Source organism: Pinisolibacter sp. (assembly GCF_036782435.1).
GTDB lineage: Bacteria > Pseudomonadota > Alphaproteobacteria > Rhizobiales > Ancalomicrobiaceae > CALBKH01.
The window spans coordinates 1-44,123 of record NZ_DAIPZB010000039.1; the positions used below are offsets into that span (position 1 = coordinate 1).

A 44,123-nucleotide genomic window follows, 5' to 3' on the forward strand; every position below is an offset into this window, starting at 1 on the left:
GGAACATGGCGGACGTGTCCTCGTGAGGTGGGATCGAAGCGGGCGACGCCCGGGCCTGCCGAGGGACCGACTTCGCATCGGCTGAAGATCGCGGCCGGATCCGTCGAAGCGGCGGCGGGAACGGAGGTCACATCTAGCGCGACATCCGAACTCGTGGAACCCCTTGGTTCGTCCGGTCGCGACCTCCGCGGCCCTTGCCCCTGCGGGCCGATCATCGGTTCGGCGATCACACCGGAAATGAAGAAACGAACCCGTTCGCGTCGGGACATTTCTGTCCCAGCGACGGACGCCGGGCTCGCCGTCGACGGAGATCGGTTACGGCCCGTCGGCGGCCGAATGGGAGGGGTGGTGCCGCGCCCGTCGTCCGTGCCTCGGAATTTGGAACACCGCATTGATCCTACGGTATTTTCCGCCGCTTCCGGGTCGTCGGCGGCGGGTCTATGATGCCGTTCCCGGCGCCGGCGCGAGACGCGCCGCCACCGAACGATCCAGGAGGAGTTCCATGCCGTTCCATCCCGCGACCCTCGCCGAGCCGTGGTGGAAACGCGGCATCTTCTACAATCTCTATCCCTGCTCCTACCAGGACGGCGACGGCGATGGTTGGGGCGACCTCACGGGCATCCGCTCGCGCCTCGATCATCTCGTCCGCCTCGGCGTCGACGGGGTCTGGCTGACGCCGATCTACGTCTCGCCGATGAAGGACTTCGGCTACGACGTCGCCGACCACACCGCCATCGGCCCGTTGTTCGGCACGCTCGCCGAGTTCGACGGGCTCGTCGCCGAGGCCCATGACCGCGGGCTGCGGATCGTCCTCGACTTCGTGGCGAACCACACCTCGGACCGGCACCCGTGGTTCCTGGAGAGTCGCGCCTCGCGCGACAACCGGCGCGCCGACTGGTACGTCTGGCGCGATCCGGCGCCCGACGGCGGGCCACCCAACAACTGGCGCTCGCTGTTCGGCGGCAGCGCTTGGTCGTGGTGCGAGGAGCGGGGTCAATATTGGTATCACGCCTTCCTCGCCGAACAGCCGGATCTTAACTGGCGCAATCCGGCGGTGGCGGCGGCGCAGCACGAGGTGATGCGGTTCTGGCTGGACCGCGGCGTCGACGGGTTCCGGGTCGACGCCATGTGGCACCTGCTCAAGGACCCGGCGTGGCGCGACAATCCGCCCAATCCCGACTTCCGCCCCGGCGAGCCGGCGATCCGCGAATTCCTGCAGATCCGCACCGCCGACCTGCCCGACACCGTCGAGGTGGTGCGCGGCCTCAGGAAGGTCGTCGACGAGTTCCCGGACAAGGTGCTGATCGGCGAGCTCTATCTCGATTTCGAGCGGATCTGCGCCTACTACGGCGAGGCTCTCGACGGCTGCCATCTGCCCTTCAATCTCCACCTGATGATGGACCCGTGGCGGGCCGACGCCGTCGCCGACATGATCCGCACCTACGAAGCGGCTCTGCCGAAGGGCGCCTGGCCGAACTGGGTGATCGGCAATCTCGACAATCCGCGTGTCGCGTCGCGATTCGGGCCGGGACAGGCGCGTGTCGCCGCCATGTTCCTGCTCACCGCCCGCGGAACGCCGTTCCTGTGGCAGGGCGACGAAATCGGCATGACCAACGGCGTCGTGCCGCCCGAGCGGATCCGCGACCCGCAGGAGAAGCAGGAACCGGGACTCGTCGACCACAATCGCGACATCGCCCGCACACCGATGCAATGGGACGCCTCGCCCGGCGCCGGGTTCTCGAGCGGCGAGCCGTGGCTGCCGCTGGCGCCCGACCACGCGTTCCGCAACGTCGAGACCGAGGAGCGCGATCCGAATTCGATCCTGTGGCTGCACCGGCGGCTCGCCGCGCTGCGCCGCGCCCATCCGGCGCTGGCGATCGGCGAGGTCACGGTCCTCGGCGGGGAAGACGACGTCCTCGCCTATGTGCGCAGTCACGGCGCCGAACGCTTCGTCGTCGCTCTCAATTTCTCGCAGACGCCGCGCGCCGTCTCGATCCCGCAGGCCGCTGGCGGGCGGGTGGCACTTTCGACGGGGTCGGACCGCGACGGCGAGACGGTCGGCGAGATCGTCCGCCTCGGCCCCGACGAGGGGGTGGTGATCTCCCTCATCGGCGAAGACCGCCGCGAAGCGGAGACCCGTGATAGTGTCGTTCGATGACGATGTCCGCCCGGCCCACGTCTCGATGCCGGGCAAGGAGGATGTGATGGACCCTCATCCCGCGACCCTGGCGGACCCCTGGTGGAAGCGCGGTATCGTCTATCAGGTCTATCCGTGGTCGTTGCAGGACACGAACGGCGACGGGATCGGCGATATCGCCGGCATCCGATCGCGTCTCGACCATTTCGTCGATCTCGGCGTCGATGCGTTGTGGTTGTCGCCGATCTTCGTCTCGCCGATGCGGGACTTCGGCTACGACATCGCCGACTATTGCGACATCGACCCGCTGTTCGGGACACTCGCGGATTTCGACGCGCTGCTGGCCGACGCCCACGATCGCGGCATCCGCATCCTTCTCGACTTCGTGCCGAACCACACCTCCGACCAGCATCCCTGGTTCCTGGAGAGCCGGTCGAGCCGGGACAACCCGCGCGCCGACTGGTACATGTGGCGCGACCCGGCGCCCGACGGCGAGCCGCCCAACAACTGGCGCTCGATGTTCGGCGGCGGCGGCTGGAAATGGTGCGAGGAACGCGGCCAGTACTGGTATCACGGCTTTCTCGCCGAGCAGCCGGACCTCGATTGGCGCAATCCGGCCGTGGTCGCGGCGATGCACGACGTCCTGCGCTTCTGGCTGAAACGCGGCGTCGACGGCTTCCGCGTCGACGTCATCTGGCATCTGCTCAAGGACCCGCAGTGGCGGGACAATCCGCCCAACCCGGACTACAAGCCGGGCGAGCCCAAGGTGCGCGAGCTGCTGCAGATCCGCACCTGCGACCAACCCGGCATCCTCGATCTGGTGAAGGGCTTCCGCCGCGTGCTCGACGAGTTCCCCGACAAAGTGCTGATCGGCGAGCTCTATCTCGATTTCGACCGGCTCTGCACCTATTACGGCGAGACCCTCGACGGCTGCCATCTGCCGTTCAACTTCCACCTCATCATGGATCCGTGGCGGGCCGACGTGGTCGCCCGCTCGATCGAGATCTACGAGACGGCGCTGCCCAAGGGGGCGTGGCCCAACTGGGTGCTCGGCAACCACGACAACGGCCGCGTCGCCTCCCGCTTCGGGCCGCCGCAGGCGCGCGTCGCCGCCATGTTCCTGCTCACGGCGCGGGGCACGCCGACGATCTTCCAGGGCGACGAGATCGGCCTCGAGAGCGGCGTCATCCCGCCCGACCGGGTGCGCGATCCGCAGGAGAAGCAGGAGCCCGGCCTACCCGGCCACGATCGCGACATCGCGCGGACGCCGATGCAGTGGGACGCCTCGCCGCTCGCCGGTTTCTCCACGGTGGAGCCGTGGCTGCCGCTGGTCCCCGGCCACGAGCGCTGCAACGTCGCGGTGGAGAGCGGCGATCCGCACTCGGTGCTGACGCTGCATCGCCGCCTGATCGCGTTGCGGCGCGCCCGTCCGGCGCTCGCCGTCGGTGACGTCATGGTGCTGACCGGGGCGAACGACGTCCTCGCCTACATGCGCTGCCGCGGCGACGAGCGGCTGCTCGTCGCCCTCAATTTCTCGCACGAGGCGCGCGAGGTGTCGTTGCCCGAGGCGGTCGGCGGGCGTATCGCGCTGACCACCGGCCTCGTCCGCGAAGGCGAAGCGGTGGGCGAAACGTTGTCGCTCGGTCCCGACGAGGGTGTGGTGATCGACATCCTCGGGTGAGGTCGGGCGCCACGGCCGGGGCCGCGGATCCTCTATAGGAAATCCGAATGACCGGGTCCGACTTCCGATCCGCTTGTTCGCGAACCGCGGTTCGCCCGGAGCGACGCGGGGGTTAAGATGTTTCGTCGACCGGACGACGAGGGCGGGTGTCCGTCGCGGCGTCCGCGGCGACGCGATCGCCCACCCTGCCCGTCCCGTTCGAGATCTTCCATGTCCTCGACGCCCGCATCACCGCCGCGCTCCGACCACCCCGGACGCGGGGCGCCGATCGTGCCCTTCGCCGCGGCGCTGTTCGCGGTGCTGCCGATGTCGACCGACATCTACCTGACGGCGATGGTCGATCTCGGGCGCGATTTCGGCGTCGACATCGCCGGCGTGCAGCGGACGATGCTGTCGTTCACCCTCGGGTTCGGGCTCGCCCATCTCTTCATCGGCCGCTTCGCCGACCGGATCGGCCGGCGGCCGACGGCGCTCGTCGGCCTGACGATCTACACCCTCGCCTCGATCCTGGCGGCGTCCGCCCCGAGCCTCGACCTCCTGGTGGCGGCGCGGTTCGTCCAGGGCATGGCGGCGGCGACCGGCCCGATCGTCTCGCGCACCCTGATCCGCGACACGGTCTCGGCCGAAGGCGCCGGCCGGGCGCTCTCCAAGATGGGCGCCTTCGTCGGCATCGCGCCGCTGACCGCGCCGCTTCTCGGCACCTTCGCCGCCCATCTCGGCGGTTGGCGCGCGACGATCGTCGTCCTCGTCCTCTACGGGGCGATCCTCACCACGGTGCTGTGGCGGCGGCTGCCGGAGACGCGACCGGCGGCGGTCGGCGGCGGCGACGGGATCTCGATCGTCGCGGCGCTCGGCCGGCTGGTGCGCCACCGGGTGTTCCTGATCGGGGTGGCGGCGCTGGCCGCCGGCTACGGCATCCTGCTCACCTGGCTCACCACCTCGGGCTTCCTGCTGATCGGCACCCTCGGCATGAGCAAGCTCGAGGCCTCGGCGGTCTACACCATCGGCTCGGCCGGGTTCGTCTCGGGCAGCCTCGTGTCGATGCGCCTCGCCCAGCGACTGCTGCCGCGCCACATCCTCCGCACCGCGGCGGCGCTGCTCATCCTCGGCACGACGATGCCGGCACTCGTGCTGTGGCTCGGCTTCGGCCACTGGGCGGTGATCCTCGTCACCGTCTTCCCTTTCTATTTCGGCTGGGGCATCGGCCAACCGATGGCGATCGCCATCACCATGCAGCCGTTCCCGGAGATGGCGGGTCAGGCCTCGGCTTGGCTCGGGCTCTTCCAGCAGGTCGGCGGCATCGCCCTGTCGCTGGTCGCCGCCCATTTCGGCGGCGGACTGGCGACGCCGCTCACCATGGCGCTCGGCGCGCTGCTCTTCACCGCCGCGGTCTTCGTACCGCCGCCGAAGGTGCGGTGACCCCGGCGGGCGAGGGTGCCGAGGCACCCGATCTCGCGAAGAGTCACGCCACCAGCGCGTCGCCCAGCAAGGTCACCTCGAGGCTCTTCAGGGTCTCGCGGTCGGCGCTGTCTCCGACCAGCAGATCGAAGACCCCGGGTTCGGCACGGGCGACCATGTCGGGGCCGAAGCAGAAGAAATCCTCCGGAGCGAGGATGAAGCGGACGGTGCGGCGCTCGCCGGCGGCGAGGTCGATGGTCTCGAAGCGCTTCAGCTCCATGATCGGCCGGGTGGTGGAGGCGACCCGATCGTGCAGGAACAGGAACACCGTGGTGGCGCCGGCGCGCGCGCCGGTGTTGGCGACGTCGACCTCGACCTCGAGCGGCTCGCCCGCCCAGAAGGTCGCCGCGGCGCGCGGCGCCGAGATGTCGAAGGTGGTGTAGGCGAGGCCGTGGCCGAAGGGCCAGAGCGGGGTGTTGGGGCTGTCGACCCAGCGAGTGGTGAAGTGCTCGCCCGGCGCCCAGGGGCGACCGCTCGGCCGCTCGTTGTAGAAGATCGGGATCTGGCCGACGTGGCGCGGCCAGGAGACCGGCAGGCGGCCGGAGGGCGAGCGGGCGCCCGAGACGATGTCGCCGACCGCCGGACCGGCTTCCGAGCCGAGATACCAGGTGATCAGCACCGCGCCGACCTCGTCGTAGAGCCAGGTCTCGGTCAGTGGCCGGCCGCAGGCGAGGAGCAGGACGACCGGCTTGCCGGTGGCGATCACCTTCCTCGCCAGTTCCTCCTGGCGGCCGGTCAGGCGGATGCGGGTGCGGCTCGCCGCCTCGCCGGTGAGGAGCGCCGGTTCGCCGATGGCGAGCAGCACCACCTCGGCCTTCTTCGCCGCTTCGACGGCGCGGGCGATGTCGGCGTCGTCGGTTTCCGGCGACGGGCCGTCGAGGGCGATGTCGCAGCCCTTCTCGACGATCACTTCGCGATCGGGGAAGGCGGCGGCGATGCCGGCGGCGAGCCCGGTGATCGGCTTCATGTCGGCGAGGGCGAACCACGAGCCGAGCGCCTCGTCGTCCTTGACCGCGGCGTGGCCGATGAGGGCGATCGGCCCGCCGGCCTGTGACAGCGGCAGGAGACCGGCATCGTTCTTGACGAGCACCATGGAGACGACCGCCGCCTCGCGGGCACAGGCGCGGCGATCGACGAGCGGACGGGAGACGCCGCCCTCGACCGAGCCGCGGCCGTAGGGGTCGTCGAAGAGGCCGAGGCGCTCCTTGGCGGCGAGCACGCGGCGCACCGCGGCGTCGATGTCGTCCATCGAGATCAGGCCGCGCTCGAGCGCCGGCTTCAGTCCCTCGGGATAGGCGCTGCTCTGCATGTCGATGTCCATACCGGCCTTCAGCGCCAGCGCCGCGGCTTCGGCGTCGTCGGCGGCGACACCGTGGGCGATCAGTTCACGGATGGCGTCGAAGTCGGAGATGTAGATGCCGTCCCAGCCCCATTTCGTGCGGACGAGATCTGTGAGGAAGCCCTTGTCGCCGGACATCGGCCGACCGGCGATGTCGATGAAGGCCGGCATGATGGCGAGGGTTCCGGCCTTCACCGCCGCTTCGAAAGCCGGCAGATAGGCCTCGTGCAGCATGCGCTCGGAGATGTCGACGGCGGCGTAGTCCCGCCCCGCCGTGCAGGCGCCGTAGGCGACGAAATGCTTGGCGGTGGCGGCGATGGCGTCACGACCGGCGAGGTTCGCGGTCTGGAAGCCTTCGACCTTGGCGCGGGCGAGCATGCAGCCGACGTGCGGATCTTCGCCCGGTCCCTCGATGATGCGGCCCCAGCGGGGATCGCGGGCGAGGTCGAGCATCGGCGCGAAGGTGAGGTGGAGGCCGTCGTCGGCAGCCTCTTCGGCGGCGATGCGGGCGCTCTCCCGCCACACGTCGGGGCGGAAGGCGGCGGTTTCGCCGAGCGGCACGGGGAAAGCGGTGTGATAGCCGTGGATGACGTCGAGACCGAAGATCAACGGGATCTTCAGGCGGGTCTCCTCGACCGCGATCTTCTGCAGCGCATGGATGCGGTCGCGGCCGACGAGGTTCAGAACCGAGCCGCAGCGCGCGGCGCGGACGTCGGCGATGCTGGGATCGGCGGCGGCCTTCGGCCCGGTGACGATGGTGTCGGCGCCGAGTGAGATCATGATCAGCTGGCCGATCTTCTCCTCGAGCGTCATTGCGGAAACGAGTGTCTCGATCCTCGACATGGGGTGCCTCCCGCCCTTCGGTCTTCGCACTCGTCAATCTTGACAGAGAAGGGTCGATATTCGGTGAATCCGTCGCCGCGACGTCACGCCCGCCGGCGCGCGGCGCGCAGGGCCGACATGGCGGTTGAAACGGCGACGCGGGGCAGGCAAAGTCGATGCGAACCCTCCCCGCAGCGTCGGGCGAACCGCCCGACCCCCGGGGAACCGGATCCACCATGACGGCCACGACCTCGTCCTCCGACACCCCCTCCGCTCCCACCGGGAGACCCGGAGTCGCGCCGCTGCCGATGCCCTTCGGGATCTTCGGCCACGTCCGCCAGGTGGTCGGCCGAATGGCCGGTTCGCCGGATCGGCGCGCCCTGTTCTGGCTGGTGGTCGCCCTCGTCGTCGTCATCGTCTCCAACATGGGCGGCCAGCTCTGGCTCAACGACTGGCAAGGCCAGTTCTACGACGCGCTGGAACGGCGCGACTGGCCGGGCTTCGTCACCCAGTCGCTGAACTTCCTGAAGATCGCCGGCACGCTGCTCGTTCTCGTCGTGGCGCAGACCTGGCTCACCGAGATGATCAAGATCCGGCTGAGGTCTTGGCTGACGGAGAACCTGCTCGACGACTGGCTGGTGTCGAAGCGAACCTATCTGCTGACCTTCGCCGGCGAATCGGGCGCCAATCCCGATCAACGCATCCACGAGGACGCCCGGCACTTCGCCGAACTGACGGCCGATCTCGGCGCGAGCCTGTTGCAGGCGACGCTGCTGCTGGTCTCCTTCGTCGGGGTGCTGTGGGTGCTCTCCGAACAGGTGAAGTTCGAGATCGGTGGCAAACTCGTCGCCATCCCCGGCTACATGGTGTGGTGCGCCGTCGGCTTCGCCCTCGCCGGGTCGACGCTGACCTGGTGGGTCGGCCGACCGATGGTCGAGGACAACGCCGCGCGTTACGCCCGCGAGGCGGAGATGCGGTTCGCGCTGGTGAGGATCGGCGAATCGGCGGAGGGCATCACGCTCTACGGCGGCGAGGCCGACGAGCGGCGCACGGTGGCGATGCTGTTCGACAACGTCGTCAAGGCGATGCGGCGGCTCGCCGACGATCTCGCCCGCCTCACCTGGGTCACCTCCGGCTACGGTTGGCTCGCTCTGGTGGTGCCGGTGATCGTCGCCTCGCCCGGCTATTTCGTCGGCGCCATGTCGCTCGGCGGCCTGATGATGGTGGTCAATTCGTTCAATCAGGTGCAGTCGTCGCTGCGCTGGTTCGTCGACAACTTCTCTCGGCTCGCCGACTGGCGGGCGACCTTCGTCCGCATCGAGGCGTTGCACGAGGCGCTCGCCTCGCTCGATCGCCCCAACGGCGTCCACGGACACATCGATTTCGTCGTCGACCCCGACGACGGGCTGGTCTTCGACGACTTCGAACTGGCGCTGCCGAGCGGCCGCGCCGCCTTCGAGAAGCCCTCGCTCGGCATCACCGCCGGCGAGCGGGTGCAGATCTTCGGCGAACCGTCGGCCGGCAAGTCGACGCTGTTCCTGGCGCTCGCCGGCCTGTGGTCGCGCGGCAACGGCACCATCCGCCTGCCGCCGCGCGATCGCATCGCCTTCGTACCGGAGCGCCCCTACTTCCCGCTCGGGTCGCTGCGCGAGGCGCTGGCCTATCCCGAACAGGGCGACAGTTTCGAATCGCGGGCGATGGAGACGGCGCTCGACGCGGTCGGCCTGCGGCGTCTGGCGAGCTGCCTCGACGACGTCGAACGCTGGGACAAGCGGTTGTCGACCGACGAACAGCAGATGCTCGCCTTCGCCCGGGTGCTGATCCACAAACCGGCGTGGATCATCATGGACGACGCCACCAGCGACCTCGACATCACTCAGACGCGGCGGATCTTCGAGGCGATCGACATGCTCGCAGGGGTGACCGTCGTCTCGCTGACCCGGTCGGAGGATCTCGGCGACTTCTTCCACCGCTCGGTGCGCCTCGGCCGTCGACCGCGGATCTCCGGCTGGCGGGCGCGGCCGGTGGGCGCGCAGGGGTGAAGGCGGCGCGGTCGTCGGGAACGCGTCGCCGTCCGCAGAGCGATTTCATTCAAGACGGGAGGTGCGGGACGTGGCAGCATCGGCCACGATGACCACGGCCCCGTCGACCCATGACCACGAGGTGCCGCCGCTCGCGCCCGGCGAGACGGCGCGCTATTTCGTATCGCCGCGCTTTCCCGATCTCGACTGCCTGACCGCGACCTTCACCACCCACACCTATTCGCCACACACCCACGACACCTACGTCATGGGATCGGTCGGCGCCGGGGTCGAAGTGTGGAACGCGCGCGGCCGCAAGCACTATGCCGGCGCGGGCGATCTGCTCTTCAATCTGCCGCTCGACGTCCACGACGGCATGCCGTGGGAGGGCGGCTATTCCTACCGCATGACCTATCCGAGCGAGGCCTTCCTCACGGCGTTGGCCACCGAGGTCTCCGGCAGGCGAGCGACGACGCCGTTCTTCCGCGACAGCGTCGTGCACGATCCGCGCGGCTCGGCGCTGTTCGAGACGGCCCACCGGCTGCTCGAGAGCGGGCACGACGGGCTGGCGGCGGAGGAGATGTTGATCGAGGCCTACGCCCATGTCCTCGACCACCATGCCGGTGTCGGCCTCGTGCGGACGGGCCGCGAGGGCGGACCGGTGGCGCGGGTGATGCGGGAGATCGAAGAGCGCTACCGCCAGGATCTCAGGCTCGCCGATCTCGCGCGCCTCGCCGGGCTCTCCACCCATCATCTGATCCGCGCCTTCCGCCGCGAGGTGGGGCTGACGCCGCACGCCCATCTGATCGGCGTCCGGGTGCGCCGCGCCCGCGATCTGCTGCGCGCCGGCGAGATGCCGGCCGCGGTGGCGAGCGCCGTCGGTTTCGCCGATCAGGCGCATCTGACCCGGGTGTTCAAGGCGCGCATCGGCGTCCCGCCGGGCGCCTACCGTCGCGCCGTGATCGAGACGGGACGATTTCGTTCAAGACCGGCGGGGTCGCCGGCGGCATCGTCGCCGGCATGAACACCCGTGACACCCCTTCCGCCGCCGCCGAGATCCGCCAAGCGATCGTCGACATCACCCCGGCGATGGTCGCCGCCGCGCCGATCGGCCTGCTCTACGGGGCTCTGGCCACCGCCGAGGGCATGAGCGTCGTCGACGTGCTCCTGACCTCGGCGCTGGTCTTCGCCGGCGGGGCGCAGTTGGCGGCGGTGCAGATCTGGTCCTATCCGGTGCCGATCGCCGCCCTGCTGGTCTCGACCCTGCTGATCAACGCTCGCTACATTCTGATGAGCGCGTCGCTGGCGCCCAAGGTGGCGCATCTGCCGCTTCTCGGCCGCATCCTCGGCTTCCACGTGCTCGCCGACGAGAACTGGGCGATGTCGGAGCGCCGCGCCGGGGGTGGGCGAATCTCGGCCCCGTACTTCTTCGGCATGGGCGCGGTGTTCTGGGTCAACTGGATGAGCTTCTCCTTCCTCGGAGCGCTCACCGGACCGCTGATCGGCGATCCGACCCGCTTCGGCGCGGACTTCGCCTTCACCGCGATGTTCATCGCGCTCACCGCCGGCTTCGCCAAATCGCGGACGTCGGTGATGGTGATCGTCGCGGCGGCTCTGGCGGCGGCGGGGACGCATCTGACGGTCGGTGCGCCGTGGCACGTGCTCGCCGGGGCGCTCACCGGCATCACCGTGGCGGCGATCCTCGATGGCGGAGAGGCGGCGCGATGAGCGACCAGACCGCCACCCTCCTCGCCATCCTCGGCATGGCGGCGGTGACCTTCGGCTGCCGCATCTCCGGGCTGCTGCTCGGGCCGCGGTTCCGGCCGACCGGGCGGCTCCGCGCCGCCTTCGACGCCATACCGCCGGCGGTGCTGACGGCGGTGATCGCGCCGACCGTGCTGGTCACCGGCTGGCCGGAGACCCTCGCCGCGGCGGCGACGATCGTCGCCGCCTTCCGCGCGCCGATGCTCGCCACCATCGTCACCGGGGTGGTCGCGGTGGTGGCGCTGCGCCACGGGCTCGGCTGAGAAGGTCAGCGCGCCGCGCGCGCCCGGAACGCCGCGACCATGGCGTCGAACGCCGGCTTCGGTTGCAACGCGCGATCGAAGGGCAAGGGCCGGGCGTCGGCGCCGTGGACGTCGCGGTAATGGCTGAAGCCGTCGGCGAGTTCCCAGGTGATGACGGTCGTCACCTTCGGCTCGCCGAGGGCGGTGTCGAGCACGACGCGATAGACCTCGGCGACGCGGGCGTCGCGTTCTTCGGCCGAGCCGGGGAAGATGTGATCGTCGACGTCGAGCTCGGTGATCCAGATCTCGACGTCGCGGGCGGCGAGGTCGGCGAGGAAGCGCCGCCAGCCGACCGGATCGAAGGGGCGGCCGCGGGTGATGTGGCCCTGCAGGCCGACAGCGTCGATGCGCAGGCCGGCGGCGCGGATGTCGTCGACGAGGCGCAGCAGGCCGGCGCGCACCGTGAGGCCGAGGTGGTCGCCGGATTCGGTGAAGGCCTCGTTGAGCACCAGTTTCGCCCCCGGATCGGCCTTGGCCGCAGCGCGGAAGGCGGCGAGGACGTAACCGGGGCCGAGGGCGTCGTACCAGGGGCCGCCGCGGAACCCACCCTTGTTGCCGTGGTCGGGCCAGAAGGGCTCGTTGACCACGTCCCAGGAGTGGATGCGGCCGGCAAAGCGTTCCATCACTTCGCCGACGTGGCGATCGAGCCAGGAGGCACGACGCTCGCGCGACAGCGCCTTCAGCCAAGCCGGCAGGTTCTCGTTCCAGATCAGCGTGTGGCCGCGGACGGGGATGCGGGCTTCCTCGGCGAAGCGGACGAGCCGCTCGGCGCCGGAGAAATCGGCCTCGGGGCCGCGAGGGCGCAAGGCGTCGAACTTCATCGACCAGTCGGTCGTCAGGATGCGCGCCTCGCGGCGCAGCAGGTCGCCGTAGGCGCGATCGTCGACGGCGTCGCGGTCGAAGGCGGAGCCGAAGGTGACGCGGGCGCGGGCGGCGGCGTCGCCGAGCGTCGTCGCGGCGAGGGCGCTGCGGCCGGGAAGGCCGGCGGCGAGGGCGGCGAGGGACCCGGTCAGGAGATCACGACGACGCATCGGCGGTGTCCTCCACGGCGACATCGGCCGGTCAACCGAACTGGACCTCGTGCAGGCGGGCGTAACGACCGCGGGCGGCGAGCAGATCGTCGTGGCGGCCCTGTTCGACCACCCGGCCGGACTCGATCACGCAGATCTTGTCGGCGCGCTGGATGGTCTGGAGACGGTGGGCGATGACCAGCGTCGTCCGGTTCTTCGACAGTTCGGCCAGCGCTTCCTGAATCGCCCGTTCGCTCTCCGTGTCGAGGGCCGCCGTCGCCTCGTCGAGGAGCAGGATCGGGGCATCTTCCAGAATGGCGCGGGCGATGGCGATACGCTGGCGCTGGCCGCCGGAGAGCTGCAGTCCGTTCTCGCCGACCGGGGCGTCGTATCCATCGCGGAAGCCGACGATGAAGTCGTGGGCGTACGCGGCACGGGCCGCCGCCTCGATCTCGGCCCGGCTGGCGCCGGGTCGGCCGAGGGCGATGTTTTCGGCCACGGTGCCGGCGAAGAGGAAGACGTCCTGGCTGACGATGCCGATCCGGTGGCGCAGAGACCGGCGCGACACGGCGTCGATCGCGGTGCCGTCGACGGTGATCGAGCCGGACCGCGGATCCCAGAAGCGCAGCAGCAGGGCGAAGATCGTCGACTTGCCGCCGCCCGAGGGGCCGACCAGCGCGGTGGTCCGGCCCGCCTCGGCGACGAGGGAGAGGCCGTTCAGCACGTCCTCGCCATCGCGGTAGGCGAAGCGCACGTCGGCGAATTCGACCCGGCCGCCGGCGACGGCGAGCTCGGGCATGTCGGCCGCCTCGGCCTCGCGCGCCGGCTGGCCGAGGAACTCGTAGAGGAGGCCGACGCCGACGAGATTGGCGGAGAGTTCGACATGGACGCGGGCGAGCCGCTTGGCCGGCTCGTAGGCGAGCAGCAGAGCGGTGATGAAGGAGAAGAAGGTGCCGGGGGTCGCGCCCGAGGCCACCACCCGCCAGCCGCCGTAGAGGATGACGCCGGCGACGGCGAAGCCGCCGAGGGTCTCCATCAACGGCACCGAGCGGGCGCCGACGCGGGCGCGCTTGTCGGCGGCCGCCTGAACGGTGGCGATCTGGCCTTCCATGCGGGTGCGGAACAGGTCCTCGAGGCCGAAGGCCTTGACGACGCGGATGCCGCGCACCGTCTCCTGCATGGTCTCGAGCACCGCCATGCCACCGGCGAACTCGGAGCGCATGATCTTCTTGGCGCGTTTCACCAACCCCTGCACGCCCCACACGGCGAGCGGCATGACGATGCCGCCGACGATCGACAGCATCGGATCCTGGACGATCATCACGGTGACGAGGCCGAGCAGCGACAGGAAATCGCGGCCGGCGACGGTGATGAGGGCGTTCAGCACCTGCGCCGAGGAGGTGGCGACGAAGGACAGACGGCCGACGAATTCGGAGGTGTGGCGCTCGGCGAAGAAGGGCACGTCCATCGCCAGCATGTGGCCGTAGAGGCGGCGCTGGACCGAGGCGACGATGGCGTTGGCGATGCGGGTCAGGGTGATCTGCTGGCCGTAGGTGGCGAAGCCCTTGACGGTGTAGAGCACCACCACCGCCCCCGACAGCATCCAGATGGCGCTCTGGTTGCGGGCGATGAACACCTCGTTGATGACGTCGCGCATCAGATAGGCGGAGAGCGAGGTGGTCGCCGCGATCATCGCCATGAAGACGAAGGCGAGGAGATAGCCCTTCCAGTGGGCGCGGCCCTGGTCGGCGACGAGGCGGCGGAGCAGGGCTGGGGTTTCGGCGGGCGGCGCCGGGCGAGCCACGGACTCGGGCATGGAGTTCCTGAACGGGAGTTCCGGTACGACGGTCGGCCGCGCACGGCGCGGCGTTTTCCTCGCCTCAATGGCGCAGATCGCCGCCGAGGGCAATCGTGCCCCGGCGTCGCATCGGCCTTTTCTCGCCGATTCGGTCACCCGCGCGGCGGCGCGGCGCGTCGGGCCGCACCCGAAGGCCCGTCAGGCGGAGGCTCGGGCGTCCTCGAGCACCATGCCGGCCCCCTTCTCGGCGATCATGATGGTCGGCGAGTTGGTGTTGCCGGAGGTGATCGCCGGCATGATCGAGGCGTCGATCACCCTGAGCCCCTCGACCGCCCGAACCCGGAGGCGCGCGTCGGTGACGGCGAGCGGGTCGGAGGCGAGGCCCATCTTCGCGGTGCCGACGGGATGGAAGATGGTGGTGCCGATGTCGCCGGCGGCCTTCACCAGTTCCTGGTCGGAGGTCAGCTCCGCCTTCGGCAGGAAGGCCTCGGGGCGGAAGCGAGCGAGCGACGGGGCCTCGGTGATGCGGCGGGCGAGACGGATCGAATCGACCGCCACCCGGCGGTCCTCGTCGGTCGAGAGATAGTTCGGGGCGATCGCCGGAGCGTCGGCCGGGTTGGTCGAGCGGGCGTGGATCGAGCCGCGCGAGGTCGGGCGCAGGTTGCACACCGAGACGGTGAAGGCCCCGAAGGGGTGCATCGGCTCGCCGAACTTGTCGAGCGACAGCGGTTGGATGTGGAACTCGATGTTCGGGGTGGCGAAGTCGGACGACGAGCGTGTGAAGGCGCCGAACTGCGACGGCGCCATCGCCAACGGGCCGCGGCGGAAGAGGGCGTATTCGACGCCCATCCAGGCACGTTTGAGATAGTTGCGGTAGTCGGTGTTGAGGGTGCGGGTGCCGGAGATCTTGAAGATGGTGCGGAGCTGCAGGTGGTCCTGCAGGCTCTCGCCGACGCCGGGGACGTCGGCCACCACCTCGACACCGAGGCGCTTCAACCGCTCGGCCCCACCGACGCCGGAGCGCTCGAGGATCGCCGGGGAGGCGACGGCGCCGGCGGCGAGGATCACCTCACCGAGCGCGGCCACCCGCTTCTCGACCCCGTCCTTGCGATAGGCGACGCCGACGGCGCGCTTGCCCTCGAAGAGGACGCGGTCGGCGAGGGCGCCGGTGATCACCGTGAGGTTCGGTCGATCGAGGGCGGGTTTCAGGAAGCCGCGGGCGGCCGACCAGCGCCGGCCGTTCTTCTGGTTGACCTGGAAATAGGAGGATCCCTCGTTGTCGCCGCCGTTGAAGTCGGCGACCTTGGGGATGCCGCATTCGGCCGCCGCGTCGGCGAAGGCGTCGAGGATCTCCCAGCTCATGCGCGCCTTGTCGACGCGCCACTCGCCGTCGGCGCCGTGGTTCGCCGAAGCGCCGAGATAGTGGTCCTCGTGCGACTTGAAGACCGGGAAGACGTCGTCCCAGCCCCAACCTTCGAGCCCCATCTGGCGCCAGCCGTCGTAGTCGGCGGCCTGACCGCGCAGGTAGAGCATGGCGTTGATGGCGGAGGAGCCGCCGAGCACGCGCCCACGCGGATACTTGAGCCTGCGGCCGTTGAGGCCGGGATCGGGCTCGGTCTCGAAGCACCAGTCGGCGCGCGGATTGCCGATGGCGAAGAGATAGCCGACGGGGATGTGGAACCAGATCCAGTCGTCCTTGCCGCCGGCCTCGAGCAGCGCGACCCGGGTCTTCGGGTCGGCGGAGAGCCTGTTGGCGAGGACGCAACCGGCGGAGCCGCCGCCGACGATGACGTAGTCGAAGGTCTCCATGCGGTCCTCTCCCTGCGGTGCTTCTCGGTGGGCGCTCTTCGCGTGCGGGAGAGGCGAGAGCCGGCGCGTTTCCGCCGGCCCGGCGGCTCGGAGCCCCCCCTCCCTGTCCCTCCCCCTCCAGGGGGGAGGGAACGATGTGGCACCTGCCGTCGTAACGCTCGTTCCGTGGACTCTCGACGCGCGGCACGTGCGGTCGGGGAGCGAATTCGAGCCGACTACAGTGGTCGTTTCGAGCGTCCCCGCCCCCCTCGACGGGGAGGGGCAGTGAGGGGAGCCGGGCGCTCGATCGATCTCGCTCCCTGCGCGACCCTCACACGATCACTTCATCGTCGGAATGACGAAGTCGGCGCCGGCGCGGATGCCCGAGGGCCAGCGCGAGGTGACCGTCTTGGTCTTGGTCCAGAAGCGGAAACCGTCCATGCCGTGCTGGTTGAGGTCGCCGAAGGACGAGCGCTTCCAGCCGCCGAAGGTGAAGTAGGAGAGCGGCACCGGGATCGGCACGTTGACGCCGACCATGCCGACCTCGACCCGGGCGGCGAAGTCGCGCGCCGCGTCACCGTCCTGGGTGAAGATGGCGGTGCCGTTGCCGTATTCGTGGGCGTTGATCATGCCCAGCGCCTCTTCGTAGTCGTGGGCACGGACGATCGACAGCACCGGTCCGAAGATCTCCTCCTTGTAGATCTTCATGTCGGTGGTGACGTGGTCGAAGAGACAGCCGCCCATGTACCAGCCGTTCTCGTAGCCCTGCATCTTGAAGCCGCGGCCGTCGACGAGGAGCTTGGCGCCCTCCTTCACGCCGAGATCGACGTAGCCCTTGACCTTGTCGAGGTGGGCGGCGGTCACCAGCGGGCCGAAATCGGCGCCGGCGTCGGTCGAGGGGCCGATCTTGAGGCTCTCGACGCGGGGGATCAGCTTCTCGATCAGGCGCTCGGCGGTGCCGGCACCGACCGGAACCGCGACCGAGATCGCCATGCAGCGCTCGCCGGCCGAGCCGTAGCCGGCGCCGATGAGGGCGTCGACGGTCTTGTCCATGTCGGCGTCGGGCATCACCACCATGTGGTTCTTGGCGCCGCCGAAGCACTGGGCGCGCTTGCCGTTCGCGGTGGCGCGCGAATAGACGTAGTGGGCGATCGGGGTCGAGCCGACGAAGCTCACCGCCTTGATGTCGGGGTCGTCGAGCACCGCATCGACCGCTTCCTTGTCGCCGTTGACGACGTTGAAGATGCCGGCCGGCAGACCCGCTTCCATCCAGATCTCGGCGATCATCATCGGCACGCCGGGATCCCGCTCGGACGGCTTCATGATGAAGGCGTTGCCGGCGGCGATGGCCGGGCCGCACATCCACAGCGGGATCATCGCCGGGAAGTTGAACGGCGAGATGCCGGCGACGACGCCGAGCGGCTGGCGCATCGAATAGAGGTCGATGCCGGGGCCGGCGTCGGTGGTGTATTCGCCCTTGAGCATGTGCGGGGCGCCGATCGCCACCTCGATCACTTCGAGGCCGCGCTGCAGGTCACCCTTGGCGTCGAGGATGGTCTTGCCGTGCTCGCGGGCGAGCCGGTCGGCGATCTCGTCGGCGCGGGCGTTGCAGATGTCGAGGAACTTCATCAGCACGCGGGCGCGACGCTGCGGATTGACCGCCGCCCATTCGCGCTGCGCGGCCTTGGCGTTCTCGACCGCGGCGCGCAGTTCGGCGGTGGTGGCGAGAGCCACGGTGGCGATCTGCTCACCGGTCATCGGCTGCCAGATCGGCGCGGTGCGTCCCGAAGTGCCGGCGACCGCCTTGCCGCCGATGAAATGTCCGTACTCGCGCATGAAATCCTCCCGTCAGGGGCTTTTCGTTCCAGGTGGCGGCGACAATAGTATGGACAAATCGCCACATCCACGGATCATGTCGCCCATATCCCGTGGCGAAATGCTCATACGCGTCACAGATGTCGGAGGCCACCGTCCTTGACCACCCGCTTCGACTGGAACGATCTCCGCTATTTCCTCGCCGTGGCGCAGCAAGGGACGCTGACCGGCGCGGCGCGGCGGCTCGGCACCGACCACGCGACGGTCAGCCGCCGGGTGGCGGCGCTCGAGCGGGCGATCGCGGCGAAATTGTTCGAGCGAGCGCCGCAAGGCTACTTCCTCACGCTCTCGGGCGAACGTCTGCTCGCCCACGCCGAGGCGATGGAGGCCCAGGCGACGGCGGCGACCGCGGAACTGGGGCGGCCGGAGGTCGGGGTCACCGGCACGGTGCGGATCAACAGCCTCGAGGGCTTCGGCAACGTCTTCCTCGCGCCGCGTATCGGCCGCTTCGCCGAGAAGCACCCGCAGCTGCGGCTGGAACTCGTCACCATCCAACAGATCGTGGCGCTGTCGAAGCGCGAAGGCGACGTGGCGATCGGTCTGGCGCCACCGAAGGAGAGCCGCTTCGTCACCACCCGGCTGACCGACTACGATCTCGGCCTCTATGCCGCGCCGAGCTACCTCGAGCGGCACGCGCCGATCCGCCGCCGCGGCGACCTCGTGCACCACGCCTTCGTCGGCTACGTCGACGATCTCGTCTTCACCCGCGGTCTCGACTATCTCGACGAGGTGCTGCCGGGCCTCAAGGCACGCATCCAGTCGTCGTCGCTGACGGCGCAGATGACCATCACCGAACGCGGCCACGGCATCTGCGTGCTGCCGTCGTTCATGGCGGCGGAACGGCCGGGTCTGGTGCCGGTGTTGGCGCAGGAGGTGCGGCTGACCCGCAGCTACTGGCTCTTCACCCACGCCGATCTCGCCGACACGGCCCGGGTCAGGACCGTGACGCGCTTCATCCAGGAAGAGATCGCGGAAGATCGCACCTGTTTCTCGGTGGACGGGCGCACCGGTGGGGCTCAGTCCTCGCCGCAGCCGCCGCAGTAGAGCCCGTGCAGGGTCTCGAGAATCGACTTCACCTCGTCGCCGGCGAGCGAATAGAAGATCGACTGGCCGGCCCGGCGGGTGGTGACGTAGCCCTTGTGGCGCAGCACGGCGAGGTGCTGCGACAGCGCCGACTGGCTCAGCCCGACGGCTTTCTCCAATTCGCCGACCGGCCGCTCGCCGTCGACGAGCTGGCACAGGATGAGGAGGCGGCGGGGGCTACCCATCGACTTGAGGAGCGCCGCCGCGCGTTCGGCATTGGCTTCGAGTTCGACGATGTTCATCAGGCTACGGCCGCCCCTTCCGGACGTCTTCTCGTTCGCGGGATGCGGTCGGCCGCGCCTCCCCAGTGATGACGCCATCCGCGGATGCGCATGCGCCCCTCATACGGATGATCAACTACGGACACTGCCTTACCCGGACTCGTCTGACAAGAGTTCGCAAATGCAAAAAACAGAATCCGCGCATATACTGACACAACCGTTTCGAACTTATCGGCGACTCCGAGAAATCCCTTTTCAGCAATGGCATAGTAGGCGAAGAAATTTTCCCTCGATCGTAGCAATTTGATATTTCAATTTGCGTCTCGTGACCACGCCGGCGCCGAGCGCCGCTCGAGCGCCGCTCGAGCGTGCGCGACGCCTGCCGAAATGGCACATTCGCTGGGATTTCGAGCGGTCGTACGCGGCGCCCGATCCGGGACGATCCGCCCGAATTCGCCCTCTCGCATCGCACGGCCGGCCCGGCGATCCGACTCATACCAAAGGCCGAAGGTGCTGACGCACCCGGCCTTCGAACACACGCGAATTTCTCTTTTTCGTCAGAGATATGAGAAATTCGCGTCAGGAATACCATCGGTCATTTCCAATGACCGATGGTATCAACCGCCGCGCCGCGACAGCGCGTCGTCGGTGAAGGCCTCGCACAGGGCGAGGGCGTCGGCGGCGCGGTAGCTGCCGGGATCGAGGCATCCCTGCAGCCACAATCCGTCCATCAGGGCGGCGAGGCCGAGGGCGGTGTGACTCGGATCGAAAGCAGGGTCGGCGGCGGCGCAAGCGGCCAGTTCGCGCTCGATCGACCCGCGGTAGTCGGCCCACATGCGTTTCTGGATCGACTTGAGCGGTTCGGCGTGCGGCAGGAGGCTCCAGAACACCACCCAGATGCGCAACAGCCGCGGGTCGAGCACGGCGTCGGAGAAGATCGCGGCGAAATAGGCCGAGAGCCGGCGGCGGGGTTCGCTCTCGCGTTCGACCCGCGACATCACCTCGGCCAGGAGATCCTTCGACAGTTTCTCGTAGGCTGCGCCCACCAGCGCTTCGATGCCGTCGAAGTGGTGGTTGACGAGACCGGCCGAGACGCCGGCTTCGGCGGCGATGCGGCGGACCGAAACGCCGGCGTGCCCCTGCTCGGCGAGGCAACGCAACGTGGCCTCGACGAGATCGGCGCGGCGGTCTTCCGGCAGGGCCCGGCGATATTTCGGTGACTGCACGGGCGGCGATCTCCTCGCGGACGCCGGCGGGAGGCGGATCCGGCGGCGTGCCGGCCCCTGCTCTCGACGGTCAGGGACGTTCCCAGGTACCGGCGATCTGTTGGCCGAAGCGGACGATGGTGCGGGTTCCGTCCTCGCTCTTGCGGACGTTGAAGCACTTCTCGCGGTTGGACCCCGACCAGCGCGAGCAATAGCCTTCGGCGATGACCCGCCAGAAGCCGACGACCGGCTTGGGCTTCTTGCCGGCCATGGCCAGACGAGAAGCCTTGCCGTCGGGAGTGAAGACCATACGGAACGCGGTGCCGTCGGGTCCGGTGGCGACGAAGGGACGGCCGTCGAACCAGATCTCCTTGATCTGCTCGCCGCTCATCTTCTCCGGCATGCCGTGGCGGTCGAGTGCCGGTTTCTGCGGCGCCGGAGCGGCCGCCGGAACCGCCACCGGCGCGGGCGCGGGCGCGGGCGCGGCGGGCGCGACAGGACTCGGCGCCGACTGCTGGGCGAGCGCCGGCGCGAGCGAGACGCCGAAGGCGGCGAGGGCGACGAGGCCGAAACGGCGGTGCGAGGACGGAGCACGAGGGGTCATCGGATCTTCTCCTCGATCGGCCGTCGACGGTCGGAGAGCGGCGGCGGCGAACGACGCCGTCGCCGGCTCACAGCATCGACGGCAGGACGCGGTCGGGGGGACGGTGGCCATCCTGGTACGTCTTGATGTTGATGATCACCCGTTCGCCCATGTCGACGCGGCCCTCGATCGTCGCCGAACCCATGTGGGGCAGGAGGACGACACGCTTGCAGCGCACCAGCTTGGGGTTGACGGCGGGTTCGTGTTCGAAGACGTCGAGCCCGGCGCCGGCGAGCTCACCGGCTTCCAGCATGCGGGCGAGGGCGTTCTCGTCGATCACCTCGCCACGGGCGGTGTTGACGACGAAGGCCTCGGGGCGAATCAGTTTGAGGCGGCGAGCCGACAAGAGATGGTAGGTCGCCGGGGTGTGCGGGCAGTGGATCGAGATGACGTCCATGCGGGCGAGCATCTGATCGAGGCTCTCCCAATAGGTCGCCTCCAGCCCCTCCTCGACCGACGCCGGCAGCCGGCGACGGTTGTGATAGTGGATCGACATGCCGAAGGCCTGGGCCCGGCGGGCGACCGCCTGACCGATCCGACCCATGCCGATGATGCCGAGGCGCTTGCCGTTGATGCGGTGGCCGAGCATCCAGGTCGGCGACCAGCCGTTCCAATCGCCGTCGCGAATCACCGCCATGCCCTCGGCGACACGGCGCGGCACGGCGAGAATCAGCGCCATGGTCATGTCGGCGGTGTCCTCGGTGAGGACGCCGGGAGTGTTGGTGACGGTGATGCCGCGATTGAGCGCGGTCTGGACGTCGATGTTGTCGACGCCGTTGCCGTAGTTGGCGATGAGGCGCAATTGCGGGCCGGCCTGGGAGATCACCGCGGCATCGATGGTGTCGGTGACGGTCGGCACCAACACTTCGCAGCTCTTCACCGCCTCGACCAACTCGGCCTGGCTCATCGGGTGATCATCGACGTTGAGACGGGCGTCGAAGAGCTCGCGCATCCGGGTCTCGACGACGTCGGGAAGACGCCGGGTGACGATCACCGAGGGTTTGCTCTTCGGCATGGACTGCAGCTCCCACCACGTTTCACCGTGCATCCGACGCGTGCCGCGGGCACCGTTCCCTCCGAAGGTTCCGACCCTCGGAAGGCGAAAGGCGCCGGTGCGATCACCCGTTGAAGTGTCCTTAACCACGGCGACGCAGAGTCGTCGCGAGGCGCACTCCCCGCACTTCCGTTCTGTCTAGCAGATGCCTCGCAAATGACAATTCGTCGAGGAACCTACCTTTCGTCGCGATCGGTGGCGACGATCGCAGGACGTGGTAGACAACCCGGAACGCCGAACCTCCCCATTCCGTCGGAAGATCCATGAATTTTCGTGCCCGAGCCTTCGCCGCCGCCCTCCTGATCGCCCTGCCGACGGCGGCGGCGCCCGCCGTCGCGCAACAGGCCGTCGGTCCGAGCGGGCTGCCGCTGCCGCGCTTCGTCTCCACCAAGTCGTCGCCGGTCAACGTCCGCCAGGGTCCGAGCAAAGACCACGAGATCGCCTGGACCTTCGTCAAGGCCGGGGTGCCGGTCGAGATCACCCAGGAATTCGACGTGTGGTTCCACATCCGCGATTCGGAAGGCGCGGAGGGCTGGGTGCAGAAGACGCTGTTGTCGGGCAAGCGCACCGCGCTCGTCACCCCCTGGGAGAAGACCGGCAGGACGCCGATGCGGGAGAAGGGCGAGGCCGGGGCGCGGATCGTCGCCGAGGTCGAGCCGAACGTGCTGCTCGAGGTGGCGGAATGCACCGGGCGCTGGTGCCGGGTCTCCGGCGGCGGCGTCAAGGGATGGATCGAGCAGGGACGCGTCTGGGGCGCCTATCCGAACGAGGTGTTCCGGTGAGCGCCGAACGGGAGCCGATGCCCGCGACGATCGTCCGCGACGCCGAGGACGGCGATCTCGAAGCGATTCGGCGCATCTACAACGTCGCCGTCGCCGAAACCACGGCGATCTGGAACGAGACCCTGGTCGATCTCGACGACCGCCGGCGCTGGGCCGCGGCGCGACGGGCGCTCGGCTATCCGGTTCTGGTCGCGGAGATCGACGGCGAGATCGCCGGCTACGGATCGTTCGGCGACTTCCGCGCCTTCGACGGCTACCGCCACACCTGCGAGCATTCGGTCTATGTCGACGAGCGCTTCCGCCGCCGCGGCGTGGCGCGGGCTCTCGTCGTCGAACTCGAGGGCCGCGCGGCGGCGCTCGGCAAGCATGCGATGATCGCCGGCATCGAAGCCGGCAACGCCGCCTCGATCGCACTGCACACCGATCTCGGCTTCGTCGAGGTCGGGCGTCTTCCCGAGGTCGGGCGCAAATTCGACCGCTGGCTCGATCTGGTCTTCATGGAGAAGATCCCGGGCGGGTGAGGTCCACCCGGTCCATTGGTCGAAGAACGCGAGAATGTGACCGAAAACCGCCGGATCATCGACCTTCGCACGATTGTCCGTATGCTCCGCGCATGCGATGCATCGCGCATGTCGCACCGCACCACCGCCAATCGGCTCGCCGCCTTCGCCACCCTTCTCCACGACTCGGTCCATGCCGAGAGCGAAGACCTGTCGGCGAGCGCCGCCGCGGCGCTGACGACGCTGCGGCAGAACGGGCCGACCGCCATCCTCGACATCGCCCGCACCGTCGGCCTCACCCATTCGGCGACCGTCCGTCTGGTCGATCGGCTGGAGAAGGACTGGCTGGTGCGCCGTCTCTCCCGCAAGGGGCGCGAGGTGAAGGTCGAGGTGACGGCGCGCGGTCGACGCCGCGCCGGCCAGTTCCAGGACAAGCGTATCGCCGCCGCCGAAACGCTGGTGGGGGTGCTCGACGCCGAAGAGATCGAGATCCTCGGCCGCGCCCTCGACAAGATGCTGGAGGTTCCCGTCGACGGGCAGGAGAGCGCCGACCACATCTGCCGCACCTGCGACAAGGACGGCTGCCGGGCGGAGAACTGCCCGGTGGAGGCGGCAGCCGAGCGGCTGGAGGCGGCGAAGGCGCAGCCGGCGGAATGATCGGACGACCGGCGCGACCGGATGCGGCGAGGAAATGCGAAACGGGCGCCCGAGGGCGCCCGTCGTGTTTTCGTCGAGTGCGGCGAACCCCATACCGTAGGACCTCGATGAGGAGCGAAGGTAATCCGCATGCGAATTTCCCGGCGTGGCCGCATGGGAAGATTCGCATCGCTTCGATGGCCGGGCGTGTCGGCACCCCCGGCCGTGGCCATCACGCGTCGCGGCCGAGTTCGCGCATCTGGTAGGCGGCGAGGTCCATCACCTTGGCGTAGGCGGCGGACTGCTGGCGGAAGGCCTCGAAGCTCTCGTAGACCTCCTTGGCCATGGCGCCGGAGGCGGCGATCTCGGCCATCACCGCCTTGGTCTCCTTGGCCAACACCTTGACGATGTCGTCGGAGAGCGACTTCACCTGGACACCTTCCTTGTCCATCACCGGCTTCAGCGAGGCGATGTTGTGATAGGTGAAGTCGGCGTAGGACTCGGCGGCCGAGGCATAGGCGGCGCGCTTGACGATGTCCTTCAGGTCGTCGGGCAGGCCGTCGTAGAGCTTCTTGTTGACCATCAGCTCGAGCGCCGGGCCGAACTCGAAGAAGGACGGCATGTAGTAGTACTTGGCCACGCGGAACAGGCCGAAGGCGAGGTCGTTCCACGGACCGACCCATTCGGCCGCGTCGATGGTGCCGGACTGCATGGCCTGGAAGATCTCGCCCGGCGGCAGCAGCACGACGTTGACGCCGAGGCGACGCAGCACCTCGCCGCCGAGGCCGGCGATGCGCATCTTGAGGCCCTTGAAGTCGTCGACCGTGTTGATCTCCTTGCGGAACCAACCGCCGGCCTGCGGGCCCGACGAGCCACAGTAGAAGGGCTGGACGCCGAAGGGCGCATAGGCCTTCTCCCACAGCGCCTGACCACCGCCGAACCACAGCCAGCCCATGTGCTCGTTGGCGAAGAGGCCGAAGGGTACGCCGGTGAAGAAGTGGAACGACTTGTCCTTGCCCTGCCAGTAGTAGGGCGAGGCGTGGCCCATCTCGGCGGCGCCGGAGGAGACCGCGTCGAAGACCTCGAAGGGCGGCACCAGTTCGCCGGCGGCATAGAGCTGCACGGTCAGGCGGCCGCCGGACATGGCGGTGATACTGTCGGCGAGGCGCTGGGCGTTGACGCCGACGCCGGGCGTGTTCTTCGGCCAGGAGGTCGCCATCTTCCAGGTGAGCTTGGTGTCGGCGCGCACAACGGCCGGCGCGGCCAACGTGCCGACGGCCGCGGCGGCGCCGAGGCCGAGCAGGCGGCGGCGTCCGACGCCGCGATCTTGGTTGGAACGGGTCTCGTTGTCTTCGCTCATGACGATCTCCCTGAGGCTCGGAAGCCGGCCGAACCTCGCATGTCCGAGGCCCGTCAAGGTAGTCGTGGGAAACCCGATCCGGCAAGGCCGTCGAGCGTCTGTAATTCCGCGTCCCGGCACGGCGAAACGGTTTCGGCGACGGTCCCGGATGGTCTAGGGTCGGTTCGAGATCTCGTCGCCACCGGACCCTCATGATCGATCGCCGCACCGTTCTTCTCGGAGCCCTCGCCGCCACCCTCCCCGTCGCGGCTCCGGCGCGGGCCGCGATCCCGACGAACGCCGACGTGGTGATCGTCGGCGCCGGAGCCGCAGGCATCGCCGCCGCCCGCCGCCTCGTCGCCGCCGGGCGCAGCGTGATCGTCGTCGAAGCGGGCGCGCGGATCGGTGGGCGCTGCGTCGCCGACACCGCCACCTTCGGCCGGCCCTGCGATCTCGGCGCCCATGCGCTCCATGCCGCTGCGGCGACGCCCTTCCCGGCCCTGGCGCGCGATCTCGGGATCGCGTTGCGGGCGAGCGAGGAGGAGACGTTGCGCATCGGTCGACGCCGCGCCGGCGACGACGAGATCGACGCCTTCTCGCAGGGCATCGAGGGCTTCGGCCAAGCGATCCAGGAGGCCGGACGGCTCGGCATCGACGTGGCGGCGTCGGAGATGCTGCCGCGCGGCCTCGGAGCGGTCGCCGATCTCGTCGCCTTCGCGGTCGGGCCGGCCGACTGCGGCAAGGATCTCGACCGGGTCTCGACCCTTGATCTCGCACGTGCCCGCCGCGGCCCGTTCCATCTCCTCGCCGGCGGCTACGGCGCGTTCCTCGCCCGCCTCGCCGAGGGACTGCCGATCGTCACCGGCGTCGCCGTCACCCGCATCGATCGCCGCGGCGAGCGGGTCGCTGCGGAGACCACGGCCGGGCGCATCGAGGCGGCGGCGGTGATCGTCACCGTCGCGACCGACGTGTTGATGCGCGGCGGCATCCGCTTCGATCCGCCGCTGCCGGCCGATCAAGAGGACGCTCTGGCGGCACTGAGCCTCGGGGTGCAGGAGCGGATCGTCCTGGAGATCCCCGGCAATCCGTTCCGTTTCCGCGACGACGAGGACGTCTTCTTCGTCCGCCCGGGCAGACGGACGGTGCGGTTGACGGCCAACGTGGAGGGAAGCGATCTCGTCTTCGCCGACGTCGGCGGCGCCTTCGCCGAGGATCTGGTGAAGGCCGGCGAAGCGGCGATGGTCGATTTCGCCGCCTCGCTGCTGGTGGAGAGCTTCGGAACCGAGGCGCGCAAGAAGATCGCCCGCAGCCGCGCCACCGCCTGGCGCAAGGACCCGCGGATCGGCGGCGCCTCGTCCTGTGCCGCCCCCGGCCACGGCGACGACCGGACGATCCTGCGACGGCCGGTCGACGAGAGGGTCCGGCTCGCCGGCGAGGCGACCCACCCGACGCTGTGGGGCACGGTCGGCGGCGCCTTCCTCGAGGGCGAGCGAGCCGCCGACGAGGTGATCTCGACGATCCGCTTCTGACCGCTTCGGATGCAGTTCTCCGTGTCCGACGCGATGCCCTCCCGCCCCGACCCCGTCGCTCCGCGCGTCGTGGGCGGCTGCCGCGACGACGGCGGACTCGGTGAACCGGTTCGGCTCTGCTAGCCTGTTTCGAAAGATTCCAGACGGGGACCGCTCAGGGGATCCCTCGACACCGGCGACGGGCGCGCGGCGTCGCGTCACGCAAGGGGACGACATGGCCATCTTCGGTTTCGGCAAACGCCGCTTCTCCGACCTCGACGAGCAGGAGATCCTCGCTCTCGCCATCTCGGCGGAAGAAGACGACGGCCGCATCTACCAGACCTATGCCGACATGCTGCGCGAGCGCTATCCGGCGTCGGCGGCCGTCTTCGACGAGATGGCGGAGGAGGAGAACACCCATCGCCGCTGGTTGATCGAGCTGCACCGGGAGAAATTCGGCGAGCGCATTCCGCTGATCCGCCGCGAGAACGTCTCCGGCTTCTTCGAGCGCCGGCCGGTGTGGCTGACCAAACACCTGCCGCTCGAGACCATCCGCAAGGAAGCGCTGGTGATGGAGGCACAGTCGCGGCGCTTCTACATCCAGGCGTCGAAGCTCTCCACCGACGCCAAGGTGCGCAAGCTGCTCGGCGATCTCGCCGAGGCCGAGGGCGGCCACCTGTCGCTCGCCCACCGGCTCGGCCTCACCCATCTGCCGTCCGACGTGAAGGCCGAGGAGAACGAGGCGGCGCACCGGCTGTTCATCCTCCAATACGTCCAGCCCGGCCTCGTCGGGCTGATGGACGGCTCGGTGTCGACGCTGGCGCCGCTGTTCGCCGCCGCCTTCGCCACCCACTCGACCTGGGAGACCTTCCTGGTCGGCATCGCCGCGTCGATCGGCGCCGGCATCTCGATGGGCTTCGCCGAGGCGCTGTCGGACGACGGCGCGCTCTCCGGCCGCGGGTCCCCGTGGATCCGCGGCATCGTCTCGGGCGCGATGACGATGATCGGCGGCCTCGGCCACGCCCTGCCCTATCTCATCCCGGATTTCTGGTGGGCCACGGGCGTCGCCGCCGTCCTGGTGGCCATCGAGTTGTGGGCGATCTCGTGGATCCGCTGGAAATACATGGACACGCCGTTCCTGCGTGCGGCATTCCAGATCGTCGTCGGCGGCGCGCTGGTGTTCGCCACCGGCATCCTGATCGGCAGCGCATGAGAGGGCGGAGATGACCGCGGGACCCATCGAGATCGGCGTGCAGCGGCTCCCCCACGCCGAGGGTCTGCCGCTGCCCGCCTATCAGAGCGACGAGGCGGCCGGCTTCGATCTCGTCGCCGCGGTGGCCGAGGACGCGCCGCTGGTGCTCGCCCCTCTCGGCCGCGCTCTGGTGCCGACCGGGCTGGTCTTCGAGATCCCCTCCGGTCACGAGGGCCAGGTCCGACCGCGCTCCGGGTTGGCGCTGAAACACGGCGTCACCGTGCTCAATTCGCCCGGCACCATCGACGCCGACTACCGCGGCGAGGTGAAGGTGATCCTTGTCAACCTCGGCAGCGAGCCCTTCACCATCCGGCGCGGCGAACGGATCGCCCAGTTCGTCGCAGCGAAGGTGACGCGCGCCCGGCTGGTGGTGGTCGACGCCGTCGGTGAGACGGCACGCGGCGCCGGCGGATTCGGCTCCACCGGCATCACCGCCGGCTGAGCCTGAGAGAACCACGTTTCTCGGGAGGCGGGGGCCACTCCGGTCGGAGGGGTCGTTCGTGCTCTTTCGAGCGCTTGTCGCGCCAAAATTTTCCGTAGACCGCCGAATCCTGATGTTCGCGAGGCTGGCGCGCCGTCGCCCGCCTTCCTAGGATCGCGGTCACGTATCCGCGCGCCGCGCGCCGGTTCCGAACGGAGAGACATCATGAGCACGCCCAAGAAGCCCGGTCGCGGCCGCATCTACGCCTCGATCACCGAGACCGTCGGCGACACGCCGATCGTCCGCCTCGACAAGCTGGCGAAGGCCGAAGGGGTGCGGGCCAACCTCCTCGCCAAGCTCGAGTTCTTCAATCCGCTCGCCTCGGTCAAGGACCGTATCGGCGTCGCCCTGATCGACGCGCTGGAGGCCGAGGGCAAGATCACGCTCGGCACCACACTGATCGAGCCGACCTCCGGCAACACCGGCATCGCGCTCGCCTTCGTCGCCGCGGCGCGCGGCTATCGGCTGATCCTGGTGATGCCGGAGACGATGTCGGTCGAGCGGCGCAAGCTGCTGAAGTTCCTCGGCGCCGAGCTGGTGCTGACCGAGGGGCCGAAGGGCATGAAGGGCGCCGTCGCCAAGGCCGAGGAACTCGCCGCCGAGATCCCCGGCGCGGTGATCCCGCAGCAGTTCGAGAACCCGGCCAATCCGACGATCCACCGCGCCACCACGGCGGAGGAGATCTGGAACGACACCGACGGCGGCATCGACATCCTGGTCTCCGGCATCGGCACCGGCGGCACCATCACCGGCGTCGGTCAGGTGCTCAAGGCCAAGAAGCCGGGCGTGAAGATCGTCGCGGTCGAGCCGGCGGCCTCGCCGGTGCTCTCCGGCGGACAGCCCGGCCCGCACAAGATCCAGGGCATCGGCGCCGGCTTCGTGCCGGGCGTCCTCGACACGCAGGTCTACGACGAGATCGTCACGGTCTCGAACGAGGACGCGGTGGCGACCTCGCGCGCCGTGGCGCGGCTCGAGGGCGTGCCGGTCGGCATCTCCTCGGGCGCGGCGCTGACCGCGGCGATCGCCCTCGGCAAGCGCCCGGAGAACGCCGGCAAGACCATCGTGGTGATCATCCCGTCCTTCGCCGAGCGCTATCTCTCGACGGTGCTGTTCGAAGGGCTGGAGTGAGGCGCGACCGGGGGTCGGCCTCTCTGGTTCTCGCGACCACGGATGATATGGTTACGCGACCGTCGCGCGTCCCCGAGCGGCGGTCGCCGTCGTCTCGGAACCACCGCGGAACGCCCATGACCTTCGACGCCCTCGAACTCGAACGCTACGCCCGCCACATCGTCCTGCGCGACGTCGGGGGGCCGGGGCAGCAGAAGCTGAAGGCGGCGCGGGTGCTCGTCATCGGCACCGGCGGGCTCGGGGCGCCGATCGTCATGTATCTGGCGGCCGCCGGGATCGGGACGATCGGGCTGGTCGACGACGACGTGGTGTCGTTGTCGAACCTGCAGCGACAGGTGATCCACGGCACGCCGGACGTCGGCCGCCTCAAGGTGGAGAGCGGGCGCGACGCCGTCGCCCGGATCAATCCGCACGTCACGGTCGAGACCCATCCGGTGCGCTTCACCGCGGAGAACGCCCGGGCGCTGGTCGAAGCCTACGACATCGTCGTCGACGGTTCGGACAATTTCGCCACCCGCTTCCTCGCCGCCGACACCTCGTTCGCCGTCGGCCGCATCCTGGTGACCGCGGCGGTCTCGGAGTTCGACGGCTCGATCACCACGCTGGCGCCGCATCTGCCGGGTCACGACGGGGCGCCGAACCCGAGCTACCGCTGCCTCTTCCCCGAGCCGCCGCCGCGCGGGCTCGTCCCGGCCTGCGCCGAGGCCGGCATCCTCGGCGCGGTGGTGGGCGTGCTCGGCACTCTCGCGGCGACCGAGGTGCTGAAGCTCGTCACCGGGGTCGGCGAACCGCTCTTTCGCCGGCTGCTGATGGTCGACCTCAGGTCGATGCGCTTCGAGACCATCGACTACCGGCGCAGCCCGGCGACGGTGCGGCCGAGCCTCGACTGAGGGAGGCCCGGCGACACGGGAACGGCCTCGCGCCGGATTCGAGGAGGTCGGATCTCACCGGCTCGCGCTCGAGATCTTCCTTCGGATGGACGGGGTCTCGCGGCCGCTGCCATGCGAGACCGTCATCCCCGGCGAGCCGAAGGCGAGGGACAGGGATCCGTCGGCCTTCCGGCTCGACGGAGAGATCGGTGGATCCCCTTCCCCTCCGCTTCGCGTCCCACCGGGGATGACGGTCCATGGACCGGGCCGTGTCGGTGGCGACTTCGAACAGGCAGATCCATCGGATCGAATTGCGCAACGATCTCTTCGCTCAGGCGAAGAAGTCCTGCAGGCTCTCGATCGCCGCCTGGACGCCGCCGATGCCGTGCCGGATGCCGAGCGACTTCAGGCCGATCTCGACCGCTCCCAGGGTGCCGAGCACCATCGGCGCGTTGGCGTAGCCCATGTGGGCGATACGGAAGGCCTTGCCGCCGAGATCGCCGATGCCGGAGCCGAGGATCACGCCGCAGCGTTCACGGCAGAAGTCGCGCAGCGTCTGCGGGTCGAAGCCGGGGGTGAGGATGGTGGTCACCGAGTCGGAGCGGCGCGCCGGGTCGGTGATGTTGAAGTCGAGCGCCCCGCCCTTCGCCCAGACAGCGACGGCGGCGCGGGTGGCGCGGGCGAGCGCGGTGTGACGCCTCCAGACGTGTTCGATCCCCTCCTCGAACAACATGTCGAAGGCGACGCGTTGGCCGAAGAGCGCGTGGGCCGGGGCGGTGCCGCAGAATTTGCGGTAGCTCTCGGGCAGGTCGCGGGCGGTCCAGTCCCAGTAGGATTCCTTGAGGTCGGCGCCCAGGTGCACCGCCTTGGCCTTGGGGCTGGCGGCGACGAAGGCGAGGCCGGGGATCATCATCAGCCCCTTCTGCGAGGCGGTGACCGCCACGTCGACGCCCCAGGCGTCCATCTCGAAGGGGATGCAGCCGATCGAGGCGATGCCGTCGACCATCAGCAGGGCCGGATGGCCGGCGGCGTCGAGGGCGGCGCGGATCGCCGGAACGTCGTTGACGACGCCCGAGGCGGTGTCGACCTGGACCATCAGCACCGCCTTGATGGTGTGGCCGGTATCGGCGGCGAGACGGGCTCGCACAGCCTCCGGATCGACCGCGTCGCGCCAGGAGCGCGGCATCACCTCGACCTCGACGCCGTGGATGCCGCAGGCCTCGCCCCAGCCGATGGCGAAGCGGCCGGAGGCGAGCACCAGCACCTTGTCACCGCGCGACAGCACGTTGGTGAGCGCGCCCTCCCAACCGCCGTGGCCGTTGGAGATGTAGATGTAGGTGGACGCGGTCTCGGTGCGGAAGATCTTGCGCAAGTCGGCGAGCAGGCTGCCGGTGACCTCCAGCAGGTCCTGGGCATAGATGTCGACCGCCGGCCGGTGCATGGCGGCGAGCACCGCCTCGGGCACGTTGGTGGGGCCGGGAATGGACAGGAATTCGCGGCCTCGGGCGAGCGACATGGGAAGAACCTCGGTGGGAAGGAAACGACGCGAGCGGCGAGGATACGCAGCGTCTCCCACCTCCCGCAACGGCTGCGGTGACGGGCCGTCATGCGGCGGGCGCGGATGCGGATGCGGATGCCGTAGAAAAGAGAGTGCGCCGACGGCGCCGATCGAACCGCGGCGCGGACGGGCACGCCACCGGTTGGAAATCGCATGCTGCGCGCCTCAGGGTGCGACTTCTCGCTCACATGCCGCGCGCCTTCGGGCGCGACGCCTCATCTCATACCGAGCCCATGAAGTTCTGACCTGTTCAGAACTTCATGGGCGATGGCAAGCCCGAACGGGCGTCGGCCGGTCAGGCCGTAACGCTGATGAATTTCGGACGAGTCCGAAATTCATCAGCCCGGCATCACATGCCGCGCGCCTTCGGGCGCGGCAGGCGCGGCTCGGGGTCCTTCATGGTCTCGCGGTAGGGCGAGGCGCGGTAGACGCCGAGGATGCGGTAGTCGGCGAAGAAGCCGAGCTCCTCGAGGGCGAGAGCGAGGCCGCGCTCGCTCGGGTGACCCTCGACGTCGGCGAGGAACTGGGTCGCGGTGAAGTGGCCGTCGACCATGTAGCTCTCGAGCTTGGTCATGTTGATGCCGTTCGTCGCGAAGCCGCCGAGCGCCTTGTAGAGCGCCGCCGGCACGTTGCGCACCTTGAAGACGAAGGTGGTCATGATCTGGCCGATGCCGGGGGCGGCGCGCAGATCCTCCTTCGACAGGATGACGAAGCGGGTGGTGTTGTGCTTCTCGTCCTCGACGTCCTCGCGCAGGATGTCGAGGCCGTAGATCTCGGCGGCGAGGCGCGAGGCGATGGCGCCCTTGGCCGGGTCGCCCAACTGGGCGATCTCGCGAGCCGAACCGGCGGTGTCGGCCCCGACCACCGCCTTGAGGCCGAGTTCGCGGAGCGTGCCGCGACACTGGCCGAGCGCCTGCGGATGGCTCTGGACGGTCTTCAGGTCGGCGAGGCTCGCGCCCTTCACCGCCATCAGCTGGTGGCGGATGGGGAGGAAATACTCACCGATGATGTGCATGTCCGACCGCGGCAGCAGGTGATGGATGTCGGCGACGCGGCCGGCGATCGAGTTCTCGATCGGGATCATGCCGAGGTCGGCGTTGCCCGCTTCGATCTCGGCGAAGCAGTCCTCGAAGGTGGCGCAGGGGATCGCTTCGAAGTCGGGATAGACCTCGCGGCAGGCGATGTGGGAGTTGGCTCCCGGTTCACCCTGGAAGACGATCTTCTTGCGGCCGGTCATGGCGGGTCCTTCGAGGTCGGTCGGCTGATCAGTTGCGGGAAAGGATGGTGCGGGCGCGCTCGAGATCCTCGGGCGTGTCGACCCCGAGCGGCACGGTGTCGACGATCTCGGCGTCGATGCGCATGCCGGCTTCGAGGGCGCGCAGTTGCTCGAGCTTCTCGCGCTTCTCGAGCGTCGACGGGGCGAGGCTCACGAAACGGGCGAGCGCGACGCGACGATAGGCGTAGAGGCCGATGTGGTGATAGAGCGGGCCGTCGCCGTAGGGGGCGGTGGCGCGGGTGAAATAGAGGGCGCGCAACCGCGTCGGGCCGATCGGCGAACCGACCACCTTGACGACGTTGGGGTTGGTCTTCTCCTCGTCGCGGACGATCTCGGCGGTGAGGGTGGCGATGTCGACCGACGCGTCCTCGAGCGGGGCGACGGCGGCGCGCACCGCCTTCGGCTCGATGGTCGGCAGATCGCCCTGGACGTTGACCACGACGTCGTGGCGACCGTCCGCGTCGAAACGGCCGAGGGCCTCGAAGATGCGGTCGGAGCCGGAGGGATGGTTCGGGTCGGTCATCACCGCTTCGCCGCCGGCGGCCCGCACCGCTTCGACGATCGCCGGATCGTCGGCGGCCACCACCACCGGGCCGATATCGGCCTCGCGGGCGCGGCGCCACACCTGGACGATCATCGGCTCGCCGCAGATGTCGGCGAGCGGCTTTCCCGGCAGACGAGTCGCGGTCATGCGCGCCGGGATCAACACCAGAGGCGAGAATCGAGTGGAAGTCATGGGCGGGCGGTTCGTCGCAAGGTGGGCGGAAGGGATTGCAGTCGGGGGTCCTTATAGTTATGGACAGTCTCTCGGGAAAGCACATAGTCTTTCCCTCCTCGTTCGAAATCGCAGGATCGGCTCCCTGAGGGGCTCGGAACCGTCGCGTGCGCGTTGGACGAGCCAACTTCCACCCCGGGGGCGGGGTCGGAAGGTGCGGCCTCGTGAATTCGGCGGGAAGTGGAACACCGTCTCCCCTCTCGATCCTCGGCCGGATCGGTCGGAGCGGCTTCGGGGCATCGCACGAGCGGAGCAGCAATCGATGAACTTCCAGGACGTGAACAAAGGCTTCGGCGCGCTTCTCGGCGCCGGCATCTGGGCGATGGTCACCGGCATGGTGTCGTCCATCATCTTCGCGCCGGAGATGCCGGCCAAGCCCGGCTACGCCGTGGCCGCCGCGGGCGAGGCCAAGCCGGCCGCCGCCGCCGCGGTCGCGACCGTGGCGCCGATCGAAGAACGTCTGAAGACCGCCGACGCCGGTCGCGGCCAGAAGGGCTTCTCCAAGTGCTCGTCGTGCCACACCCCGGAGAAGGGCGGCGCCGCCAAGGTCGGCCCGAACCTCTACGGTGTCGTCGCCGGACCGAAGGCTCACGTCGAGGGCTTCAAGTATTCCGGCGGCATGGCCGATCGCGGCAAGGCCGGCGAGAAGTGGACCTACGCCGATCTCGACAAGTTCCTGACCGATCCGAAGGCCTTCGTTCCGGGCACCGCCATGGGCTTCGCCGGCATCAAGGATCCGGCCGACCGCGCCGACATGGTCGCCTATCTGCGCAGCCTGGCCGACAGCCCGGCGCCGCTGCCGTGAGGCGGGACGCGCGCACGATCTCGTGACACGACGAAAAGGCCGGGGTGACCCGGCCTTTTTCGCGTTCCGGGGCGCGCGGACGGCTCCGGACTCTCGTCGACGCGACGCGAGGGCTGTAATCTCGCCCGAATCTTCCGCTCGGATGCGTCGCCTCCGCAGACATCCTTCCCGTCGAGACCCGGAAAGCCATGCGCCTGATCCCGACCACCGCCCTCGCCCTCGGCCTCCTTCTCCTCGCCGTCACGCCACGGCCGACGCTCGCCGACGAGCCGCAATGGCGCCACGGCGCCTCGCTGATGGGGACGCCGAAATATCCGGCCGGGTTCGCCCATTTCGACTACGTGAACCCGAAGGCGCCGAAGGGCGGGCTCTTGCGTCTCTCCGAGACCGGCACGTTCGACAGCTTCAATCCGGTGCTGTCGAGCAAGGGCACCCCCGCCGCCGGCATCGGCATGATCCACCAGCAGTTGATGACAGCGTCGCTCGACGAGGTGTCGACCGAATACGGCGAGATCGCCGATGCGCTGAAGTATCCCGACGACTTCTCCCGGGTGACCTATCGGCTGAACCCGCGTGCGCGCTGGCACGACGGCAAGGCGATCACGCCGGAGGACGTGGTGTGGTCGTTCGACGCGATCAAATCGGTCAATCCGAGCCAGGCCTTCTACTACCAGCATGTGGTGAGGGCGGAGGCGACGGGCGAGCACGAGGTGACCTTCACCTTCGATCAGGCGGGTAACCGCGAACTGCCGCACATCGTCGGTCAGCTGACGGTGCTGCCGAAGCACTGGTGGACCGGCATCGGCGCCGACGGCAAACCGCGCTCGATCGCCGAGACGACGCTCGAACCGCCGCTCGGGTCGGGTCCCTATCGGGTGAAGAATTTCGACGCCGGCCGGACCGTCGTCTACGAACGGGTGAAGGACCACTGGGGCGCGGATCTGCCGACGCAAGCCGGCGCCGCCAATTTCGACGAGATCCGCTACGAGTATTTCCGCGACGAGACGGTCGAGCTCGAGGCGTTCAAGGGCGACGCCTACGACGTCCGCCTGGAGAACACCGCCAAGAACTGGGCGACCGCCTACGACTTCCCGGCCCGCAAGGACGGTCGCGTCGTCCTCGACAAGATCCCGGAGAAGGGGCGCGGCGTCATGGTCGGCTTCGTGCCGAACCTCCGGCGCGAGAAGTTCGCCGATCCGCGGGTGCGACTGGCGCTCTCCTACGCCCTGCCGTTCGAGGACATGAACCGCACCATGTTCTTCGACCAGTACGAGCGGGTGTCGAGCTACTTCTATCCGACCGAACTCGCCGCCACCGGCCTGCCGGACGGCGCCGAACTCGCCATCCTCGAGGAGGCCGAGAAGGTCGGACCGGTCCCGCCGGAGGTGTTCACGAAGGTCTTCGCCAATCCGGTCTCCACCGATGGGAGAACGGAGCGGGCGAACCTCAAGGCGGCGCTCGATCTCTTCGCCGCCGCCGGCTGGGTGAACAAGGGCGGCAAGCTGGTCGACGCCAAGGGCGAACCCTTCCGTTTCGAATTCCTGATGAACGGCCCGAACTTCGAACGAGTCGGCGTGCGCTACCGCGAGCAGCTCGCCAAGATCGGCGTCGACCTCACCATCCGTTCGGTCGACAGCTCGCAATACGTCAACCGGGTGCGCAACCGCGACTACGACATGATCTACAGCGGTTGGGCGGAGAGCCTGTCGCCGGGCAACGAGCAGCTCAACTACTTCGGCTCGGCGGCGGCGGATCGCGAGGCCTCGCAGAACTACGCCGGCATCCGCAATCCGGCGGTCGACGCGCTGATCAAGCGGGTGATCTTCGCCAAGGACCGGGCCGAACTGGTCGCCGCCAGCCGGGCGCTCGACCGGGTGCTCCTGTGGAACCACTACATCGTCCCGGGCTGGACGCTCGCCGCCACCCGCATGGCGCGCTGGGACCGGTTCTCCCATCCCGATCCGCTGCCGCACTACTCGACCGGCTTCCCGACCATCTGGTGGTACGACGAGGCCAAGGCGACGAAGACCGGGGCGGCGAAGTGAGCGACGAGACGCGCCGTCCGGCGCTTCCTCCCGCCGCATCGGGTCCGTCGCGCCGCGCGCTGGTCGCCGGTGGACTCGCCGCGGTGTTGGTGCCGGCGTTCGCCGGGCGCGCCCGGGCTGCCACGCCGAGCGGTCGACGGCACGGGCTGTCGACCTTCGGGGATCTGAAGTACCCGGCCGACTTCGGGCATTTCGATTGGGCGAACCCGGCGGCGCCGAAAGGTGGGCGGCTCGTCACCGTGCCGGCGACGTGGTCGACCAATCAGAACCCGCAGACCTTCAACTCGTTCAACGACCTGATCCTCAAGGGCGACGCCGCCGTCGGGCTGGGCTTGACGCACGCCAGCCTGATGGTGCGGGCCTGGGACGAGGCGGATGCGGTCTACGGGCTGATCGCGGAGGCCGTCGAGTGGCGCGACGCCGACACGCTGGTCTTCCATCTGCGGCCGCAGGCGCGCTTCGCCGACGGCACCCCGCTGACCGCCGAAGACGTCGCCTTCTCGCTGACGATCCTCAAGGACAAGGGCCACCCGCAGATCGCGGTGACGCTGAAGGAGATGGCCGAGGCGATCGTCGAAGCGCCCGACCGTGTCGTGGTGCGCTTCACCGGCAAGCAGGGGCGCGGGCTTCCCGCCCTGGTGGCGCAACAGCCGATCCTGTCGAAGGCGTGGTGGGCGACACGCGATTTCGAACAATCGTCGCTCGAGCCGATCCTCGGGGCCGGTCCCTACCGGGTCGGCGCCCACGACGCCGGCCGTTTCGTCGAATACGAGCGTCTCGCCGACTGGTGGGCGGCCGATCTGCCGGTGACGCGGGGCTCATGGAACTTCGAGCGTATCCGTTTCGAGATGTACCGCGAGCGCACCACCGCCTTCGAGGCGTTCAAGGCGGGGCAGTATCTCCTGCGCGAGGAGTTCACCTCGCTCACCTGGGCGACGCAGTACGACTTCCCGGCGGTCGCCGACGGCCGGGTGAAGCGGTTCGAACTCGAGGACCGCTCGCCTTCGGGGGCGCAGGGCTGGTTCCTCAATTCGCGCCGGCCGATGCTGAAGGACGCCCGAGTGCGCGAGGCGATCGGCCTCGCCTTCGATTTCGAATGGTCGAACAAGAACCTGTTCTTCGACAGCTATCGCCGCACCTCGTCGTTCTTCGTCAACTCCGACCTCGAAGCGTCGGGGCCGCCTTCGAAGGAGGAACTGGCGCTGCTCGAACCGTGGCGGGGCAAGATCCCCGACGAGGTGTTCGGCGAGCCCTGGACCGCGCCGGTCTCCGACGGGTCGGGGCGCGACCGGTCGCTCCTCAAGCGCGCCAACGACCTCCTCGCCGCGGCGGGATGGAAACGCGCCGGCGGCCGGTTGGTCGATGCCGAGGGGCGGCCGTTCGAACTCGAGTTCCTCGAATCCGACGGCTCGATGGCACGGATCGCCGGGCCCTTCGTCAAGAACCTGCAGGCGCTGGGCATCGGCGCGAGCGAACGCGTCGTCGACCCGTCGCAGTTCGAGAAGCGGCTGCGCGATTTCGATTTCGACGTGGTGTCGCGGCGCTACTCGATCGCGCCGACGCCGGACGAGACGGTGCGCCAGTTCTGGCACTCGTCGTCGGCGAGCCGCGAGGGCTCGTTCAATCTCGCCGGCATCGCCGATCCGTGCGTCGACGCGTTGATCGAGGCGATGCTGGGCGCCGAGAGCCGCGCCGCCCTGACCCACGCCGCCCACGCCCTCGACCGGGTGCTCAGGGCCGGGCGCTGGTGGGTGCCGCACTGGTACAAGCCGAGCCACTGGATCGCCGCGTGGGACGTCTTCGGGCGACCGGAGGCCAAGCCGCGCTATGATCGCGCCATCGAATCGACGTGGTGGATCGACCGCGACAAGGCCACGGCCCTCGGCAAGGGGCTCTGATACCGAGTTCACGAAATTCGGACTCGTCCGAATTTCGTGAGTTACGGCCTGACCGGCCGACGCCCGTTCGGGCTTGCCTTCGCGGATGAAATTCCGAACAGGTCGGAACTTCATCCGCTCGGTATGATACGGAAATCGGAGAGACGAGCCGGAAATGGGCGCCTACATCCTCCGCCGCGTGTTGCTGATGATCCCGACGCTGATCGGCATCATGGCGATCAGCTTCGCCATCGTGCAGTTCGCCCCCGGCGGGCCGGTGGAACGGGTCATCGCCCAGTTGACCGGTACCGACGTCGGGGCGACGGCGCGCGTCTCGGGCGGCGGCGGCGACTTCGCCGGGGCGCGGCCGGGCGGCGCCGGCGGCTCCGACGTCTCGTCGAAATACCGCGGCGCCCAGGGCCTCGATCCGGAGTTCATCAAGAAGCTCGAGAAGCAGTTCGGCTTCGACAAGCCGCCGCTCGAGCGCTTCTTCACGATGATGAAGAACTATGCGGTCTTCGATCTCGGCGAGAGCTACTTCCGCTCGATCTCGGTGGGCAAGCTGGTCGCCGAGAAACTGCCGGTGTCGATGTCGCTGGGGCTGTGGATGCTCTTGATCTCCTACGGCGTGTCGATCCCGCTCGGCGTCGCCAAGGCGGTGCGCGACGGCGAACGCTTCGACGTGTGGACCTCCGCCGCGATCATCGTCGGCTACGCCATCCCCGGCTTCCTCTTCGGCATCCTCCTGATCGTACTCTTCGCCGGCGGCTCCTTCTGGGATGTCTTCCCGCTTCGCGGCCTGACCTCCGAGGGCTGGGCGCAGATGCCGTGGCCGCAGCGCATCCTCGACTATCTCTGGCACATGGTGCTGCCGATCACCGCCATGGCGCTCGCCGCTTTCGCCACGACGACGCTGCTCACCAAGAACTCGTTCCTCGACGAGATCCGCAAGCAGTACGTCGTCACCGCGCGGATGAAGGGGCTGACCGAGCACCGCGTGCTCTACGGGCACGTCTTCCGCAACGCCATGCTGCTGGTCATCGCCGGTTTTCCCGGGGCCTTCGTCCACGCTTTCTTCGGCGGGTCGCTGCTGATCGAGACCATCTTCTCGCTCGACGGGCTCGGCCTCCTCGGCTTCGAGTCGGTGGTCAATCGCGACTATCCGGTGGTGTTCGGGACGCTGTGGGTGTTCTCGCTGATGGGGCTGCTGCTCAACCTCGTGTCGGATCTCACCTACACCTGGGTCGATCCGCGCATCGACTTCGAAGCGCGGGAGATGTGACATGGCTCTCGCCGATCGTCTCTCGCCGCTCAACGCCCGCCGCCTCGCCAACTTCAAGGCGAACCGGCGCGGGGCGTGGTCGCTCGTGATCTTCCTGGTGATCTTCGGCGTGTCGCTCTTCTCCGAGCTCATCGCCAACGATCGGCCGATCCTGATCGTCTACAAGGGCGAGGTGCTCTCCCCGCTCCTGAAGGACTATCCGGAGGAGAAGTTCGGCGGATTCCTGCCGCAGACCCAGTACCGCGATCCGGTGATCCAGGAGGAGATCGAGGCGAACGGCTTCATGATCTGGCCGCCGATCCGTTACGCCTACAACACGCCCAACAACGAGATCCCCGATCCGGCGCCGGCCAAGCCGTCGTGGATGTATTCCAAGGAGAAGCGCTGCGAGCGCTACGCCAAGGGCGTCGACGACCCCAATTGCACCCTCGGCAACTGGAACTGGCTCGGCACCGACGATCAGGCGCGCGATGTCGCGGCGCGTATCCTCTACGGTTTCCGCATCTCGGTGCTGTTCGGCCTCGTCCTGGCGATCGCTTCGTCGGTGGTCGGCGTCGCGGCCGGCGCGGTACAGGGCTATTTCGGCGGACGGGTCGACCTCGCCTTCCAGCGTTTCATGGAGATCTGGGGCTCGCTGCCGAGCCTCTACCTGCTCTTGATCATCTCCTCGATGTTCGTGCCGACCTTCTGGGTGCTGCTCGGCATCCTGCTGCTGTTCTCGTGGACCAGCCTCGTCGGGGTGGTGCGCGCCGAGTTCCTGCGCGCCCGCAACTTCGAATATGTCCGCGCTGCCCGGGCGCTCGGCGTCGGCAACGCCCGCATCATGTGGCGCCACCTGCTGCCCAACGCCATGGTGGCGACGCTGACCTTCATGCCGTTCATCCTCAACGGCTCGATCACCACGCTGACGTCGCTCGACTTCCTCGGCTTCGGCCTGCCGCCCGGCTCGCCGTCGCTCGGCGAGTTGTTGGCGCAAGGCAAGAACAATCTCCAGGCGCCGTGGCTCGGCCTCACCGGCTTCGTGATGATCTCGCTGATGCTCAGCCTGCTCATCTTCGTCGGCGAAGCGGTGCGCGACGCCTTCGATCCCAGAAAGACCTTCGGGTGAGCTTCGTGATAGGATCACGGCGAGGAGATGCGGCGATGAACAGGGTGATCCGCGAACACTATCCGATCGAACGCCTGCCCGAGGACCTGCGCCGGGATCTGCCGTCGCGTGGCCGCGTGTCCGTCGAGATCGTGGTCGAAGCCCCGACCGGCGAAGTCCGCGCGGAGCAGGGGCATTTCGGGCGGTTCAGGGACCGACGCCACCCGGATTTCCGGTCGGCCGAAGCGATCGATGCCCATATCTCCGCGCTGCGTGACGAATGGGAACGGCCGACCTGATGCCACCGCTCGTCTACGTCGACACCAATCTCTTCATCTCGGCCCTCGAAGGGCCCGGTGCCATCGCGGATCACGCCTGGTGGATCCTCGAGGCGATCGACGAGGGAGAGATCCGCGCCATGACATCGGAGCTGACCCTTGCTGAGGTTCTGGTGCATCCGCTGCGACGTGGCGACACGGCTCTGGTCGAGACCTACAGGGCGATGATCTCGCCTTCGAAGGTCTTCTCGGTCGTCCCGGTGGATCGCTCCGTCCTCTTCGAGGCGGCGCGGCTCAGAGCGGAGCACACCGCTCTGCGGCTACCCGATGCGATCCATCTCGCCACGGCACTCGCCGTCGGAGCGGATCATCTCGTCACCCGCGACGCCCGTCTGGCGACGATCTCGCGTATTCCGGTCGTCGATGGCGGGCCCCATTCCCTCGAAGCGATCCGGAAGGCGACGCCTTGACCGCCCCTCTCCTCTCCGTTCGCGATCTCTCCGTTGCCTTCCGCCAGGGCGGTGCGACCAACCTCGCGGTCGATCGCGTCTCCTTCGACATCCGCGCCGGCGAGACGCTGGCGCTGGTCGGCGAGTCCGGTTCCGGCAAGTCGGTGACCGCCCTGTCGATCCCGCGCCTCCTGCCCTACCCGGCCGCCTCGCACCCCTCGGGCGAGATCCTGTTCAAGGGGACCGATCTCCTGAAGGCGGACGAGCCGACGCTGCGCTCGGTGCGCGGTGCCGACATCACCATGATCTTCCAGGAGCCGATGACCTCGCTCAATCCGCTGCATTCGGTGGAGCGGCAGGTCGCCGAGATCCTGGAGATCCACGGCGGCCTCGTCGGCGCTTCTGCCCGCGCCAAGGTGCTGGAGCTGCTCGAGGCGGTCGGCATCCAGCGGGCCGCCGACCGCCTCGGCGCCTATCCGCACCAGCTCTCCGGCGGCCAGCGCCAACGCGTCATGATCGCCATGGCGCTCGCCAACGAGCCCGACCTGCTGATCGCCGACGAGCCGACGACGGCGCTCGACGTCACCGTGCAGGCGCAGATCCTGAAGCTGCTGGCCGAGATCCGCGATCGGATGGGCATGGCGATCCTGTTCATCACCCACGATCTCGGCATCGTACGCAAATTCGCCGACCGCACCTGTGTGATGACCGGCGGCAAGATCGTCGAGGCGGGGCCGACGGCGGGACTCTTCGAAGCGCCGCAGCACGACTACACCAGGAAACTCCTCGCCGCCGAACCCAAAGGCGAACCACCGGCGACCGATCCGTCGCGGCCGGTCGTCGCCGCGGTCGAGGACCTGAAGGTGTGGTTCCCGATCAAGCGCGGCTTCCTGAAGCGCACGGTCGATCACGTCAAGGCGGTCGACGGGGTCTCGGTGTCGCTCAGGGCCGGCGAGACGGTCGGCATCGTCGGCGAGTCGGGGTCGGGCAAGACCACCCTCGGTCTGGCGTTGTTGCGCCTGCTGCCCTCGGAGGGCCGGATCGTGGTGCTCGGACGCGACATCCAGGGGCTGGGGCGCAAGGCGACGCGGCCGCTCAGGCGCGACATGCAGGTGGTGTTCCAGGATCCGTTCGGTTCGCTCAGCCCCCGCATGTCGGTCGCCGACATCGTCGCCGAGGGGCTCGAGGTGCATCGGCCGGAACTCTCGGCGGAGGCGCGCGACGCCGAGGTGGTGCGGGTGCTGACCGAGGTCGGGCTCGATCCGGCGACGCGGCACCGCTATCCGCACGAATTCTCCGGCGGCCAGCGCCAGCGCATCTCGATCGCCCGCGCCATGATCCTCGAGCCGAAGTTCGTCATGCTCGACGAGCCGACCTCGGCGCTCGACATGTCGGTGCAGGCCCAGGTGGTCGATCTGTTGCGCGACCTCCAGGCCAAGCACGGGCTCGCCTATCTCTTCATCTCCCACGACCTGAAGGTGGTGAAAGCGCTCGCCAACGAGGTGGTGGTGATGAAGGACGGCAAGGTGGTCGAACAGGGGCCGGCGGAGGAGATCTTCGAGCGGCCGGTGACCGACTACACCCGCGCCCTGATGGCCGCCGCCTTCAAGCTCGAAGCGGTCGAAGGGGTTGTGCGGCAGTAGGGTGTGTATGCCAGAGCTAAGTTCATCTAGCAGATGTCTGATTCAACAGCGATTCTTGACTTATTGAGGCGGTCGCACTACAAATTAGATGAGCCGGAGCGGTTTCCCGCTCCGGCTCTTTTGCCCTCCTCGCGAGGGCTGCGAAGTGGTGGTCCCTTGGGACGCCCACTCCGGGTGCACTGGCTACAACAACAGCAGTGGGGGCTTAAAGCCCACCACTGCTCGGGCTATGTGCATCGGGACCCTCCATATTCTCCGGTCTCTTCTTGACCGGTAGAGCGCACGCAAGGCGCGGGGGTTAGAGTCCGTTTTGAAAATCACGGATGAGCGTTTCGCCTGAGGAGATTGCCAC

The 44,123-nt window shown here is 68.8% G+C and carries 37 protein-coding genes; 24 read left to right on the top strand and 13 right to left on the bottom strand.

The window, feature by feature from the left end:
* Positions 1 to 502: 502 nt before the first annotated feature.
* The 3 genes from V7Q42_RS15990 to V7Q42_RS16000 all read left to right on the top strand — a co-directional run bounded on the left by V7Q42_RS15990 (position 503) and on the right by V7Q42_RS16000 (position 5,237).
* Positions 503 to 2,158: an alpha-amylase family glycosyl hydrolase gene (locus V7Q42_RS15990; RefSeq protein WP_333825099.1), complete on the top strand. Its 1,656-nt coding sequence runs from the start codon at positions 503 to 505 to the stop codon at positions 2,156 to 2,158.
* Between the two features lie 46 nt (positions 2,159 to 2,204).
* Positions 2,205 to 3,818: an alpha-amylase family glycosyl hydrolase gene (locus tag V7Q42_RS15995; RefSeq protein ID WP_333825100.1), complete on the top strand. Its 1,614-nt coding sequence runs from the start codon at positions 2,205 to 2,207 to the stop codon at positions 3,816 to 3,818.
* A gap of 210 nt (positions 3,819 to 4,028) precedes the next feature.
* Complete coding sequence (locus V7Q42_RS16000) at positions 4,029 to 5,237, top strand: multidrug effflux MFS transporter (RefSeq protein ID WP_333825101.1); 1,209 nt, start codon at positions 4,029 to 4,031, stop codon at positions 5,235 to 5,237.
* Positions 5,238 to 5,280: 43 nt separating this feature from the next.
* Here the strand turns inward: V7Q42_RS16000 and V7Q42_RS16005 are convergent, their stop codons facing one another.
* Positions 5,281 to 7,458 (bottom strand): glycoside hydrolase family 3 N-terminal domain-containing protein, encoded by a 2,178-nt coding sequence (locus V7Q42_RS16005; RefSeq protein ID WP_333825102.1) that lies wholly within the window; start codon positions 7,456 to 7,458, stop codon positions 5,281 to 5,283.
* 287 nt (positions 7,459 to 7,745) lie between these two features.
* Here V7Q42_RS16005 and V7Q42_RS16010 point away from each other — a divergent pair, with 287 nt between their 5' ends.
* From V7Q42_RS16010 to V7Q42_RS16025, 4 genes are all read left to right on the top strand, one after another.
* Complete coding sequence (locus tag V7Q42_RS16010; RefSeq protein ID WP_333825103.1) at positions 7,746 to 9,479, top strand: ABC transporter ATP-binding protein/permease; 1,734 nt, start codon at positions 7,746 to 7,748, stop codon at positions 9,477 to 9,479.
* A gap of 70 nt (positions 9,480 to 9,549) precedes the next feature.
* Positions 9,550 to 10,482: an AraC family transcriptional regulator gene (locus V7Q42_RS16015; RefSeq protein WP_333825104.1), complete on the top strand. Its 933-nt coding sequence runs from the start codon at positions 9,550 to 9,552 to the stop codon at positions 10,480 to 10,482.
* Positions 10,479 to 11,186: an AzlC family ABC transporter permease gene (locus V7Q42_RS16020; protein ID WP_333825105.1), complete on the top strand. Its 708-nt coding sequence runs from the start codon at positions 10,479 to 10,481 to the stop codon at positions 11,184 to 11,186. The genes V7Q42_RS16015 and V7Q42_RS16020 overlap by 4 nt, the downstream gene beginning before the upstream one ends.
* Positions 11,183 to 11,485, top strand: a complete 303-nt coding sequence (locus V7Q42_RS16025; protein ID WP_333825106.1) for an AzlD family protein — start codon at positions 11,183 to 11,185, stop codon at positions 11,483 to 11,485. The genes V7Q42_RS16020 and V7Q42_RS16025 overlap by 4 nt, the downstream gene beginning before the upstream one ends.
* A gap of 5 nt (positions 11,486 to 11,490) precedes the next feature.
* On the opposite strand, the gene V7Q42_RS16030 is transcribed toward V7Q42_RS16025, so the two are convergent.
* From V7Q42_RS16030 to V7Q42_RS16045, 4 genes are all read right to left on the bottom strand, one after another.
* The gene (locus tag V7Q42_RS16030) at positions 11,491 to 12,555 is read right to left on the bottom strand and encodes an endo-1,4-beta-xylanase (protein WP_333825107.1); all 1,065 of its coding nucleotides are present in this window, start codon (positions 12,553 to 12,555) and stop codon (positions 11,491 to 11,493) included.
* A gap of 31 nt (positions 12,556 to 12,586) precedes the next feature.
* On the bottom strand, positions 12,587 to 14,350 hold the full coding sequence (locus V7Q42_RS16035) for an ABC transporter ATP-binding protein (protein WP_333825108.1): 1,764 nt from the start codon (positions 14,348 to 14,350) through the stop codon (positions 12,587 to 12,589).
* Between the two features lie 180 nt (positions 14,351 to 14,530).
* A complete protein-coding gene (locus tag V7Q42_RS16040; protein ID WP_333825109.1) occupies positions 14,531 to 16,141 on the bottom strand; it encodes a GMC family oxidoreductase in 1,611 nt (536 codons plus the stop codon).
* A 318-nt stretch (positions 16,142 to 16,459) separates the two neighbouring features.
* The gene (locus V7Q42_RS16045; RefSeq protein WP_333825110.1) at positions 16,460 to 17,956 is read right to left on the bottom strand and encodes a CoA-acylating methylmalonate-semialdehyde dehydrogenase; all 1,497 of its coding nucleotides are present in this window, start codon (positions 17,954 to 17,956) and stop codon (positions 16,460 to 16,462) included.
* 138 nt (positions 17,957 to 18,094) lie between these two features.
* Between V7Q42_RS16045 and V7Q42_RS16050 the strand changes: the two genes are divergently transcribed.
* Entirely contained in the window at positions 18,095 to 19,039 is a 945-nt protein-coding gene (locus tag V7Q42_RS16050; protein WP_333825111.1) for a LysR family transcriptional regulator, read from the top strand.
* Here V7Q42_RS16050 and V7Q42_RS16055 read toward each other — a convergent pair.
* From V7Q42_RS16055 to V7Q42_RS16070, 4 genes are all read right to left on the bottom strand, one after another.
* Complete coding sequence (locus V7Q42_RS16055; protein ID WP_333825112.1) at positions 19,012 to 19,320, bottom strand: ArsR/SmtB family transcription factor; 309 nt, start codon at positions 19,318 to 19,320, stop codon at positions 19,012 to 19,014. The genes V7Q42_RS16050 and V7Q42_RS16055 overlap by 28 nt on opposite strands.
* A gap of 596 nt (positions 19,321 to 19,916) precedes the next feature.
* On the bottom strand, positions 19,917 to 20,525 hold the full coding sequence (locus V7Q42_RS16060; protein WP_333825113.1) for a TetR/AcrR family transcriptional regulator: 609 nt from the start codon (positions 20,523 to 20,525) through the stop codon (positions 19,917 to 19,919).
* 70 nt (positions 20,526 to 20,595) lie between these two features.
* Positions 20,596 to 21,108 (bottom strand): hypothetical protein, encoded by a 513-nt coding sequence (locus tag V7Q42_RS16065; protein ID WP_333825114.1) that lies wholly within the window; start codon positions 21,106 to 21,108, stop codon positions 20,596 to 20,598.
* A 67-nt stretch (positions 21,109 to 21,175) separates the two neighbouring features.
* Positions 21,176 to 22,162 (bottom strand): 2-hydroxyacid dehydrogenase, encoded by a 987-nt coding sequence (locus V7Q42_RS16070; protein ID WP_333825115.1) that lies wholly within the window; start codon positions 22,160 to 22,162, stop codon positions 21,176 to 21,178.
* Positions 22,163 to 22,464: 302 nt separating this feature from the next.
* On the opposite strand from V7Q42_RS16070, the gene V7Q42_RS16075 reads away from it, so the two are divergent.
* The 3 genes from V7Q42_RS16075 (at position 22,465) to V7Q42_RS16085 (ending at position 24,140) form a co-directional block, all read left to right on the top strand.
* Complete coding sequence (locus V7Q42_RS16075; protein WP_333825116.1) at positions 22,465 to 22,983, top strand: SH3 domain-containing protein; 519 nt, start codon at positions 22,465 to 22,467, stop codon at positions 22,981 to 22,983.
* 17 nt (positions 22,984 to 23,000) lie between these two features.
* Complete coding sequence (locus V7Q42_RS16080) at positions 23,001 to 23,504, top strand: GNAT family N-acetyltransferase (protein WP_333825135.1); 504 nt, start codon at positions 23,001 to 23,003, stop codon at positions 23,502 to 23,504.
* Positions 23,505 to 23,612: 108 nt separating this feature from the next.
* The gene (locus V7Q42_RS16085) at positions 23,613 to 24,140 is read left to right on the top strand and encodes a MarR family winged helix-turn-helix transcriptional regulator (RefSeq protein WP_333825117.1); all 528 of its coding nucleotides are present in this window, start codon (positions 23,613 to 23,615) and stop codon (positions 24,138 to 24,140) included.
* A gap of 211 nt (positions 24,141 to 24,351) precedes the next feature.
* Here the strand turns inward: V7Q42_RS16085 and V7Q42_RS16090 are convergent, their stop codons facing one another.
* Positions 24,352 to 25,479, bottom strand: coding sequence for a TRAP transporter substrate-binding protein (locus V7Q42_RS16090; RefSeq protein WP_333825118.1), 1,128 nt, complete (start codon positions 25,477 to 25,479; stop codon positions 24,352 to 24,354).
* Positions 25,480 to 25,670: 191 nt separating this feature from the next.
* Here V7Q42_RS16090 and V7Q42_RS16095 point away from each other — a divergent pair, with 191 nt between their 5' ends.
* From V7Q42_RS16095 to V7Q42_RS16115, 5 genes are all read left to right on the top strand, one after another.
* Positions 25,671 to 26,987, top strand: coding sequence for a flavin monoamine oxidase family protein (locus tag V7Q42_RS16095; protein ID WP_333825119.1), 1,317 nt, complete (start codon positions 25,671 to 25,673; stop codon positions 26,985 to 26,987).
* A 214-nt stretch (positions 26,988 to 27,201) separates the two neighbouring features.
* On the top strand, positions 27,202 to 28,179 hold the full coding sequence (gene mbfA, locus V7Q42_RS16100; protein WP_333825120.1) for an iron exporter MbfA: 978 nt from the start codon (positions 27,202 to 27,204) through the stop codon (positions 28,177 to 28,179).
* A gap of 10 nt (positions 28,180 to 28,189) precedes the next feature.
* Entirely contained in the window at positions 28,190 to 28,660 is a 471-nt protein-coding gene (dut, locus tag V7Q42_RS16105) for a dUTP diphosphatase (protein ID WP_333825121.1), read from the top strand.
* A 204-nt stretch (positions 28,661 to 28,864) separates the two neighbouring features.
* Positions 28,865 to 29,827 (top strand): cysteine synthase A, encoded by a 963-nt coding sequence (gene cysK / locus V7Q42_RS16110; RefSeq protein WP_333825122.1) that lies wholly within the window; start codon positions 28,865 to 28,867, stop codon positions 29,825 to 29,827.
* Between the two features lie 116 nt (positions 29,828 to 29,943).
* Positions 29,944 to 30,717: a HesA/MoeB/ThiF family protein gene (locus V7Q42_RS16115; RefSeq protein WP_333825123.1), complete on the top strand. Its 774-nt coding sequence runs from the start codon at positions 29,944 to 29,946 to the stop codon at positions 30,715 to 30,717.
* Positions 30,718 to 31,027: 310 nt separating this feature from the next.
* Here the strand turns inward: V7Q42_RS16115 and V7Q42_RS16120 are convergent, their stop codons facing one another.
* The 3 genes from V7Q42_RS16120 to V7Q42_RS16130 form a co-directional block, all read right to left on the bottom strand.
* On the bottom strand, positions 31,028 to 32,212 hold the full coding sequence (locus tag V7Q42_RS16120) for a pyridoxal-phosphate-dependent aminotransferase family protein (protein ID WP_333825124.1): 1,185 nt from the start codon (positions 32,210 to 32,212) through the stop codon (positions 31,028 to 31,030).
* A gap of 391 nt (positions 32,213 to 32,603) precedes the next feature.
* Entirely contained in the window at positions 32,604 to 33,491 is an 888-nt protein-coding gene (locus V7Q42_RS16125; RefSeq protein ID WP_333825125.1) for a prephenate dehydratase, read from the bottom strand.
* Between the two features lie 28 nt (positions 33,492 to 33,519).
* On the bottom strand, positions 33,520 to 34,266 hold the full coding sequence (locus tag V7Q42_RS16130) for a 3-deoxy-manno-octulosonate cytidylyltransferase (RefSeq protein WP_333825126.1): 747 nt from the start codon (positions 34,264 to 34,266) through the stop codon (positions 33,520 to 33,522).
* A 301-nt stretch (positions 34,267 to 34,567) separates the two neighbouring features.
* Between V7Q42_RS16130 and V7Q42_RS16135 the strand changes: the two genes are divergently transcribed.
* From V7Q42_RS16135 to V7Q42_RS16170, 8 genes are all read left to right on the top strand, one after another.
* Positions 34,568 to 35,110, top strand: a complete 543-nt coding sequence (locus V7Q42_RS16135; protein ID WP_333825127.1) for a c-type cytochrome — start codon at positions 34,568 to 34,570, stop codon at positions 35,108 to 35,110.
* 188 nt (positions 35,111 to 35,298) lie between these two features.
* Positions 35,299 to 37,155 carry an extracellular solute-binding protein gene (locus V7Q42_RS16140; RefSeq protein WP_333825128.1) on the top strand — a complete coding sequence of 619 codons (1,857 nt, stop codon included), beginning with the start codon at positions 35,299 to 35,301 and terminating at the stop codon, positions 37,153 to 37,155.
* On the top strand, positions 37,152 to 39,053 hold the full coding sequence (locus tag V7Q42_RS16145) for an extracellular solute-binding protein (protein ID WP_333825129.1): 1,902 nt from the start codon (positions 37,152 to 37,154) through the stop codon (positions 39,051 to 39,053). The genes V7Q42_RS16140 and V7Q42_RS16145 overlap by 4 nt, the downstream gene beginning before the upstream one ends.
* 154 nt (positions 39,054 to 39,207) lie before the next feature.
* Entirely contained in the window at positions 39,208 to 40,314 is a 1,107-nt protein-coding gene (locus V7Q42_RS16150) for a microcin C ABC transporter permease YejB (RefSeq protein ID WP_333825130.1), read from the top strand.
* A gap of 1 nt (position 40,315) precedes the next feature.
* A complete protein-coding gene (locus V7Q42_RS16155) occupies positions 40,316 to 41,422 on the top strand; it encodes an ABC transporter permease (RefSeq protein WP_333825131.1) in 1,107 nt (368 codons plus the stop codon).
* 44 nt (positions 41,423 to 41,466) lie between these two features.
* Positions 41,467 to 41,700 carry a hypothetical protein gene (locus V7Q42_RS16160; protein ID WP_333825132.1) on the top strand — a complete coding sequence of 78 codons (234 nt, stop codon included), beginning with the start codon at positions 41,467 to 41,469 and terminating at the stop codon, positions 41,698 to 41,700.
* Complete coding sequence (locus V7Q42_RS16165) at positions 41,700 to 42,149, top strand: type II toxin-antitoxin system VapC family toxin (RefSeq protein ID WP_333825133.1); 450 nt, start codon at positions 41,700 to 41,702, stop codon at positions 42,147 to 42,149. The genes V7Q42_RS16160 and V7Q42_RS16165 overlap by 1 nt, the downstream gene beginning before the upstream one ends.
* Positions 42,146 to 43,771, top strand: a complete 1,626-nt coding sequence (locus tag V7Q42_RS16170; protein WP_333825134.1) for an ABC transporter ATP-binding protein — start codon at positions 42,146 to 42,148, stop codon at positions 43,769 to 43,771. Before V7Q42_RS16165 ends, V7Q42_RS16170 begins: the two co-directional genes overlap by 4 nt.
* The last annotated feature ends 352 nt before the right edge of the window (positions 43,772 to 44,123 follow it).

What these genes read in the sequence shown, in the direction of transcription:
- V7Q42_RS16165 (WP_333825133.1), top strand. Translation starts at nt 41,700, where the DNA reads ATGCCACCGCTCGTCTACGTCGACACCAATCTCTTCATCTCGGCCCTC.
- V7Q42_RS16045 (WP_333825110.1), bottom strand. Translation starts at nt 17,956, where the DNA reads ATGCGCGAGTACGGACATTTCATCGGCGGCAAGGCGGTCGCCGGCACT.
- V7Q42_RS16040 (WP_333825109.1), bottom strand. Translation starts at nt 16,141, where the DNA reads ATGGAGACCTTCGACTACGTCATCGTCGGCGGCGGCTCCGCCGGTTGC.
- V7Q42_RS16135 (WP_333825127.1), top strand. Translation starts at nt 34,568, where the DNA reads ATGAACTTCCAGGACGTGAACAAAGGCTTCGGCGCGCTTCTCGGCGCC.
- cysK (WP_333825122.1), top strand. Translation starts at nt 28,865, where the DNA reads ATGAGCACGCCCAAGAAGCCCGGTCGCGGCCGCATCTACGCCTCGATC.
- dut (WP_333825121.1), top strand. Translation starts at nt 28,190, where the DNA reads ATGACCGCGGGACCCATCGAGATCGGCGTGCAGCGGCTCCCCCACGCC.
- V7Q42_RS16080 (WP_333825135.1), top strand. Translation starts at nt 23,001, where the DNA reads ATGCCCGCGACGATCGTCCGCGACGCCGAGGACGGCGATCTCGAAGCG.
- V7Q42_RS16120 (WP_333825124.1), bottom strand. Translation starts at nt 32,212, where the DNA reads ATGTCGCTCGCCCGAGGCCGCGAATTCCTGTCCATTCCCGGCCCCACC.
- V7Q42_RS16005 (WP_333825102.1), bottom strand. Translation starts at nt 7,458, where the DNA reads ATGTCGAGGATCGAGACACTCGTTTCCGCAATGACGCTCGAGGAGAAG.
- V7Q42_RS16065 (WP_333825114.1), bottom strand. Translation starts at nt 21,108, where the DNA reads ATGACCCCTCGTGCTCCGTCCTCGCACCGCCGTTTCGGCCTCGTCGCC.
- V7Q42_RS16075 (WP_333825116.1), top strand. Translation starts at nt 22,465, where the DNA reads ATGAATTTTCGTGCCCGAGCCTTCGCCGCCGCCCTCCTGATCGCCCTG.
- V7Q42_RS16140 (WP_333825128.1), top strand. Translation starts at nt 35,299, where the DNA reads ATGCGCCTGATCCCGACCACCGCCCTCGCCCTCGGCCTCCTTCTCCTC.
- V7Q42_RS16035 (WP_333825108.1), bottom strand. Translation starts at nt 14,350, where the DNA reads ATGCCCGAGTCCGTGGCTCGCCCGGCGCCGCCCGCCGAAACCCCAGCC.
- V7Q42_RS16085 (WP_333825117.1), top strand. Translation starts at nt 23,613, where the DNA reads ATGTCGCACCGCACCACCGCCAATCGGCTCGCCGCCTTCGCCACCCTT.
- V7Q42_RS16090 (WP_333825118.1), bottom strand. Translation starts at nt 25,479, where the DNA reads ATGAGCGAAGACAACGAGACCCGTTCCAACCAAGATCGCGGCGTCGGA.
- V7Q42_RS16025 (WP_333825106.1), top strand. Translation starts at nt 11,183, where the DNA reads ATGAGCGACCAGACCGCCACCCTCCTCGCCATCCTCGGCATGGCGGCG.
- V7Q42_RS16055 (WP_333825112.1), bottom strand. Translation starts at nt 19,320, where the DNA reads ATGAACATCGTCGAACTCGAAGCCAATGCCGAACGCGCGGCGGCGCTC.
- V7Q42_RS15995 (WP_333825100.1), top strand. Translation starts at nt 2,205, where the DNA reads ATGGACCCTCATCCCGCGACCCTGGCGGACCCCTGGTGGAAGCGCGGT.
- V7Q42_RS16095 (WP_333825119.1), top strand. Translation starts at nt 25,671, where the DNA reads ATGATCGATCGCCGCACCGTTCTTCTCGGAGCCCTCGCCGCCACCCTC.
- V7Q42_RS16155 (WP_333825131.1), top strand. Translation starts at nt 40,316, where the DNA reads ATGGCTCTCGCCGATCGTCTCTCGCCGCTCAACGCCCGCCGCCTCGCC.
- V7Q42_RS16030 (WP_333825107.1), bottom strand. Translation starts at nt 12,555, where the DNA reads ATGCGTCGTCGTGATCTCCTGACCGGGTCCCTCGCCGCCCTCGCCGCC.
- V7Q42_RS16115 (WP_333825123.1), top strand. Translation starts at nt 29,944, where the DNA reads ATGACCTTCGACGCCCTCGAACTCGAACGCTACGCCCGCCACATCGTC.
- V7Q42_RS16130 (WP_333825126.1), bottom strand. Translation starts at nt 34,266, where the DNA reads ATGACTTCCACTCGATTCTCGCCTCTGGTGTTGATCCCGGCGCGCATG.
- V7Q42_RS16125 (WP_333825125.1), bottom strand. Translation starts at nt 33,491, where the DNA reads ATGACCGGCCGCAAGAAGATCGTCTTCCAGGGTGAACCGGGAGCCAAC.
- V7Q42_RS16150 (WP_333825130.1), top strand. Translation starts at nt 39,208, where the DNA reads ATGGGCGCCTACATCCTCCGCCGCGTGTTGCTGATGATCCCGACGCTG.
- V7Q42_RS16010 (WP_333825103.1), top strand. Translation starts at nt 7,746, where the DNA reads ATGCCCTTCGGGATCTTCGGCCACGTCCGCCAGGTGGTCGGCCGAATG.
- V7Q42_RS16000 (WP_333825101.1), top strand. Translation starts at nt 4,029, where the DNA reads ATGTCCTCGACGCCCGCATCACCGCCGCGCTCCGACCACCCCGGACGC.
- V7Q42_RS15990 (WP_333825099.1), top strand. Translation starts at nt 503, where the DNA reads ATGCCGTTCCATCCCGCGACCCTCGCCGAGCCGTGGTGGAAACGCGGC.
- V7Q42_RS16020 (WP_333825105.1), top strand. Translation starts at nt 10,479, where the DNA reads ATGAACACCCGTGACACCCCTTCCGCCGCCGCCGAGATCCGCCAAGCG.
- V7Q42_RS16070 (WP_333825115.1), bottom strand. Translation starts at nt 22,162, where the DNA reads ATGCCGAAGAGCAAACCCTCGGTGATCGTCACCCGGCGTCTTCCCGAC.
- mbfA (WP_333825120.1), top strand. Translation starts at nt 27,202, where the DNA reads ATGGCCATCTTCGGTTTCGGCAAACGCCGCTTCTCCGACCTCGACGAG.